Here is a 55,463-nt window from a genome sequence, read left to right on the forward strand (position 1 = left end):
CGCGGTCGACGAATTGCGCCCCTTCACTCAAGGCATTTGGGCGGCGGCGGACGGCGAAGAACGCCGCCGGTTCCTACGGCATTTGCGGCCGTGGTGGGATATCCATCGCCACCGGCTGGCCCCCGCCGTCGCCGACCGGATCGCCGCGCTGGTCGACAGCGGCCGGCTGACCGTGCTGCCGGGCAAGACCTGCGACGCCGCCCCGGCCGAAGGTGGCATCGACGTGCGCTGGCGACCGCGCGGCAGCGATGCGGTGCAGACGCTGCACGTCACCCGGATCATCGCCTGCACCGGACCGCAAGGCGATCTGGCGCGGACCGACGAGCCGCTGCTCGCCCATCTCCATGCCACCGGCCGCATCCGGCCCGATCCCGAGCATCTCGGCATCGAGGTCGACCAGGCGGGCCGGGTGTTGCGTGCCGACGGCGCCGGCGACGATGCGCTGTTCGCGATCGGCCCAATGACGCGCGGTGCGTTCTGGGAGATCGTTGCCGTGCCGGACCTGCGGCGACAGGTGTGGGATGTCGCCCGCTATCTGTCGAACGCGCATTGGGTAGGCGGTGAGGGACTGTAACGGCGCGTTGCAGCAAGGCTAGTTTTGCTTCGTTGTCGCGACCGTCCGCCGCGACGACATGGGGTTGATGCAGATTACCAGAGTTTGGCCGTCGTTCGGCGTACAGGTCGCGATAGGTATGGCGGTCGGGGTCGGCCTCGGTTTCGTCGCGGCGGAGGCGGGTGGGGCGGATGGCGCGATCGGTACGACGCTGCACACGGTCGGACAGATTTTCGTGCAATTGCTCAAGGTGCTGGTCCCGGCGCTGGTGTTCACCGCCATCGTCGGATCGATCGCGGCGCTGCGCGACCTGCCCAATGCCGCGCGGCTGGTCGGGCAGACGCTGTTGTGGTTCGCGATCACCGCGCTGATCGCCGTGTCGATCGGCATCGTGCTGGCATCGGTGATCCAGCCGGGCCTGCACAGTAGCGCTCCGGTCGCCACCGCCGCCGCGCCGACGACGGTCGGGTCGTGGCTCGATTTCCTGAAAGGGCTGGTACCGGCCAATCTGCTCGGCCTGACCGCGACGACCAAGGTCGCCGACGGTGCGGCGACCACCGCGCTCGGCTTCAACGTGCTGCAGATCATCGTCGTCGCCATCGCAGTCGGCGCCGCCGCCGTCCGGGTCGGGGCGGCGGGCGAGCCGTTCCTCGCCTTCAACACCTCGGCGCTGATGATCCTGCGCCGGCTGCTGCGCTGGGTGATCGCGCTGACCCCGATCGGGTCGGCGGCGCTGATCGGCGATGCGATCGTCCGCTATGGCTGGAGCACGCTGTCGTCGCTCGGCGCGTTCGCAGGCACCGTCTATCTCGGCCTCGGTCTTGTGCTGCTGGTCGTCTACCCGCTGTTGCTGGCGGTGCATCGCATCGATCCGCTGTGGTTCTTCCGCCGGGCATGGCCCGCGATCCAGCTGGGCTTCGTTACCCGCTCGTCGGTTGGTACGCTGCCGGTGACCCAGGAGCTGACCGAGCGCGCGCTGGGCGTGCCGAGCGCGTACACCGCGTTCGCCGTGCCGCTGGGGTCGACGACCAAGATGGACGGATGCGCCGCCATCTATCCGGCGGTCGCAGCGATCTTTGTCGCCCAATTCTTCGGGCTGACGCTACACGCCGCCGACTATGCGCTGATCGTGATGGTATCGGTGCTGGGATCGGCGGCGACCGCCGGGCTGACCGGCGCGACGGTGATGCTGACGTTGACGCTGACCACGCTAGGCCTGCCGTTGGAGGGCGCAGGGTTGTTGCTGGCGATCGACCCGATCCTCGACATGGGCCGCACCGCCGTCAACGTCGCCGGGCAGATGCTGGTCCCGACGATCGTCGCCAAGCGCGAGGGGTTGCTGGCCGAACGGTCCGCCCCGGCCGAGGTCGCGCTGGCGGGTTGAGCGGAGCTGTTCATCTACCTGTGTGGAATCGGACGCTCAGGATGGATCGACATTCAGCCGGCGGCGCGAATACTTGCTCTCGTCCCTGACTAGGAAGACGATGGGTAGGTTTGGGGCTGGCATAACGCTCCCTCGCGTGCCGACCCACCCCCGACCCCTCCCTTTTCAGGGAGGGGAGAAGTCGAACCGTCTATGATTGGCGATGACCTACAGCCGCGGGCCGGCGACCGGCGCCTTTTCCCCGGCGGCGGGCTTGTCCTCGATCGTCTTGAGCAGCACCGGGGTGCGCGTATCGCGCTTGGCATAGTCGCGTGCCGACATGCCGGCGAGGACGTCGGGCTGATCGGGATTGGCGCCGGCGGCGATCAGCGTGCGGACCATGTCGATGTTGCGCAATTGCACCGCGCGGATCAGCGGGGTCTCGCCGCTGCTGTTGCCGAGGTTCAGGTTCGCCTTGCGCGCGGTCAGCGCGTTGATCGCCTCGACCGATCCCGCCTCGACCGCCAGCAAGGCGGGGGTGTTGCCGCGATTGTCCTGGATATTGGGGTTGGCCCCCTTGGCGAGCAGGAAGCGGAGATAGGTCAGGTTGCCGTTCTTCGCGACGATGTGCAGCGCGCTTTCGCCGGTCGAACGGTCCTTGGTATTGATGATCGTCTGGCCGGGTTGGCCGAGGATGTCGTTGACCTTGTTCCCGTCCTCGTCGCGGATCGCCTTCAGGAAGATATAGCCCGGCGACATCTGCTGGGCCTGCGCGGCGGCGGGCAGCATCAGCGCGGCGACGAGGATGAGGCGGATGGCGGGCATGGAACAGGCTCCGAAAGGACGTTACGCGGCTTGCAAGGCGTCGCCTATCAGATCATGGCTGGCAACACCATGAACAGCATCGTCCGCATCCTCGCGCCAGCGCTCGCGCTGGCCCTTGCCGCCTGTGGCGGGCAGGCCGAATCGCCGGGCACTCCGCCCCTGGCAGGAGCGCGCATCGGCGGGCCGTTCGTCCTGACCGATTCGGCGGGCAAGGTCGTGCGCGATACCGACTTCGCCGGCAAATGGCGGATCATGTATTTCGGCTATACCTATTGCCCCGATGTGTGCCCGGTCGATGTCCAGAATATCGCCGCCGGCGTGAAGGCGTTCGAGGAAGAATCGCCCGAACTGGGCGCGAAGGTCGTGCCGATCTTCGTCACCGTCGATCCTGAACGCGATACGCCGGCAGTGGTCGGCAAGTTCGTTTCCGCCTTCCACCCGCGCATGGTCGGGCTGACCGGCAGCGCGCAGGCGATCGCCGATGCCGCGCGTGCGTACGGCGTCACCTATGCCAAGTCACAGCCGCCCGGCGCCACCGAATATCTGATGGACCATAGCCGCACCGCGATCCTGATGGACCCGCAGGGCCGCCCGGTCGCGCTGCTGCCGCAGGACGAAGGCGGTCCGGCGGTCGCGGCCGAACTGAAAAAGTGGGTCCGGTGAGCGGCCGTTTCTGGGAAGATTTGCCGCTCGCCGCGCTCGACCGGGCGCAGTGGGAGGCGCTGTGCGACGGCTGCGGCAAATGCTGCCTGCACAAGCTGGAGGATGAGGATACCGGCGAAATCCATGCGACCAATGTCGCGTGCAAGCTGCTCGACCGGCGCATGGGCCAGTGCAGCGACTATCGCCACCGCCACGCCTATGTTCCCGAATGCGTGCGACTGAACGCCCGCAACGTCGCCGAAATCGAATGGCTGCCGTCCACCTGCGCCTATCGGTTGCGGGACGAGGGCAAGAAGCTGCCCGACTGGCATTATCTGAACAGCGGCGACCGGGAGAGCGTCCATGCCGCCGGCCAGTCGACACGCGGCTGGACCGTGTCCGAAAACGACGTCGGCGATCTCGAGCATCACCTGACCGACCGGACGCTGTGATCGACGGCGTCGAGGTTGTCCGTCATCCGCGCGCACGCGTCGCGCGGCTGTCTGTCGATCCGGCGACCGGGCGGGTACGGCTGACCGTGCCGAAGCGGATGGCACTGGCGAAGGCCGTGGCATGGGCGGGCGAGAAGGCCGACTGGATCGCGGCACAGCGGGCGAAGTTGCCGCAGGGGCGGCCGTTCGTGGATGGGGCGGTGCTGGCGGTTGCGGATCGGATGGTGCGGCTTGTGTGGCGGGAGGGTGCGTCGCGGGCAGTTGCGCTCTCGACCGATCGTCATCCCGCCGCAGACCGGGGTCCATGGTCACGAGATGACGTGAACCCAGCGAACTCACCTGCACCATTATCGTCACCCCGGCGTAGGCTGGGATCTTCCGCAGCGAGGAGCGACGCTTCATTACCAGAAGACCCCAGCCTGCGCTGGGGTGACGTACGCGGCGAGAGGGGTGGGGATATGGATAGAAACGCCATCCTCACCTGCGGCGGGCCGATCGACCAGTTCCCCACCCGCATCGAACGCTGGCTCAAGCGCGAGGCGCTACGTGTGCTTGCCGAAGACACCGCGCACTATGCCGCCAAGGCCGGCGTGACCGTCGCGCAGGTCGCGATCGGCGATCCCAAGGCACGCTGGGGCAGTTGCAGTTCGAGTGGCACGATCCGCTATAGCTGGCGGCTGTTGCTCGCCCCCACCCATGTCCGCCGCGCGACCGTCGCGCATGAGGTGGCGCACCGCGTCCATATGCATCACGGCCCCGCCTTTCACGCGCTGGTCGCCGAGTTGTTCGAGGGCGATCCGGACGCCGCCCGCCACTGGTTGCGGGCGGAAGGGGCGGCGCTTCACTGGTTCGGGCGGGTATCCTCTTCCGTATAGCCCGGCGGCGGCACGGGCTGGCGGCGATCGGGTGCGGGGCGGCGTTGCGCCGGCACCGGCTGTTCGGGCCGCTGCTGCCCCCGGCCGAGCGCGCGGTCGATCCAATCCTGATCGAGCTGTTCGTCGGGTACGCGCGGCTGTGCCGGTGCGTCGTCGCCCTGATCGACATCGCCCTGATCGTCGCCGGTGCGCGGCTGTTCGATCGGGTTGCCGTCGGGATCGACATAGACCCGGTCGTCGGGCGCGCCGTAATAGCTCTCCGCGTCCGGCTCCTCCTGCCATTCGGGCAGCGTCACCTTGGTATTGAACTCCTCGACCGGGCGATTGGCCACCGCCTGCCGCATGAACGCGGCGAAGGCCCGAGCCGGCGCGGTGCCGCCTTGTAGCCCCGCGACCGCCTTTGCATCGTCGCGGCCCATCCACACGCCGGTGGTGATGCCCGACGAAAAGCCCATGAACCAGCCGTCCTTGTACGACGTGGTCGTGCCGGTCTTGCCCGCCACCGGCCGGCCGATCTGTGCGGCGCGACCGGTGCCGGTATTGACCGCGGTCTGGAGCAGGTCGGTCATCTGCTGCGCGACATAGGGCGCGACCAGTACGCGGGAACTGTCGACCTGATGCTGGTAGATGACCGATCCGTTGGCGGTGACGCGGGTGATGCCATAGGGGACGACCGCTGTCCCGCCGCTCGCGACCGAGGCATAGGCGCGGGTCAGGTCGATCAGGCGGACGTCCGACGTGCCGAGCACCATCGCCGGCTTGGTATTGATCGGGGTGGTGATGCCGAAGCGGCGCGCCATGTCGGCGACGGTCGCAAAGCCGACCTCCTGTCCCAGCCGCGCCGAGACGGTGTTGAGCGAATAGGCGAAGGCGGTGCGCAGCGACACCTGCCCGCTATAGCGGCGCGACGCGTTGCGCGGGGTCCAGCCGTCGATGGTGATCGGCGTGTCGTTGACCTGGCTGTCGGGGTTCATGCCCGCCTCCAGCGCGGCGAGATACACGAACAGCTTCCATGCCGACCCCGGCTGACGCGTCGCCTGCGTCGCGCGGTTGTATATCGACGACACATAATCCTTGCCGCCAACCAGCGCCCGCACCGCCCCGTCGCGGTCGAGCGCGACCAGCGCGCCTTGCACGCCGGCGGGCGCATTGGCGCGGATCGCGGTATCGGCGCTCTGCTGCATCGACGGATCGAGCGTGGTCCATACGTCGAGCGGCGCTTCGGTCTCGTCGATCAGCGTTTCGAGCTGCGGCAGGGCCCAGTCGGTGAAGTAGCGCACGCTGTTCTGCTGCGGTTCGGGGGCGAGCTTGATCGCCTGCGGATCGGCGTCCATCGCCTGCGCCGCGGTGATCGCGCCGGTTTCCTGCATCAGCTTCAGCACAACGCCGGCCCGTCCGACCGCCGCCTCGGCATCGGCGGTGGGCGAATAGCGTGACGGCGCCTTGACCAGGCCGGCGATTACTGCCGCCTCGGACAGCGATAAATTGGTGCCGGGATGGTTGAAGAAGCGCCGCGACGCCGCGTCGATGCCGTAGGCGCCGCCGCCGAAATAAACCTTGTTCAGGTACAGCTCGAGGATCTGATTCTTGGTGAACTTGCGCTCCAGCGCGAGGGCCAGGATGATCTCGCGGAACTTGCGCCCGACCGTATAGCTGTTCGACAGGAAGATGGTGCGCGCGACCTGCTGCGTGATCGTCGACGCGCCCTGCAACCGCCGGCCGGTACCGCGATTGTCGATCGCGAATTTGGTGATCCGTGCCAGCGCCACCGGATCGACGCCCCAATGCGACCGGAAGCGGCGATCCTCGACCGCGACCATCGCCTCGCGCATCGGCGCCGGAATCTGCGAATAGGGAATCCACTCGCCATAGCTAGGCCCGAGCGACACGAGGATCGACCCATCGGCGGCGCGCACCCGAATCATCTGTCCATTGGGCGAGGATTTCAGCTGGCTGAAGCTCGGGATGTTCGACCTGGCATTATAGACCGCGACGACCAGCGCGATCGCCGCCATCAGCGCGAGGCCGAACCCGATCCCAAGCGTCCAGCGCAGGATGCGCCGCCAGCGGGAGGGAGCGGCGGCGGGCCGCTTCTGCGGACGTTGGGAAGAGCGTGCCATGGAGATGCGCCGGATACCGCTTCCGGGCGGGGGGGCACAAGCCCCGTGCGGCGATGCGCGCCGGACTTGCCGCGTTCCGCACAATGAAGAAGGGCCCGCGTCGCCGCGAGCCCTTCTTCAAACCGACCGGCGAACGATCAGTTATCGGTGATGAACGACGGCAGGCCGTTGCCGCCTTCGTTACCCTCTTCGCGACGCGGACGATCGCCACGGTCGCGGCGGGGGCCACGGTCGCCGCCGTCGCGGCGGGGGCCGCGATCGCCGCCTTCGCCGCGGGGACCACGATCACCGCCGTCACGACGGGGTCCACGCGGGCCACGGTCGCCGCCTTCGCGCGGTTCGCGTGCCGGGCGGGTGTCTTCCAGCTCAGCGCCGGTTTCCTGATCGACGACGCGCATCGACAGGCGAACCTTGCCGCGCGGATCGACTTCGAGGACCTTGACCTTCACTTCCTGCCCTTCGGACAGGACGTCGGCGACCTTCTCGACCCGCTCGTTGCGGATTTCGCTGACGTGGACTAGGCCGTCCTTGCCGCCCATGAAGTTCACGAACGCGCCGAAATCAACGAGGTTGACGACCTTGCCGTTGTAGATCTTGCCGACCTCCGCCTCTTCGACCAGGCCCTTGATCCAGTTGACGGCGGCTTCGATCTGGGCCGGATCGGACGACGACACCTTGATGACGCCCTCGTCGTCGATGTCGACCTTCGCGCCGGTGGTGGCGACGATCTCGCGGATCACCTTGCCGCCGGTGCCGATCACTTCGCGGATCTTCGACTTGTCGATCGAGAAGGTTTCGATGCGCGGCGCGTGGGCCGACAGCTCGGTGCGGGTTTCGCCCAGCGCCTTCGCCATTTCGCCGAGGATGTGGGCGCGGCCTTCATTGGCCTGCGCCAGCGCGACCTTCATGATCTCTTCGGTGATGCCGGCGATCTTGATGTCCATCTGGAGCGAGGTGATGCCGGCGCTGGTGCCCGCCACCTTGAAATCCATGTCGCCGAGGTGATCCTCGTCGCCGAGGATGTCGCTGATGACCGCATAATCCTTGCCTTCGAGGATCAGGCCCATGGCGATACCCGACACCGGACGCTTGAGCGGAACGCCCGCGTCCATCATCGACAGCGACCCGCCGCACACCGTCGCCATCGACGACGAGCCGTTCGACTCGGTGATGTCCGACAGGACGCGGATCGTGTAGGGGAATTCCTCCTTCGACGGCAGCACCGGGTTCAGCGCACGCCATGCCAGCTTGCCGTGACCGACTTCGCGGCGGCCCGGCGCACCGAAGCGGCCGACTTCACCGACCGAATAGGGCGGGAAGTTATAGTGCAGCATGAAGCGTTCATAATGCAGGCCGTTCAGGCCGTCGATCATCTGCTCGGCGTCCTTGGTGCCGAGCGTGGTGGTGCAGATCGCCTGCGTCTCGCCGCGGGTGAACAGCGCCGAGCCGTGGGCACGCGGTAGGAAATGGACCATCGCCTCGATCGGGCGGACCGTCTTCGTGTCGCGACCGTCGATGCGGCGGCCGTCCTTCAGGATGGCGGTGCGGACGATCTCGGCTTCCAGCTTCTTCACGAGCTTGAGCGTGCCGAGATACTGCGCCGGATCGCTTTCCTTGAGGTCGGCGAACGCCTCGCGCGCCTTCGTACGGGCGTCGTTGATCGCGTTCTGGCGCGCCTGCTTGTCGGTGAGCTTATAGGCCGCGGTCAGGTCCTTGCCGATCAGCGACTTCAGCTTCTTCTTCGCGGCCGACTGGTCGGCGACCGGGGCCAGTTCCCACGGGTCCTTGGCAGCCTGTTCGGCGAGGTCGATGATGCAGTCGACGATCTTCTTCGACGCGTCGTGCGCGAACACGACGGCGCCGAGCATGACCTCTTCCGACAGCTCCTTGGCTTCGGATTCGACCATCATCACCGCATCGCCGGTGGCGGCGACGACCAGGTCGAGATCGCCTTCCTTCACCTGATCCAGCGTCGGGTTCAGGACGTACGCGCCATCGACATAGCCGACGCGCGCCGCGCCGATCGGGCCCATGAACGGCACGCCCGAAATGGTTAGCGCCGCCGATGCCGCGATCATCGCCAGGATGTCGGGCTCGTTCTCGCCGTCATAGCTCAGCACCTGGGCAATGACGTTGATTTCGTTGTAGAAGCCTTCGGGGAACAGCGGGCGGATCGGGCGATCGATCAGGCGGCTGACCAGCGTTTCCTTCTCGGTCGCACCGCGTTCGCGCTTGAAGAAGCCGCCGGGGATGCGACCCGCGGCCGAATACTTCTCCTGGTAGTGCACGGTCAGCGGGAAGAAGTCCTGTCCTTCCTTGACCGAGCGTGCGGCGGTGACCGCGCACAGCACCACGGTTTCGCCCAGCGTCGCGATGACCGCGCCGTCGGCCTGACGGGCTACGCGGCCCGTTTCGAGGGTCAGCGTCTTGCCGCCCAGGTCCATGGTGCTTTTCTTGATATCGAACATGTCGTTTCCTTTACACCGGCGGCCCTATGCGCGCCGGGGCAGCTTGGATGGATGTCCATCCCGAGTGTCGGACCGTTTCGGCCCGGTGTCCCATGTCGCCGGATTGCGACGGGACGGCTTGGCCGGAGATCCGGTCGCAAAGCCTATACCCCGTTTTGCGGGGAATTTCGTGGGCGGAGTTGGCCGCCCCACATGGAAAAAGGGCGGCCCGTCGGACCGCCCTTTCTTCGTTACTTCCGAAGGCCGAGCTTCGCGATCAGCGCGCTGTAGCGCTCCGCGTCCTTCTTCTTCAGATAGTCGAGCAGCGAACGCCGCTTGTTGACCAGCATGAGCAGACCGCGACGCGAATGATTGTCCTTCGCATGGGTCTTGAAATGCTCGGTCAGGTTCTGGATGCGGGTGGTCAGGATCGCGACCTGCACTTCGGGGCTGCCGGTGTCGCCTTCGGCGCGGGCATGTTCCTTGATGAGGGCCTGACGGTTTTCAGCAGTGATCGACATCGTCGTCCTTTCTATTCGAGGTTGAAGCCGCGGACGACACGGGTTTCCCCATCGAGTGTCTCGACCAGCGCCACCGGCACATCGTCCAGTGTCGCGAAGCCCAGACCGTCGTCCGCTGCAAACCCGATCAGTCGAAGCCCCTTGCGGAGCCGCCCTGCCTGATCGGGGTCGAGGGACAGAGCCGGGATGTCGTCCAGCCCCGCCCCCAGTGGCAGGAGCGTTTCTTCAAGCGCGTGGCCCTTACCCAATTCGGCCAGTTTGTCCAGCGAAATGGCGGGTTCGAGGGTGAACGGGCCGGCCTTGGTGCGGCGGAGCATGGTGACATGGCCGAGCGTGCCGAGCGCGAGCGCGATGTCGCGGGCGAGGGAGCGGATGTAGGTGCCCTTGGAGACGAAGGCGGAAAGGGTGATTTCCTCCAGCTCCTCCCCGCTTGCGGGGAGGGGGACCGCCGGCGCGGCCGGGGGTGGAGGGGGGCTTCCAGCAGGGGAGCGTTCGTGGATGCCCCCCTCCACCATGCTGCGCATGGTCCCCCTCCCCGTGCCGGGGAGGATTTGGAGGTCGTAGATCGTTACCTTGCGAGTCGCGAGGACCACCTCTTCGCCTTTGCGCGCCAGATCATAGGCACGCTCTCCATCGATCTTCAGCGCCGAATAGGCCGGCGGCACCTGCTCGATCGGCCCGGTGAAGCGCGGCAACACCGCCTTGATCGCCGCCAGCATCGGCCGCACTGCGGACTCGGCGATTACCTTGCCCTCAAGGTCCAGCGTATCGGTCTGCGCCCCGAAGCGGATGGTGAAGTCGTAGCGCTTCGACGCATCGAGCATCCGCCCGGCGAGCTTCGTCGCCTCACCGATCGCGACCGGCAGCACGCCGGTCGCCAGCGGATCGAGCGTCCCGCCATGGCCGACCTTGTGCTTGCCATAGCCGCCTTCGCGCAGCGCGCGCTTGACCGCCGAGACGATCTGCGTCGATCCGGGGCCGAGCGGCTTGTCGATGATGATCCAGCCATGCATCAGCGCATCGCCTCGCAGAAATGACGCCGGCACAGCGCGACATAGCGGTCGTTACCGCCGATCTCGGTCTGCTGCCCGTCGCGTACCGCATTACCGTCGGCATCGACGCGCAGGTTCATCGTCGCCTTGCGCCCGCAGGTGCAGACCGATTTCAGCTCGATCAGCGCATCGGCGATCGCCAGCAGCCGCGCCGAGCCCGGAAACAGGTGCCCGAGGAAATCGGTGCGCAGGCCATATGCCAGCACCGGCACGTTCAGTTCGTCGGCGATGCGGGCGAGCTGATCGACCTGTCCGGTGGTCAGAAACTGCGCCTCGTCGACCAGCACGCAACCGACCGGGTCGGCGGCGATGCAGGCGTACAGGTCGCTGCCCTCATCGAACGGGATCGCCGGTGCCGACAAACCGATGCGCGAACCGATCACGCCCATGCCCTCGCGCGTGTCGATGGCGGCGGTGAACAGTTTCGTGGTCAGCCCGCGCTCGCGATAGTTGAAATCGGCCTGGAGCAGCGTCGTCGATTTGCCTGCGTTCATCGACGCATAATAGAAATAGAGCTTGGCCACTCAGTCCTCGGCCGTGTCGTTGTCCGGTTCGAGGTCGCGCGCGACCTTGGGATCGCGCAGCAACTGGTCGATGCGGCTGCCTTCGTCGAAACTCTCGTCGATCAGGAATTTGAGCTTCGCGGCGTATTTCAGGTTCACTCGCTTGGCGACCTCCGACTGGAGATAGGCGGTGTTGGTGCGCAGCGCTTTCAGCACCACCTCCTCGTCCTTGCCGAGGAACGGCTTCACGAACACCGTCGCGTGGCGCAGATCGGGGGACATGCGGACTTCGGTGACCGATACGAAATGACTGGCCAGCACGTCGTCATGCACGTCGCCGCGCGCGAGGACATCCGACAGGACGTGGCGGACCTGTTCGCCGACGCGGAGCAGGCGGACGGAGCGGGTTTCTTGGGTAGAGTCTGACATGGCCTAACCGAATTGACAGTGGAACCAGTGGCTGTCGAGTCGCTGGCACCAGATGGTGTTGCCGCGGAACACCCGCGCGATGTCGGTGGCGACCGGTCCGCCGTTCCAGCCGTGCGCGGCGGCCATGCGGTCGGTCGGGTCATGGACGATGGCGGCCCAGCTTCCGGTCTTTGCGTTCACGGTCCGGAAGGAGACGCGTGAACCCGACCGTTCGATGCCAGCGACACCGGTTGGCACCGGACCGCCGGTCAACGCCTGATCGAACGCGTTATGCTCCGATCGCAACAGCCACCACGACGGTACGACGTGCGACAAATAGAGCGCATGGCTGGCGAGAAAGGCGGCGAAGGGCAGAGCGATGACCGGCAGGAAGGCTGGCAGGAGCGCCGGCATTCCTGCCGCACGCCACCGCCAAGTCCGCAGCATTCCGTCGACGAACAGGCCCAGCCAGCTTAGCGCCAGCAGCACCACGACGATCAGCATCGCCCAGCCCGACAGCAGGTTGGCGACGAACAACGCCGCCGCCCCGCCGATCACCCAAGCGACGCACAAGCGCAGCCGGGGGCGGAGGGTGGCGGCAAGGGTCGCCCCCTGCCGCCCGTCAATCACAGCGTGCGATCGCGCAGTTCGACTTCGTAGGTTTCGAGGAAGTCGCCCGCCTTGATGTCGGTGAAGTTCTGCGTGAACGTGACACCGCATTCCAGACCCGCGCGCACTTCGGCGACATCGTCCTTGAAGCGACGCAGCGACGCTATCTCACCTTGATAGATGATGACGTCGTTGCGCGTGATGCGCGCCTTGAGCGCCTTGCGGATGACACCTTCGACCACCAACAGACCTGCGGCCCGACCATGCTTGCCTGCCGAGAAAACCTCGCGGATCTCGGCACGGCCGACGACCGTTTCGAACGCTTCCGGCCCAAGCGTACCTGCCATGCCCGCACGGATATCGTCGGTCAGCGTGTAGATGACGTCGTAATATTTCAACGCTACCTTGTTCCGCTCGGCGATCTCGCGCGCCTTGGCGTTCGGACGGGTGTTGAAGCCGATGATCGGCGCACCCGATGCCGCGGCCAGCGTCACGTCGCTCTCGGTGATGCCACCGACGCCCGAATGCAGGATGCGCACCCGGATATCGTCGGTCGAGATCTTGTTGAGCGAACCCACGATGGCTTCGACCGACCCTTGGGTATCGGCCTTCACCACCAGCGGATATTCGATCGCCTGCTTCGACTTGAGCGCCGAGAACATGCTTTCGAGGCTCGCCGGCGCCTGGGTGGTGCGCTTCTGGAGCAGCACGCCCTGACGATATTCGGCGACCTCACGGGCACGTGCCTCGCTCTCGACAACCTGCAGCGGATCGCCCGCCATCGGCACGCCCGACAGGCCCAGCACCTCGACCGGGGTCGACGGACCGGCGGTCTTCACCTGACGCCCCTTGTCGTCGATCAGCGCGCGGACCTTGCCGCTTTCCGCACCGACGACGAACACGTCGCCGACCTTCAGCGTACCGCGACGGACCAGCACGGTCGCGACCGGACCACGACCCTTGTCGAGCTTCGCCTCGATCACGCTGGCCTCGGCCGGGCGATCGGGGTTGGCCTGCAGTTCGAGCAGTTCGGCCTGCAACTGGATCTTCTCGATCAGCTGGTCGAGACCGATCTTCTTGAGCGCCGATACTTCGACGTCCTGGGTTTCACCACCCATTTCCTCGACCTGCACGTCATGTTCGAGCAGGCGTTCGCGGATACGCTGCGGGTTCGCCTCGTGCTTGTCGACCTTGTTGATCGCGACGATCATCGGCTTGCCCGCAGCGCGGGTGTGATGGATCGCCTCGATCGTCTGCGGCATCAGCCCGTCATCGGCCGCCACCGCGAGGATGACGATGTCGGTGACGTCGGCACCGCGCGCACGCATCTCGCTGAACGCTTCGTGGCCGGGCGTGTCGAGGAAGGTGATCCGCGACTTGTCCTTCAGCGTCACCTGATAGGCGCCGATATGCTGGGTGATGCCGCCGGCTTCGCCGCGCACCACATCGGTGCCGCGCAGCGCGTCGAGCAGCGACGTCTTGCCGTGATCGACGTGACCCATGATCGTGACGACCGGCGGACGCGGTTGCAGCGCATCGGCCGAATCCTCGGCGGTATCGAGCGCCAGATCGACGTCCGAATCGCTGACGCGCACGATGTTGTGGCCGAATTCGGTAACCAGCAGTTCTGCGGTGTCCTGATCGATCGTCTGCGTCATCGTGACAGGCGAACCCATCTTGAAGAGCGTCTTGACCAGATCGGCACCCTTTTCCGCCATGCGGTTGGCGAGTTCCTGCACGGTGATCGCTTCCGGCACCTGCACGTCGCGAACCTGCTTGACCTGCGGTTCACGCGGGCCGCCAAAACCACGCTTTTCCTTTTCACGCGCACGCTTGAGGGCAGCGAGGCTGCGCGAGCGCGCACCATCGTCGCCAAGCGCGCGGGTAACGGTCAGCTTGCCCGACTGGCGACGATCGTCGCCCTTGCGGTCGCGCGACGGCGCCGGACGTGCCGGTTCGTTGCGACGCGGGGTCGCCTGACCGGTGCCCGACGGGGTCGGACGCGCGGTCTGACCGCCAGCGACGGTGCGGGCAGCCGGAGTCGCAGCAGCCGTGGGCGCAGGCGCGGGGGCCGGCTCGGGCTTGGGCTGCGGCTTCGGGATTTCCGGACGCTGCACCGGGGTGAAGCGACGCGGCGCCGGCCGGTTGGGGTCGGCGGTCAGGATGATCGGCTGCGGTGCCGGAGCAGATGCGGGTGCCGGAGGCGGCGCCGGACGTGCCGGTGCCGGAGCAGGCTTCGCCGCAACCGGCGCAGGCGTCGGTGCGGGCGCAGGCGTTGGCGCCGGGTTTTCGGCAACGGGTTCCGGGGCAGGCGCTGGTGCCGGGGTCGGCGCAGGCACTGCCTCGACCGGTGCGGGCGTCGGCTCGGGAGCCGGCGTCGGCACAGGGGCCGGTTCGGCTACCGGGGCAGGCGCAGGCGTCGGTTCCGGCGCGGGTGTCGGCTCGGCAGCAGCGCGCGCCTTTTCCTCGACACGGACACGCTCGGCCTCGGCGGTTTCGCGCGCGATCCGTTCGTCGCGACGACGATGTTCCTCGGCCGCGTTCATGCGAGCCTCTTCGGCCTCGCGCAGCAGCTTCGCCTGCAGCTCGTGACGTGACAGGCCGGCATTGCTGCTCGCCGCCGGACGCGGGGCAGGAGCCGCCGGCGCGGGGGCCGGACGCTGCTGCGCCGCAGAGGCCGCTTCGGGTGCCGCCTGTTCGACAGGCTGCTGTTCTTCGCCGGGACGGCCAAGCACACGGCGGCGCTTCACCTCCACGACCACCGTGTTGGAGCGGCCATGGCTGAAGCTCTGCTTCACCTTGCCGGTTTCCACGGTGCGCTTGAGGCCGAGCGGCGCGCGGGTGCCCAGCTTCGGCTTGTCGTTGTCGATGTCGCTCATCCGGTTACTCAGGTTCCTGCTTCAATTGGTCGACGCCAATGTGACCGACAACGTCCGTGCCGGAAAATTGCGCCGTCGATGCGCCCTGCGAAGATGTTTCGCAAGCCGCAGGGATAGGTTCGGGTCCGATAAAGTGCAGCCAGCGGGACAGCGCGTCATTGGCTCGCTGTGCCGCCCGTGCGTCGGTCAGGCCGACATGTACCACATTTTCGCGCCCAAGCGCTAATGACAATATGGTGCGTGGGACCGGCAATGCCAATCCCTTGCGCCCGGAACCTTCGTCATCGGTTCCGACACGCCATGCCTGCGCCAGTTTTCCGGCGCCATCGGGGGCGGCGTCGGACGCATGGTACAGGGCGTACAGCTTGCCGCTGCGCGCCGCCTTGTCGATCGCGGTGCCGCCGATCACAACGAAACCCGACTTCGCCTCCAGACCCAGCCGGTCGAGCGCATGACGCCTAAGCGCATCCTCGACCAGTTGCGGCAGATCGGCGGGGATGGTCAGCGCCGCGCCCTTGAACGCACGCGCCAGCGCACCCCGGAATCGCCCCTTGGCGATCGCGGTTTCTAGTTCGGCGCGGGTTACCCCGATCCATGCGCCGCGGCCGGGGGCCTTGGCCCTGACATCGGGAAGTACGTTACCGTCTGGCGATAGTGCGAGTCGGACCAGCCTGTCGCGTGCGTCATGTTCACGCGACAGGATACAAGTTCGCTCGGGGCTGTCGGTCAGCCGTGGCGTGTCATTGTTCGGATTCCGCAACTGCGTCCTCCGAATCTTCGGCCGTCGCATCTTCATCGGCGAACCAATGGGCGCGGGCGGCCATGATGATCTCGTTACCCTGTTCGTCGGTCAGGCCATATTCGGCGAGGATGCCGCCCTTCGGCGCTTCGCGCTTCGGCGCGTCGTCGCCGCGACGGCGGGGTTCGGCCTTCTTCTTTTCGACCAGTTCGTCGGTGGCGAGGTCGGCCAGATCGTCGAGCGTCTTGATGCCCGCCTTGCCCAGCGTGACCAGCATCGCTTCGGTCAGATAGGGCAGTTCGGCCAGTGCGTCCTCGACGCCCAGCGCGCTGCGCTCTTCGCGGGCGGCCTGTTCGCGACGATCGATCGCTTCCTGCGCACGGCTTTGCAGCTCCTGCGCCAGATCCTCGTCAAAGCCTTCGATACCCGCCAGTTCCTCGATCTCGACATAGGCGACTTCTTCCAGTTCGCCAAAGCCTTCGGCGACCAGCAACTGCGCCAGCGTCTCGTCGACGTCGAGTTCCTTCTCGAACATGCCGGAGCGTTCGATGAATTCCTTCTGACGCTTTTCCGACGCATCGGCTTCGGTCAGGATGTCGATCGCCTTGCCGGTCAGCTGGCTGGCGAGGCGGACATTCTGGCCACGACGACCAATGGCAAGCGACAGCTGATCGTCAGGAACGACGACCTCGATCCGGTCCTCTTCCTCGTCGAGCACCACGCGCGCGACATTGGCCGGCTGCAATGCGTTGACGACGAAGGTTGCGGTGTCGGGCGACCACGGGATGATGTCGATCTTTTCGCCCTGCATTTCCTGCACGACGGCCTGCACGCGGCTGCCCTTCATGCCGACGCAGGCGCCGACCGGATCGATCGAGCCGTCATGGCTGATGACGCCGATCTTCGCGCGCGAACCGGGATCGCGGGCCGCAGCCTTGATCTCGATGATGCCGTCGTAGATTTCGGGCACTTCCTGCGCGAACAGCTTCTTCATGAAGTCGGGATGCGCGCGGCTGAGGAAAATCTGCGGGCCACGATTTTCGCGGCGCACGTTCAGGATCAGTGAACGGACGCGGTCGCCGACCCGGACCGCTTCGCGCGGGATCTGCTGGTCGCGGCGGATGACGCCTTCTGCACGGCCGAGATCGACCACGACGTGACCGAACTCGACGCGCTTGACGACGCCGGTGATGATCTCACCCTGACGATCCTTGAATTCCTCGAACTGGCGCTCGCGCTCGGCGTCGCGGACCTTTTGCAGGATGACCTGCTTCGATGCCTGCGCCTGGATGCGACCGAATTCGATCGGGGGCAGCGGATCGACGATATAGTCGCCGATGGCCGCGCCCTTTTGCAGCTTCTGCGCATCCTTCTCGCCGATCTGCTTGAAATGGTCGTCGACCAGCTCGGTAACTTCGAGCACACGCCACAGGCGCAGGTCGCCGGTGTTCGGATCGAGCTTGGCGCGGATGTCGTTTTCCGAGCCGTAACGCGTCTTGGCAGCGCGCTGGATCGCGTCTTCCATCGCCTCGATCACGATGGCCTTGTCGATCATCTTTTCCGATGCGACCGAATTCGCGATCGCGATCAGTTCCGCGCGGTTGGCGGTGACGGCGGTGGCCATGTCAGTTCAGTCCTTCTGCGTCAGCCGGTTCGTCGTCGGCAGGTTCGTCTTCATACTCGTCGGCACCCTCGGTCGACAGCGGTGCCGTCGCCTTCAGCAGCGCATCGGTGATCAGGAGCTTGGCATCGATGATCGCGGCAAAGGGCACGGTCATCGGCTTGTGCTTGCGCACGTCGATCGTGACCTGATCGCCGTCGGTACCCAGCAGGATGCCGGTCAATTGCTTGCGATTGTCGATCGGCGCGTCGAGCGTCACGCGCGCCTCGAACCCCTTCCAGTCGGTATAATCGGCAAGGCGCGTCAGCGGCCGGTCGATGCCGGGCGACGAGACCTCCAGCCGATAGGCTTCCTCGATCGGGTCGTTCTCGTCGAGCAGGTCGGAGATGCGGCGCGACAGTTCGGCGCAGTCGTCGATGGTCAGCTGGCGCGTGTCGGGGCGCTCGGCCATCACCTGCAGCGTCGGGTCCGACTTGCCGCCGATCATCTTCACACGCACGAGGGCGAAGCCCAAGGCCTGCGCCTCCGGTTCGATCAATCGCGTCAGTTCGGCGATATCCGCCATGCCGTCTCCATCAGCTACGCCGCTTCGCTGCCGGTTCCTGTCGGAACCGGCCTCGGCACGTTGACGATGTCGAGGAAGCAACGTCCATATATGTAAAATTGCATGTCTCGGCAAGGGGCGCAGGATCGTCGCGCCGGGCGCCGCGTTGCCACAGACAAATATGCTGTTTCGAGAGGATTTCGCCGATGTCGCCGTTCCGTTCGCTGATTCCCGTCGCCGCGTTGCTGGCGGCGTGCAATGCCGGCAGCGATGTCGATGCGGCGCCGGTCGTCGTTTCACCCGCACGGACCGCGACTCCGACCCCGACGCCCGGCGCAACCACCGGCGGCGTGCCGTTCGCCACGCGTGAGGTGGCGACGTTCGATGCGCCCTGGGCGATGACTTTCCTGCCCGACGGGCGGATGCTGGTGACCGAGAAGGGCGGTAGGCTGTTGCTGGTCAGCGCCGATGGTAGCCAGCGGACCACCGCCGCGACCATCCCGGTCGATTCGGCCGGGCAGGGCGGGTTGATGGACGTGGTGCTGGCCCCCGACTTCGCGAGCAGTCGCCGCGTCTACCTCAGCTATTCGGTGGCGGGCGACGGCGGCAAGGGCGTGGTGCTGGCACGCGGGGTGCTCGATGGCAACCGCGTGACCGGGATCAGCGAACTGTTCCGCGCGACCCCGTTCGTCAGCGGCGACGGCCATTATTCGGGCCGCATCGCCTTTGCCCCCGATGGGCGGCACCTGTTCTTCACCAATGGCGAGCGGCAGAAGTTCGATCCGGCGCAGGACCCCAAGGCGACTTTGGGCAAGGTGCTACGCCTGACGCTGGACGGGCAGCCGGCGGGCGATCCGGGGCTGACGGCGAAGGGCTTCCATCCCGCGGTATGGTCGTACGGGCACCGCAACCTGCTGGGCATCGCCTTCGACGCGCAGGGCAATTTGTGGGAGCAGGAAATGGGGCCGAAGGGCGGCGACGAGGTCAATCTGATCGTCGCCGGACGCAATTACGGCTATCCGCTCGTGTCGGAGGGCGATCATTATGACGGCCGCCCGATCCCGCGCCACAGCACCCGCCCCGATCTGGAGGCGCCCAAGGTCGCGTGGAACCCGGTGATCTCGCCGGGCGGGCTGATCGTCTATTCGGGCAAGCTGTTCCCGCAATATGCCGGCGACCTGTTCATCGGTGGCCTGTCGAGCGAGGCGCTGGTCCGGGTCGACGTCAACGGTACCAATGCCGCCAAGGGCGATCAGTGGCCGATGAACGCCCGTATACGCGAAGTGGAGGAGGGGCCGGATGGCGCCATCTGGGTGTTGCAGGATGGGGCCAATGCCAAGCTGCTGAAGCTCACTCCGCGCAGCTGATTACAGGCGGGCGAGCGTGGCCGGGTCGCGCTCGCCATTGTAGAAGGCGTCGAGGATCGCGGCGAAGTCCGGTTCGCCGCCATCCGCTGCGGCCTCGAACAGGGTCATCGACGAGCGTAGCTTGATTGCGTCGATCGATCCGAGGATGCGGCCGATATCTTGCCCACGATGCGGCAACAGCGCCTGTACCGATTCGCGCAGCCGCTTTCCGAGTAACGAATGGGCGAGATAGGCGCGGGCTTCGCCGAGATCGCGAATCGCGAAATGGCGGGCGGTCGGGCTTTGGCCGAGGCCGGCGATCTGCGGAAAGACGAACCACATCCAGTGGCTGCGCTTGGCCCCGGCGCGCAGTTCGGCAAGCGCTTGCGGATAGCTGTCGCGCTGTGCCTCGACGAAGCGGTGCAGGTCGTTTTCCATTGGCGCGACATGGGGATGCGTGGCGGCATCGCCAGTGCTGACAACGTTTACCGTTGATCCGTATACCAAGGCTGGCTTAGCATGGGCGCTCCAACGATCCTTGGGAGGGGACATGTATAAGAGCTGGATGGCGGCCGCTTTGGTTGCCGTGGTCGCTGCGCCGTCGACCGCACAGACCGCCGAAGATTTTGCCGCGAAGGTCATCAATGCGCCGATGCCGGGCAGCCTGCAGGTCTATGGCATTCCCAAGCCGCCGTTGACGCGGACCAAGGATGTCGATGGCGGCAAGATGCTGCGGATCGCGATACCGGGCGCGGACAAGCAGCCGTGGAACATCCAGCTCCAGTCGCCGACCAACGCGCCGGTGGCGAAGGGGGACCGGCTGGTCCTCGCCTTCCACGTCCGCGCGACCGGCATGCCGGCGGGAACCAAGGCGAAAATCGCCAGCGCGGGGGTTCAGCTGAACAAGGAACCTTACACCACCATTCTCGGTGGGCCGATCGAGGTCGGGGAGGCGTTCGAGTTCCAGCAGGTGACCGGCCGGGCCGATCGCGACTATGCAGCGGGAGAGTTGATGGCGTCGCTGCAACTGGCGACGGGTAAGCAGACCTTCGAATTCGGGCCGTTGTTCATCATCAATCTCGACAAGAAGTGAGCCTTGCGGCGGCGCGGGTCAGTCCCGCGTCGCCGTCAGGAAATAGTCGAGCGAGACGTCGTCCGAAAGCTTGAAGCCGTGCGTCGCCGAGAAGGCGAGGCCGGTCGGCGGCGATACGGTCATGCCGCCGGCTTGCAGATGCGTGGCGAGTTCGTCGGGCGTCAGGAACTTGTCCCAGCCATGCGTGCCGCGCGGGATCAGGCCGATCCCTTCGCCGACCGAGATCATCGCAAGGCGCGACAGCGCGGTGCGGTTGGGGGTCGACACGATCAGCAAGCCGCCGGGTGCCACCGCCTGCGTCAGCGCATGGGCGAAGGCGGCGGGGTTGGCGACATGCTCGATCACCTCCAGCGAGGTGACGAGGTCGAACTGCCGCCCGGCGACCGCTTCGACGCCCCCCGCCAGATACTCGATCGACAGGCCGGATTGCGCGGCATGGGCGCTGGCGGCACCAATATTTTCGGGGGCGGCATCGACGCCGGTTACCCGACCGCCCAGCCGGGCGAGCGGCTCGGCGAGCAGCCCCGCGCCACAGCCGACGTCGAGCACGGTCTTGCCCTCGAGCGGGGTGAAGCCGAGACCGTCGCCGCCCCAATGCGAATCGATCGCGGCGCGGACGAAGCCGAGGCGCACCGGGTTCAGCCGGTGAAGCATCGCCGAGCTGCCATGGGGGTTCCACCAGTCGGCGGCGAGCTCGCCGAAATGCGCCGCTTCGCGCGCGACGACGCTTGATTGCGCGACCGCGGCTTTTGGGGACATAAAGATTGCTTCGCTTGCGTTCGTCATGGCGCTCTCCTATCAGCCGCCGCCATTCCCCCCAAGGATGAATGGCAAAACGCATGGCGCGGATCGTGATGAAGTTCGGTGGCACCTCGATGGCGGGGATCGAACGCATTCGCAACGTCGCCCAGCGCGTAAAGCGCGAGGTCGAAGGGGGCAATCAGGTCGCGGTGGTCGTGTCGGCGATGGCGGGCGATACCGACCGGCTGGTCGGGTTCTGCCGCGAGGCATCGGCGCTGTACGACCCGCGCGAATATGACGCGGTGGTGTCGTCGGGCGAACAGGTGACCAGCGGGCTGCTGGCGATCGCGTTACAGGCGATCGGCGTGCCGGCGCGGTCGTGGCTGGGCTGGCAATTGCCGATCCGCACCAGCGACGCCCATGCGACGGCACGGATCGAATCGATCGATACGACCGCGCTCGACGAATCGCTGGCGCGTGGCGAGGTGGCGGTGATCCCGGGATTTCAGGGCGTGACCGACGAGCAGCGCATCACGACGCTGGGGCGCGGCGGGTCGGACACGTCGGCGGTGGCGATGGCGGCGGCGATGCAGGCCGATCGCTGCGACATCTACACCGATGTCGACGGCGTCTATACCACCGACCCGCGCATCGTGCCGCGCGCGCGCAAGCTGGCGCGGGTGACGTATGAGGAAATGCTCGAGCTCGCCTCGGTCGGGGCGAAGGTGCTCCAGACCCGATCGGTCGGGCTGGCGATGAAGGAACAGGTCCGCGTCCGCGTGCTGTCGTCGTTCGACGATAGCCGCGACGAGGATGGATATCGTGGAACGCTGATCGTCGGCGAAGAGGAAGTGACGGACATGGAACGGCAGCTCATCACCGGCATCGCGCACGACAAGAACGAGGCGAAGATCACGCTGGTCGCGGTGCCCGATCGCCCCGGTGCGGTCGGATCGATCTTTGCCCCGCTGGCCGCCGCCGGCATCAATGTCGACATGATCGTGCAGAACATCGCCCATTCGGCGGGGTCGACCGACGTGACCTTCACGGTGCCCGCCGCCGAACTGGCCCGTGCGCTCGACACGCTGGAAAAGGCGAGCACCGATATCGGCTTCGCCAAGCTGCTGCACGACACGCGGGTCGCCAAGATCTCGATCGTCGGCGTCGGCATGCGCAGCCATGCGGGTGTGGCGTCGACCATGTTTCAGACGCTGGGTGATCGCGGCATCAACATCCAGGCGATCACCACGTCGGAGATCAAGGTCAGCGTGCTGATCGAAGAGGATTATACCGAACTGGCGGTGCGCGTGCTGCACACGGCGTACGGGCTGGACGCCGAGGGGTAACCAGATCCTCCCCGGCACGGGGAGGGGGACCGCCGCGCAGCGGTGGTGGAGGGGGTGAGCCACGCAACGCAACCGTTGTGGATGCCGACACCCCCCTCCATCAGCCTGCGGCTGGTCCCCCTCCCCGCTCCGCGGGGAGGATTTATTCGCCGATGAGGTGCACCGCGATCCTTCTGCGATGCGCCGCGCGGCGGTGTTCGAACAAATAGATGCCCTGCCACGTGCCCAGCACCGGGCGGTGGCCGATCACCGGGATCGACAGCGACGTGTTGGTCAATGCCGTACGCAGATGCGCGGGCATGTCGTCGGGCCCTTCCTCGTCATGGGCATAGCGGTCGCTTTCGGGCGCGATGTGGCGGAAATAGCGTTCGAGGTCGTCGCGCGCCGCTTCGCTCGCATTTTCCTGCACCAGCAACGAGGCCGAGGTGTGGCGGCAGAACAGGGTCAGCAGCCCGCTGGCGATGCCCGTCGAATCGACCCAGTGCCGGACCTGTCCGGTGATCAGCACCAGCCCCTGTCCATTGGTGGTGACGACCAGCTCGCCATGTTCCTGTCGCATCATCGTCACTGCTTGCCCGAAGCCGCCCGCCCGCGCTAGGCGGGGCAATGACCAACGCTTCGATCGGCGCCGAGCGCCTTGAGCGCCGGATGGCGCGTGGCTGTGACTTTCTGGGTACCGAGACCGCGATCCTGTGCGGCGCGATGTCGTGGGTGAGCGAGCGCAACCTCGTCGCCGCCATCTCCAATGCCGGCGGCTTCGGGGTGATCGCGTGTGGGGCGATGACCCCCGAGCTGCTCGATGCCGAGATTGCCGGGACCAAAAAGCTGACGACCAAGCCGTTCGGCGTGAACCTGATCACCATGCATCCGGCGCTGTTCGACCTGATCGACGTCTGCGGACGGCACGGCGTGACCCATGTCGTGCTGGCCGGCGGCCTGCCGCCCAAGGGGTCGCTGGAGGCGATCAAGGCGACCGGGGCCAAGGTCATCGCCTTTGCGCCCGCGCTGGCGCTGGCGAAGAAGCTGATCCGGTCGGGCGCCGATGCGCTGGTGATCGAGGGGATGGAGGCCGGTGGCCATATCGGCCCCGTCTCCACCAGTGTGCTCGCGCAGGAAATGCTGCCCGAGGTGGCGGATCAGGTGCCGGTGTTCGTCGCGGGCGGGATCGGCCGGGGCGAGGCGATCGCCGGTTACCTCGACATGGGTGCGGCGGGCGTGCAGCTCGGCACCCGCTTCGTCTGCGCGACCGAATCTATCGCGCATCCGGCGTTCAAGAAGGCGTTTCTGCGCGCATCGGCGCGTGACGCCGTCGCCAGCGTGCAGATCGACCCGCGGTTGCCGGTGATCCCGGTGCGCGCGCTGAAGAATGCCGGGGGCGAGTTGTTCACCGCCAAGCAGCGCGAGGTCGCGCAGATGCTCGACGAGGGCGGCGTGGCGATGGCCGAGGCGCAGTTGCAAATCGAACATTATTGGGCGGGCGCGCTGCGCCGGGCGGTGATCGACGGCGATGTCGAGCATGGCAGCCTGATGGCCGGCCAGTCGGTCGGCATGGTGACCAAGGAAGAGCCGGCGGCGGAGATCATCGCGACGCTGATGGCGGAAGCCGCGCAAGCGCTGGAGAAGCGGGCGGTTTGAGCCCAAAGTTCACAAAGTTCACACTTGTGCAGGCTTTGTATCGTTGACGTCGGTGGGCTGATGCACCTGCGGTTTTTGGGCCGCGCGGGTGGAGATACGGACGGTGCGACAGAGCGTGGGGCGAGCCTGTCACGGCTTTGCGGTGTAGGAAAGCGCCGGTCGGTTGCGGATGAGGGTGACCTGCTCGGTCGTCGGGGGGTAGGAAGGACCGGGATCGGGTCGAGACCTTTGCGAAAGTCCCTTTCCGTACCCCGGCGAAGGCCGAGGCCCAGTTGGGGGATGGCAGTAAGTTACGGAAAAGCCTTCCCAACTGGACCCCGGCCTGCGCCGGGGTACGGGGAGTTTTCGAGTGACGGGCGACGTTCGCCGCGTTTTCGATCGGGTCCGGCTAACGTAAGGATGCGGGGCAACGTTACCGCCCCATCGGCCCGTCCTTGGCCAGCCATGCCAGCGCCGATTCGCGCGCTTCGAACAGGGCGATGTTGGGGGCGAGGCGCTTGGCCTGCATCTTCAGCAGCGTACTGTTGGCGATGATCGCGATGCGACGCGACGTGACGTTCGGATTGGCGGCGATCTGTTCGAGCAGCGGCAGCACGTCGCGCGGCTGGACCGCGAATTGCGTCATGTCGAACAACGTGACCTGCTGACCCAGCGGACAGCCGAGCGTCGGCAGGCGGCCGAGCGTCGTGGCCAGCGCGTCGCGGAAGCGCAGCACGATCGCCGGATCCCACAGCCCGCGCAGGTCGATGTCGAGCATCCTGCGCGCCGGATCGATCCGGATGGTGAAGGCGGCATCGTCGATCTTCAGCGAATCGGGCATCGTAACCTATTCCGCTAGCGGCGGTTTTTACGCAACCGAACGCCGCCAATGTCGATCAATAGGCGCGACGTACCGCGAATTCGACCGCCTCGACCATCGCGTCCTTGGCCGGACCGTCGGGGAAACGACCGATCGCGTCGATCGCGCGCTGCCCGTAATGACGGGCGCGGGCGAGCGTGTCGTCGACCGCGCGCGACGATTGGACCAGGGTGATCGCATGGGCGAAATCGGCGTCGCTGGCGCTTTTGCCCGACACCGCGTCGCGCCAGAAGCTGCGCGCGGTTTCATCGCCACGGGCATAGGCGAGGATGACCGGCAGCGTCATCTTGCCTTCGCGGAAATCGTCGCCGGCATCCTTGCCCATGGTATCGGCGTCGGACACGTAATCGATGGCGTCGTCGACCAGCTGGAACGCGATGCCGAGATTGCGGCCATAGGCGTCGAGCGCGGCTTCGTCGGCGTCCGGGCGTTCGGCGACGATCGCGGCGATGCGACAGGCGGCGGCGAACAGGGCGGCGGTCTTGGCACCGATGATGTCGAGATAGCGGTCCTCGGGCGTGTCGATGCGGCGGATCGCGGTCAGCTGATTGACCTCGCCCTCCGCGATCACGGCGGAGGCACCCGACAGGACGCGCAGCGCCTTCAGGCTTTCCGCCTCGACCATCAGTTCGAAGCTCTTGGAGAACAGGAAGTCGCCGACCAGGACGCTCGCCGGGTTGCCCCAGATGATGTTGGCAGTGCGCTTGCCCCGGCGCAGATCCGATCCGTCGACGACATCGTCGTGGAGCAATGTCGCGGTGTGGATGAATTCGACCGCTGCGGACAGCAGGTGGTGGCGCGTGCCGCCATAGCCGATCAGCTTCGCACAGGCGAGCGTAAGCATCGGCCGCATCCGTTTGCCCCCGCCCGCGATCAGATGGCCGGCGAGTTCGGGGATCAGCGGGATCTTCGACTGCATCCGGTCCAGAATGACCGAATTGACGCGATTCATGTCGTCGGCGACGAGCGCCATCAGCGGATCGAGCGAGGGTTCGGTCCGCTTGTCGAGGCGGTGCAGGGTAGCCGTCATGTCGTAAGCGATGTGGCGGTTCACGCTACCGAACGCAAGGGAAAGGCGGGGTTGCGCGACGCGCCCGGTCGCGCGAAAGGGGCGGACCCCCGGCATCACCCGCCGTTCAGGAAGGATCGCCATGTCCGATGCGACGCTGCAACGCTTTCGCCAGAGCATCGACAATATCGATGCCGCTTTGGTCTTTCTGCTGGCCGAACGGTTCAAGGTGACGCAGGCGGTCGGCCGGTACAAGGCCGACGAAGGACTGCCCGCCGCCGATCCGGGCCGCGAGGAGGCGCAGATCGCGCGGTTGCGGGCGCTGGCGCGCGATGCCGATCTCGACCCCGAATTTTCCGAAAAATTCCTGCGCTTCATCATCGACGAGGTGATCCGCCATCACCGGTCGATGCAGGACGGCGGCGCGGCGTGAGCGACGACCGGATCGTCTTCGCCCCCGACGATGTCGATCTGACCCGATCGCCGCTTCGCCGCGATATCGCCGAGCCGACCTATGTGCTCGGCGCGTTCAATCCGGCGCTGACGCGGCTGCCCAACGGCAATCTGCTGCTGCTGGTGCGGATTGCCGAGGCGCTCAGCGATCCGGTGCGGGACGGGCAGGTCCGCTCGATCCGCTGGACGGCGAAGGGTTATGTGCTCGACGGGTTCGCGGCGGATGCGGCGGATGTGCGCGATCCGCGATTCTTCGCGCTGACCGGTGGGGCCTATCCGTTCCTCGGGCTGACGTCGCTGTCGTGGTTGCTGCCGGTCGAATTGTCGGCCGATGGACAGCGGGTGGTGGCGGTACATTACGACCGCGCGGTCGAACCGTCTGCCGAGTATGCGCAGTACGGGATCGAGGACCCGCGCATCGTCGTGATCGACGGCATCTACTGGATGACGGTGTGCGGGGTGTCGGGCGGGCGGTTGTGCACGGTGATGTACCGGTCGGACGACGGTTTCGACTGGCGGTCGCAGGAGATCGTGCTCGATCATGGCAACAAGGACATGGTGCCGTTCGAGGGGCGTGTGGGGGAGTGCTATGTGTCGCTGACCCGGCCATTGTCGGATGCGTGGTTCGTCGCGGCGCCCGATGGGGCGGAGGGTAGCGGGCCGAGCATCAACCTCGCCACCTCGCCCGACATGCTGCACTGGCGGCCGCTTTCCGAACCGGCGCTCAGGCCGTTGAAGGGGGCGGCGGCGTACAAGCTGGGCGGCGGCACGCCCCCGGTGCGGACGGCGCGCGGGTGGATGCTGCTGTATCATGGCGTCGAGAAACAGGGCGCGGTCGGGGTGTACCGGACCTATCGCGCGCTGATCGATGCCGATGCGACCCGGGTGCTGGAGCGCGACGAATCGGTCGCGGTGCTGGAGGCGGCAAGCGACCTGATCGCGCCGATCGCGCATCAGGCGTATCTGCCGCAGCCGGTGGTGTTCACGACCGGGATCGTGCGCGACGGCGACGACTGGATCGTGGCGTCGGGCGAAGCGGACCTTGCGTGCCGACTGACCCGGATCGAGGGGCGGCGGCTGGGTTAGCCTCTCCGTCTTTCCTCCACCGTTTGCTTCGAGCGCAGGTTCGAGCCTGTCGAGAACCGAAGTCGAGAAGGGGGTGCCCCAAGCGGGGCGTTCTCGACGGGCGCTTCTCGACAAGCTCGAAGCTGCTCGAACCGAACGGGTAGCGTAGAGATCAGACCCCCAGCCACACCCTCAACGGATTGGCCGGGTCCGCCACCAGCTTCACGGTCAGCGCGAGCGAAATGACGACCAGCAACGGCCGGATGGCGCGGCCGCCGAACCGGATGGCGAGTGCCGCGCCGACCTGTCCACCGGCGAGGCTGGCGACCGCCATGGCGACGCCTAGCGTCCACCACACATGCCCGCCCGCAACCAGCACGGTGACGCCGGCCAGGTTGCTGGCGAGGTTTAAAAGCTTGGTATGCGCGACCGCCCGCGTCGCGCCCATGCCGGCGGCGGTGACCAGCAACAAGGTGAAGAACGACCCCGTGCCCGGCCCGAAAAAACCGTCATAGGTGCCGATCGCCGCGACCGCGAGCAGCAGCCCGGCCGGCGCAAGGCGGGTATGGGTATCGACGTCGGACAGGCGCGGGCCGAACAGGAAATACATCGCCATCGCGACCAGCAAGACCGGCAGCACCGCCGACAGGAAATGCGGGTCGATCGCCTGCACCAGCGCCGCGCCGACCGCGGCTCCGACGAACGAGGCGAGCGTCGGCCATGCGAAGCGGCGCAGGTCGATATGTCCCTTGCGCCAGAAGGCGAAGGTCGCACCGGCGGTGCCGCACGAGCTTTGCAGCTTGTTGGTGCCGAGTGCCGCGACCGGCGGTACGCCCGCGGCGAGCAGTGCCGGCAGGGTGATTAGCCCGCCGCCGCCCGCCATCGCATCCAGCGTCGCCGCAGCGAATGCGACCAGCATGAGCAGGGCGATGAGGTCGATGTCCATCGGGTGCGGGTAGCGGGGATCGTGGTGGTGGGGAACCTCCCGTCTCCACCCCTTTGTCACTCGCGCGCAGGCGGGAGTCCATAAACGCCACGTTCGCGAATGAGCCGCGGCGGCATGGGTTATGGGTTCCCGCCTGCGCGGGAACGACGTCGGATGTTCGAAACAGGTGGGGAGCTTCTGTTGCCCGGTGCTCCCCGTACCGCTGGAATCCGATTCTGTTGCCCGGTTCGGTCCAACCGCGCTATTTTGGAGTAACTTCAGGCCGTGAGGCTCTTAGTTACGCCGCAATCGCGAGTGCTTCGTTATCGTTGGCACTTGTGTGTATGGGCCGTTGCGGTGGTCCCATTCCGAACGAAAACAGCGCTTTTCAACACACGTCGATCCTGGTTCGGCCCCGTCAGAAACGGTGTCCAGAAACACCACCTTGTGGTGGAGCCGCCGGGTACTGCCCCCGGGTCCGCTGCGTCTATTGCACGCCGCAGTTTATCGTCATAGCCGGCTGGAAGCCGACAAGATGGGATATAGGCGGTTGTCCCGGCTTTGAAAAGAAGCGTACTTCCCTTGATGTAGCGCAAGTGGCATGGGCGTTGGACGATGTTGACCCAGCGTTCCCGCTATGCGTTGCGCGCCATGCTGTTCCTTGCCGAACAACCCGCGGGCGAGGCGCCCATGCCGATGCACCGCATAGCCACCGCCGCGAACGTGCCGCGCAAGTTCCTAGAACTGATCCTCGCCGACCTGCGCGAGGCGGGGTTCCTGCTGTCGACGCGCGGCAAGGCGGGCGGTTATCACCTCGCCCGGCCGGCGCATCTGATCTCGCTGGGCGAGATCATTCGCGTGATCGAGGGGCCGCTGGCGCTGGTGCCGTGCGTCAGCCGCACCGCCTATCGCCCGTGCGGCGATTGCAAGGACGAGGCGAGCTGCGCGATTCGCCATGCCATGGCACGGGTGCGTGACGAGACGGCGCGGATCCTCGACGGGACCAGTCTGGCGCAGGCAGCGGCGCTGGAGCTGGCGGCGGCGTGAGGTAGCCCCTCCCTTATCAGGGAGGGGAGTAAGGTCAGGCTTCCGGCCGCGCCCGCGCCGCGCGCAGTTCGTCGCGGATTTCGCGGAGCAGGGCGATGTCGGCCGGATCGGCGGCGGGCGGGGCCTCGCCGGTCTTCTGTTCCTCGTGCACGACCGCGATCGCGCGGTTCACGAACTTGACCAGCAGGAAGACGATGAAGGCGAGGATCAGGAAGTTGATCACCACGCTGATGAATTCGCCATAGCCGAACAGCGGCACGCCCGCCGCCTTCAACGCGGCATAATTGTCGGGCGACCCGGCATAGGTCGCCGGGATCGGGCCGAGTTTCAGGAAATAGCTGGAAAAATCGAACCCGCCGAACAGCCAGCCGATCACCGGCATGATGATGTCGTCGGTCAGCGATTTGGTGATCGTCCCGAACGCCGCACCGATGATGACGCCGACCGCGAGGTCGAGGACGTTGCCACGCGCGACGAAGGTGCGGAATTCCTTGATCATTCCCATGACCATCTCCCCATGGTTGAGGGCACCCTTGTGCTTCGATACGGTGCCGCCAGGCAAGGGCCAGGACAGGAAGTTCGATGATCGACAGCGACGCTCCCGAAGAAGTGATGTGGGCCGGGCGCTTCATCACCGCCAAGAAACGCGGGCGCTGGGAATATGTCGGGCGCGCCAACGGCATCGGCGCGGCGGTGATCGTGGCGATCGACGACGGCCATGTGCTGCTGGTCGAGCAGTATCGCGTGCCGCTGGGCCGCGCATGCATCGAACTGCCCGCCGGACTGGTCGGCGACGACGCGGCGGGAGAGGCGGCCGCGGTCGCGGCGGCGCGCGAGCTGGAAGAGGAAACCGGCTACCGGGCGGGCAAGATGACGTCGCTCGGTGAATATCATTCGTCGCCGGGGATGGTGTCGGAAAGTTTCACGCTGTTCCGCGCCGGGGAGCTGACGCGGGTCGGCGATGGCGGCGGGGTGCCGGGGGAGGACATTGTCGTCCACCGGGTGGCGTGCACGGAACTGGCCGGGTTCGTTGCGGAGCAGCGGGCGGCGGGGAAGGCGGTCGATGTGAAGTTGTTGTTGCTGTTGGCGCCGGTTTTGTTGGCGTGATTTGCGACTAGACCGTTCATGCTGAGTAGGGGCTGAGCGAAGTCGAAGAGCTGTATCGAAGCACCGTGGGCGGTCCTTCGATACGCCATTTCGACAAGCTCAATGGCTACTCAGGACGAACGGTTGGGGTAGGATTCGGTTTTTCCCGTCCTGTCCCGTATCTTCCTCGCCCGTTTGCTTCGAGCGCAGGTTCGAGCCTGTCGAGAACCGAAGTCGAGAAGGGGGTGCCTCACGCAACCCGTTCTCGACGGACGCTTCTCGACTTCGCTCGAAGCTGCTCGAACCGAACGGGATACAGTAAGGAAGAGTAAGTGCGGAGGGCGTCAGCCCTTGTGGTTGCCGCTCGGGCTGGCACTCGGCGTCGGGCCGGGCACGCGGCACGGTACGATCTTTTCCGGTGCCGGCCGTGCACCCTCTGGCGTGAACATCGCGATATAGCCGCCGGCTGAGGGCATTTTCTGCAACTCGACCATCCGATATCCTACCGCCTCGAATTCGCATTTCAGCAGCGCGGGCGGGGTGCCGTGATTCTGGGTCGGGCGGTCGGCGTCGACCACCACGACCTGTCCACCAGCGCGCAGCGACGGGCGCAAGTTCCAGAGGAACGCGTACGGCTCGGCGATTTCATGGTACATATGGACCATCAGCACCCGGTCGAAACTGTTCGCCGGCAGCTTCGCATCATCGGGTTCGCCCAGCCGGACGCTGACATTGTCGAGCCGTTCGCGCGCCACGCGCTGCGCCAGCGCGTCGCGGATCTGCGGGATGATATCCTCGGCCAGCACGCGGCCATCGGGACCGACGCGCTGCGCCATGCGGATGGTGTAATAGCCCTCACCCGCGCCGATATCGGCGACGGTCATGCCGGATGCGATGCCGGCGCGGTCCATGACCAGCTCCGCCTCGTTCAGCCGGTCGCGCGCTTCCTCGGTCGACCAGCGCGCCGACACGATCGTCGCCACCGGCCGGTCGGCCTTCGGAAAGTCATGGCGGTCCTCCCGCTGCCCATTGGCGACCGCGCTCGGCTGCGTCGCATCGCAGCCGGCCAGCAGCAACAACAACGCCGGGAGGACGCGGTGCATCTCAGTCGACATCCTCGACATCGACCGATTCGCCGGTCACGCGCTGCGACAGCGCCGCCGCCATGAACGGGTCGAGCGCACCGTCGAGCACGTCGCCCGGCGCGGTCGAGACGACACCGGTGCGCAGGTCCTTCACCATCTGGTACGGCTGCAACACGTACGATCGGATCTGGTGACCCCAGCCGATATCGGTCTTGGTCGCGTTCTCCGCATTGGCCTCCGCCTCGCGGATCGCCAGTTCGCGCTCGTACAGGCGCGCGCGCAGCTGGTTATAGGCCTCGGCCTTGTTCTTGTGCTGCGACCGCTGGTTCTGACACTGCACGACGATGCCGGTCGGGATGTGGGTGATCCGCACCGCCGAATCGGTGGTGTTGATGTGCTGACCACCGGCACCCGACGCGCGGTACGTGTCGATGCGCAGGTCGCTTTCGTTATATTCGACCTCGATATTGTCGTCGATCACCGGATAGACCCAGATCGACGCGAACGAGGTGTGCCGCCGCGCCGCGCTGTCATAGGGGCTGATGCGGACGAGCCGGTGGACGCCGCCCTCGGTCTTGGCGAAGCCGTAGGCGTTCTCGCCCTTGATCAGCAGCGTCGCCGACTTGATCCCGGCCTGTTCGCCCGAATGCTGGTCGACCAGCTCGACCTTCAGCCCACGCCGTTCGGCCCAGCGGGTGTACATGCGTTGCAGCATGCCGGCCCAGTCCTGGCTTTCGGTCCCACCCGCGCCGGCATTGATTTCGATATAGGTGTCGTTGGCATCGGCCTCGCCCGACAGCAGCGCCTGTACCTTGTCATGATCGGCGCGTTTGGCGAGTTCGGCGAGATTGGCGACGCCTTCGTCGGCCATCTCGGCATCGCCCTCTTCGTCGGCCATCTCGATCAGTTCGACGGTGTCGGCCAGTTCGCGTTCGATGGTGCGGGTGGCGGTAATCGCCTCGTCCAGCCGGCGGCGTTCGCGCATGACTTCCTGCGCGGCCTTGGGATCGTTCCACAATGCCTGGTCCTCGACGCGCGCGTTCAGCTCGTCGAGCCGACGCAGCGCGCGGTCCCAATCGAGGAAGCGGCGCAACAGCGAGAGCGCATCGTTGATCTTGTCTACATGGGCTTGCGCTTCGGCGCGCATGGGAAAACTCCGGAAAATCTGAATCGAAGGGAATGCCGCCGATATAGGCGGCGCGCTAGTAGATTCCCCCTTCGCGTTGCAAGAAGTCGCTGTCGCGCGGTTGCGCCTGTTGCTGTGTCGGGGCGGTCCGGGTCGGATCGCGGGTGACCGGCGCCCGCGCCTCGCCCAGCCGGCCGGCGGCACGGCGCGCCTCGGTCTCGGGCTTGAACGCTTCCCAGATCACCGCCGCCTTGGGATCGGTGGTCGGCCATGCGCCATAGACCGGACGGCCGCTGGCGCGGTCGATGCGGACCATGCGGATGCCGGTGGGCGCGCGGAAGGGCAGCACCTCCATGTCCTGATAGGCCTTTACAGCGAACGTCTTGTAGATCGGCGCGGCGATCGTCCCGCCCTGCGCATAGCCGCCGAGATTGCGGGGCGAATCGAAGCCTAGATAAAGTCCCGCGATCATCTGCGGCGTGCCGCCGACGAACCAGACGTCGGTCGGACCGGTCGAGGTGCCGGTCTTGCCCATGATCGGACGATTGAGATCGCGCAGCGTGGTGGCCGTGCCGCGCTGGATCACCCCCTCCATGATATGCACCATCTGGTAGGCGCTCATCGCGTCCATCACCTGTCGCGACTTGATCTGCGGCCGCGGCATCGGCTTGCCGTCCCAGTCGGGGGCGTTGCAGCCGTCGCAGGCGCGCCAGTTGGTGGGCAGGATCACCTTGCCGCGGCGGTCCTGCACGAAATCGATGACCGTCGGCTGCAATTCGCGGCCCTGATTGGCGAGAATCGAATAGGCGTTGACCATGCGCAGCACCGTCGTCTCGCCCGCGCCCAGCGCATAGGAGAGATAGGGCGGAAACTTCGTGTCGCTGACGCCGACGCGCTGGATCAGGTCGTTGACCTTGTCCATGCCGGTCTGCGCCGCCGCACGCACCGTCATCAGGTTGCGCGACTGTTCGATGCCCCAACGCATGGTGTGCGGGCCGGCCCCGCCGCCGCCGAAGTTGCGGAAGCATTTCTGCCCCAACCGACCGCCCTGATTCACGCAGAACGGGCCGTCGACGATGATCGAGGCCGGGGTCATGCCAGCCTCCAGCGCGGCGGCATAGACGATCGGCTTGATCGTGGAGCCAGGCTGGCGCATCGCCTGCGTCGCGCGGTTGAACGACTGGATGCGGCTGTCGAACCCGCCCTGCATGGCGAGGATGCGGCCGGTGCGCGGGTCCTCGACCACCATGCCGCCCGACACGCGCGGGACCGAACGCAGCGACCATTGGCTGCCGGCCGGCGCGACGGCGAGGATGTCGCCGCGCTGGATCGCGCCAAAGGCGTTGCCGGTGCCGCCGCGGACCGGCATCTGCGCATTGCCGCGCGGCAACGTGCCGGTGCGGCCGTCGGCGAACCCGATCCGCGCGTCGCTCGCATCCTTGTCGATGACGATCGCCGCCTGCCAATCCTGATAATCGACGCCGATATTGGTGTTGAGCAGCGCCTGCTGCCAATTGTCGCCGTTGATCGTCGCGCGCGGCTTGTTGAGCGGCCCCGACCAGCCGCGCCCCGAATCGAAACGGATGAGGCCGCTGCGCAGCGCATCCTGCGCATCCTGCTGGATCTTCGGGTCGAGCGAGGTGCGGACCCACAGGCCGCCGGCATAGACGCTGTACGGGCCGTCCTTCGCATTCTCGCCGAACTGGCCGAGCAGCTGGCGACGGACTTCCTCGATGAAATAGCCCCCGGCGGTTTCCTGACGCGGGGTCTGGCGCGGGATGGTGCCGAGCGGCTGGGCGATGGCGGCGGCGCGTTGGGCGGCGGTGATGAAGCCGTTGCGCTCCATTTCGCCCAGCACCCAGTTGCGGCGGGTGATCGCGCGGTCGTATCCGCGTTCGGGCGTGTAGTTCGACGGCCCCTTGGGCAGGATCGCCAGATAGGCCATTTGCGGCAGCGTCAGCTCGCGCAGTTCCTTGCCGAAATAGGCATGGCTCGCCGCCTCGACGCCGAACGCGTTCCGGCCGAGCGCGATCTGGTTGAGATAGAGTTCGAGGATCTGCTGCTTGGTCAGCGCGTCTTCGATCCGGTAAGCGAGCAGCGCTTCCTTCGCCTTGCGGACATAGCTGACCTCGTTGGTCAGCAGCAGGTTCTTGGCGACCTGTTGCGTGATCGTCGACGCGCCGATCGGGCGGCCGTCGTTGCGCAAATTGGTCAGGATCGCCGAGGCGATGCCGGGATAGTCGACGCCGTGATGTTCGAAGAAGGTCCGGTCCTCGGCGGCGAGGAACGCGCGGACCAGCAGCGGTGGATATTCGGCATAGGACAGCTGCACCCGGCGTTCGCGCGCATAGCTGTGGATCGGATCGCCCTCGATCCCGCGGACATTGGTGGGCAACGGCGGTTCATAGGCACGCAGCGAATCGACCGATGGCAGGGTGCGCCACAGCAGCAGCCAGATCAGGAACACGCCGATCCCGGACAGCAACAGGGCAATGGCCGGCAGGCGGAACCACCACCGTCGCCGGATGCGGGCGAAACGGGCCCGCCGGGAGGGGGCGGGGGTGGTGTCGGTATCGGATACGCTCATCGCCCGCGCGGTTTAGCAGGTTTGGCCGTGGGGGAAAGCCGGGCGTGGATCGGCGGTGCAGCCGGTCCTTCGATACGCCGCTGCGTACGGACTGCCCGGAGAAAGAAGGTCAGTCGTCCGCCGCCAGCGCTTCGGCCAGCAGCGAGCGGATCGCGCGCAGCTCGATGATCCGTGCGGCGCGGCGCGGGACGGGCGCGACGGGCACCGCCGGCGCCTTTGCCTCCTGCGCCAGCAATTGCTGCACGCCGCGCACGGTATAGCCGTGTTCGCCGAGCAGCGTCTGGATCCGGCGCAGCAGCGCGACGTCCTCGGGCCGGTAATAGCGGCGGTCGCCGGCGCGGGTCAGTGGGCGAATTTGTGGAAAACGCCCTTCCCAATAGCGCAGCCGGTGCTGCGGCACCCCCAGGTCGCGCGCCACTTCGCCGATCGTGCGATAGGCGGTGGCGGATTTGTCGACCGGGGGCGGCAACCGATTCCGTTCAGGCGGCGACGATGCGGTCGCGCATCATCTGGCTGGCGCGGAAGGTAAGCACGCGGCGTGGCGCGATCGGCACTTCGATGCCGGTCTTGGGGTTGCGGCCGATCCGCTCACCCTTGTCGCGCAGGACGAAGCTGCCGAAGCCCGAAATCTTGACATTCTCGCCCGCGGCCAGCGCATCGCACATATGATCGAGGATCTGTTCGACGACGCCCGCGGAATCGGCACGCGACAGACCGATCTCACGATGCATTTCTTCGGCGAGGTCGGCGCGGGTCAGCGTACCATCGGAAACCATTGGAGAAATCCTTATTTCGACTACACCGCGTCCGCTAGCACAGCGTATACGAAGATTCAAAAATACTAAAGGATTACCAACGCACTACGGCGGCGCCCCATGTAAAGCCACCCCCCATCGCCTCCAGTACGACGATGTCGCCCGGCTGGATGCGTCCGTCGCGCGTCGCGACGTCCAGGGCGAGCGGGACCGAGGCGGCCGATGTGTTGGCGTGGATGTCGACCGTCACCACGACCTTTTCGGGCGCGAGGCCCAGCTTGCGCGCGGTCGCATCGAGGATGCGGGCATTGGCCTGATGCGGCACGACCCAGTCGACATCGTCGGCGGTCAGTCCCGCGAGTTCCAGCGATTCGCCCATGACGCTGGCAAGGTTGACCACCGCATGGCGGAACACTTCCTTGCCCTTCATGCGCAGCTTGCCGACGGTGCCGGTCGTCGACGGACCGCCATCGACATAGAGCAGGCCGTTGTGGCGGCCATCGGCATGCAGGCGGGTGGCGAGGATGCCTTGCGGCTTTTCGCCGTCGGTGTCGCGTCCCTCCAGCACGATTGCGCCCGCGCCATCGCCGAACAGGACGCAGGTCGTGCGGTCTTCCCAGTCGAGCAGGCGACTGAAGGTTTCGGCGCCGATCACCAGCGCGCGCCGGTGAATACCGGTGCGCAACATCGCATCGGCGACCTGTACCGCATAGAGAAAGCCCGAGCACACCGCCGCCACGTCGAACGCGACGCAGTCGTTGATGCCGAGCATCGCCTGCACCTTGGTCGCGGTCGCGGGGAAGGTCTGGTCGGGGGTGGCGGTCGCCAGCACGATCAGGTCGATCGCCTGCGCCTCGATGCCAGCGGCGGCAATCGCCGCGCGCGCGGCATCGGCGGCGAGCGTCGCCGTCGTCTCATGCTCGGCGGCGATGTGGCGGAAGCGGATGCCGGTCCGCTCGACGATCCATTCGTCGGAAGTGTCGACGCGCTCCGCCAGTTCGGCGTTCGACACGCGCTGCGCCGGCAGCGCCGAACCGGTGCCGGTGACGACCGAACGGATCATGCCGCGCGCGCCTCAATCGCCGCCAGATCGCTGGCGATGCTGCGGGTCAGGTCGTCGCGAACCATCTTGGCCGCGACCTGGATCGCGTTCGACACGCCGGCCTCGTTCGCGCTGCCATGGCTTTTGACCACCAGCCCGTTGAGGCCGAGGAAGACCGCGCCATTATGGTTATTGGGATCGAGGTGATGGCGCAGCAATTCGGTCGCCGGGCGCGAGATCAGGAACCCGATCTTCGACCGGATCGACGAGCGGAAGGCGCGCTTGAGCAGATCGGCGACGAATCGCGCGGTGCCCTCGGCGGTCTTCAGCGCGATATTGCCCGAGAAACCGTCGCACACGACGACATCGACCTGTCCGCGCGACAGGCGATCACCCTCGATATAGCCCGAAAAGGTCATCGGCAGATGCGGCGAGGCACGCAGGATCGCTGCCGCCTCGCGGACGCTGTCGATGCCCTTCAGCTCCTCGGTGCCGATGTTCAGCAACGCGACGCGGGGCGATTCGAGGTCGAGCGCGGTGCGGGCATAGGCTGCGCCCATCACCGCGAACTGGACGAGGTTGCGCGCATCGCACTCGGCATTGGCGCCGAGGTCGAGCATGACGAGGTCGTTGTCGCCAAGGCTGGGCAGCAGCGCCGCCAGTGCCGGGCGATCGATGCCCGGCATGGTGCGCAGCGCCAGCTTCGCCATCGCCATCAGTGCGCCGGTATTGCCCGCCGACACCGCGGCGGCGGCACGGCCCTGCTTTACCAGGCCGATGGCGACGCCCATCGACGTCGTCTTGGCCCGGCGGATCGCCTGGCTGGGCTTGTCCGACGATCCGACGACTTCGGGGGCGTGGACGATTTCCGACGCGGCGGACAGGTTGGGGTGTGATTCGAGCCCCGCACGAATCGCCGCTTCGTCCCCGACCAGCAGGAACCGCATCGATTCGTGGCGGCGTCGCGCATGTGCGACGCCCGCCAGCATGGTGGCAAGCCCTTCGTCACCGCCCATCGCATCGATGGCGATCCAGGACCCGTCGGCCATGCGTGCTTCCCTGTCCGGTCCGGCGGTTACGCTTCGACCGAGACGACTTCGCGACCGTTATAATGGCCGCACGCGTTGCACAGATTGTGCGGACGCTTGAGTTCGCCGCAATTCGGGCATTCCTGGAACGACTCGACGCTCAGCGAATCGTGGCTGCGACGCATACCGCGCTTGGAGGGCGAGGTCTTTCTCTTGGGAACTGCCATTTCGGCACCTTTATAACTTGGGTATCACTTGGTTTCGCCACCAACTGACGACGCGGCCCAGGCAAGTGCCCGACCGCTTTTCGCGACCGGCGACCCGCCGGACCGGCAGACAGGCTGGTCGCGAAGCGAACCGCGCCTATAGCGTTTTCGCGCGGCGTTGCAAGGGAGAAGGCGAAGGCCGCTTCCATCCGCTGCGTCGTCCCCGCGCAGGCGGGGACCCATAGCCGCCGACGTCTATGCACGATCCGTGACGGTAGCGGCAATGGATTCCCGCCTGCGCGGGAATGACGATCAATGGCTCGACAACGCCGCATCCCCGACGAACGGATTCGTCGCGCGTTCGTGGCCGAAGGTGCTGCCCGGACCATGGCCGGGTACGAACGCCACGTCGTCGCCCAGCGGCCATAGCTTGGTCACGACCGAATCGATCAGCGCCTGCGTATCCGAGAGCGGAAAGTCGGTGCGGCCGATCGATCCCTGGAACAGCACGTCGCCGACCAGTGCGAACTTGGCGTCTTCATGGTGGAAGATCACATGGCCCGGCGTATGGCCGGGGGTCTCGTACACGGCAAAGCTCGCCTCGCCGACCGTCACCGTGTCGCCCTCGACCAGCCAGCGGTCGGGTTCGAACGGCACGCCGCGCAGGCCCCAGCGTTTGCCGTCCTCATCCAGCCGCGCGATCCAGAATCGGTCGGCCTCATGCGGTCCCTCGATCGGTACGCCCAGTTGTTCGGCCAGCGGCTTGGCCTCGCCGCAATGGTCGATATGGCCGTGGGTCAGCAGGATCTTTTCGATTCGCACGCCGTGCTGCTCGGCGGCGGCGATCAGGCGCGGAAGGTCGCCGCCGGGATCGACGAACGCGCCGCGCATCGTCTTTGTACACCACAGCAACGTGCAATTCTGCTGGAGCGGGGTCACCGGAATGATCGCCGCGCGGATCGGGGATGGGGTCATGGCCGTGCCTTACCGCCGAAAGCCGTAACGACAAAGCGCGGTTCGGCGCTTGCTCCGCGCCTCGGCAAGCGGCAAGCGTGGGCGATGTTCGATACGACCCGGCCTTTCGTGCTGTTCGACAATGCCCGGTCGGGCGGTTCGGCAAAGCTGTATCAGGCACCGATCCGGATCATTCGCGCGGATCGCGTCGAGGAGGTGCCGTCGGCACTGGCCGAATTATCGACCGCGATCGGCGAAGGTGCGTCGGTCGCGGGCTATCTGCAATATGAAGCCGGTGCGGCGCTGGTACCGGGGCTGCACGCGCGGAGCGGGAATGCGCCGCTGCTGTGGTTCGGTGTGTTCGAGATGGCCGACGCGGTCGACGTCGTCGCGGCATTGCCCGACCCGGCCGGCGCGTGGATCGGTGAAGTCGAGCCGGCGATCGATGCCGATCGCTATGCCGCGCAGTGCAACCGCGTCCTCGACCTGATCGCGGCGGGCGATATCTATCAGGCGAACCTGACCTTCGGGGCGCAGGTGCCGGTCGCGGGCCATCCGCTGGCGCTCTACGCCGCAATCCGGCCGCGCGCGGCGGCGGGGCATGGCGCGGTGGTGTGGACCGGCGAGGACTGGATCCTGTCCTTATCACCCGAACTGTTCTTCGCGGTCGACGGGCGGCGGATCGTAACGCGGCCGATGAAGGGCACGGCGGCACGCGATCCCGATCCGGTGCGCGATGCCGCCGCGGCGCGCGACCTTGCCACCGATCCCAAGCAGCGCGCCGAAAATCTGATGATCGTCGACCTGATGCGCAACGACCTGTCGCGGGTCAGTGTCGCGGGCAGCGTGCGCGTGCCCGAGCGATTCGTCGTCGAAACCTATCCCAGCATCCACCAGCTGGTGTCGTCGGTCACCGCCGAGTTGCTGCCGACGAAGAATGCGGTCGATGCGCTGGCGGCGCTGTTCCCCTGCGGGTCGATCACCGGCGCGCCCAAGAAGCGGGCGATGGAGGCGATCGACGGGATCGAGGGTCGCGCGCGCGGCATTTATACCGGCGCGATCGGCTGGATCGACGGTGGGGGCGACGCATCGTTCAACGTCGCGATCCGCACGCTGCACCTCCGGCCCGGTGCCGCGCAGGCGACACTGGGTCTGGGATCGGGGATCGTCGCCGATTCGCGCCCGCCCGAGGAATGGTGCGAATGTCTGGCCAAGGCGCGGTTCCTCGACGTGCCGCAGCCGCGGTTCGATCTTGTCGAGACGATGGCGTTCGATCCGCTGGACGGCATCGCGCTGCTCGAAGGACATATCGCCCGCCTGACGGAAAGTGCGCGGCGGCTGGGTTTCGCGTTCGATCGGCATGCGACGCGCAACGAATTGCAGGCGGCGACCTTCCGCCTGCGTCATCCGTCGCGCATCCGGTTGCTGCTGTCGCGATCGGGGGCGATCGCGGTCGATGTGACGCCGTTGCCGACGCCGCCCGCCGGGCCGGTGCCGGTGGCGGTCGCCCCGCTGCCACTCGCCGCCACCGACCTGCGTATCGCGCACAAGACCAGCGACCGGCGCTTCTGGCCCGCACCGCCACCGGGCTGTTTCGAAACGATCTTCACCCGCCCCGATGGCGAGGTGACCGAGGGCAGCTTCACCTCGGTCTTCGTCCGGGCGCAGGAGGGCGGGCAGCTGCTGACGCCGCCGATCGACCGGGGATTGTTGCCGGGCGTGCTGCGCGCCGAACTGATCGCACGTGGCGAAGCCGTCGAAATGCCGTTGACGCTGGCCGATCTTGCGCAAGGATTTTACATCGGCAACGCGGTTCGCGGATTGATCCATGCGCGGCTGGTTGCGGAGGGGGAACGGGGCGGCTAAGGGCGCGGCACCTGTTCCTTCTCAGCATCGGACGTCCCATGAAGCCCTCCGCCGCGCTCGACCGCATCAATCCGTCGCCGACCCTCGCCATCACGTCGAAGGTGCTCGAACTGAAGCGGCAGGGCGTCGACGTGATCGGGCTGGGTGCCGGCGAACCCGATTTCGACACGCCCGATTTCGTCAAGGACGCCGCGATCGAGGCGATCCGCGCGGGCAAGACGAAATACACCAACGTCGACGGTACCGCCGAGCTGAAGGACGCGATCATCGCGAAGTTCAGCCGTGACAACGGCCTGACCTATGCCGCGAACCAGATCAGCGTGAATGTCGGCGGCAAGCACACGCTGTTTAACGCGCTGGTCGCGACGGTCGATGCCGGCGACGAGGTGATCGTGCCGGCGCCGTACTGGGTCAGCTACCCCGATGTCGTGCAGTTCGCGGGCGGCACGCCGGTGTTCATCGCGGCGGGTGCCGACCAGAAGTACAAGATCACGCCCGAGCAGCTGGACGCGGCGATCACCGAACGCACGAAGTGGGTGATCCTGAATTCGCCGTCCAACCCGACAGGGGCAGGCTATACCCGCGCCGAACTGCGCGAGCTGGGCAAGGTGCTGGAACGGCATCCGCATGTCTGGATCTTCGCCGACGATATGTACGAACACATCGTCTATCCCGGCTTCGAATTCGCGACGATGGCGCAAGTGAACCCGACGCTGTACGATCGCACGCTGACCGTGAACGGTTGTTCGAAGGCCTATGCGATGACCGGCTGGCGCATCGGTTACGCTGCCGGCGCGGCATGGCTGATCAAGGCGATGGCCAAGTTGCAGTCGCAATCGACCAGCAACCCATGTTCGATCGCACAGGCCGCCGCCGTCGCCGCGCTGAACGGCGACCAGTCGTTCCTGGCGGAGCGTAACGCCGCGTTCCAGCGTCGCCGCGACCTGGTCGTCGCCGAACTGAACGCGATCGACGGCGTGACCTGCCCGACGCCCGAAGGCGCCTTCTATGTCTATCCCGACCTGTCGGGACTGATCGGCAAATCGACGCCGGGCGGCAAGCGGATCGAAACCGACGAGGATTTCGTCGGCTATCTGCTGGATGACGCCAAGGTCGCGGCGGTGCAGGGGGCGGCGTTCGGGCTCTCGCCAGCGATGCGGATCAGCTACGCGACGTCCGACGAACTGCTGCGCGAGGCTTGTGCACGTATTCGTACCGCTTGTGCTGCTTTGAAGTAAGTCTGTAGTATAAACGGACTATTAGGCCGTCCTCGTCTATTGCGGGACCGTTCGCGATAGTGAGGATGGTTTGCTCGATCTTTCCACGATGTACGTCCTGGTTGCGCTGGCATCGATCGTTGCCGGCGTCATCCATGTCGTGCCGTGGGCAACCGGGCGATTCGATTCATGGGCGGCATGGTGGGGGTTCGGGCATATCCTGCTCGGCATCACCGCCGGGGCCGCCGTGGTGCGCGAAATGGGCGGGGGCGACTATATCGTCTGGTTGGGCAACCCGCTGGCGGTGGTCGCCTATGCCGCGATCTTCATTGGGCTGCGGACCTTCGCCTATCCGGACAGTAGCAACCGGCTGATCCTCGCCGCGGCGCTGGTCGCCGCGATCCCGTTGTTCTTTTCGGTCGATATCGCCGAACTCGGCTTCCGGGTCGGCTATCTCAGCAGCCTGCGGGCGCTGTTCGATCTGGCCATCACGCTGATCGCGATCCGGCTGGCGCGGCGCGAATCGCTGCATACCGCATGGATCGTCGTCGCGCTGTTCGCGCCGACCGTGCTGTTGTTCGTTGCGCGCGCCTTGTCGGCGTTCAACGGCGATATCGGCACCAGCCTGACCGGGCTGAAATACGGCTTGGCGGCGTGGCTGACGGTGCTGCCGATCTCGTTCATCCTGTTTCGCGGCGTGTCGCTGCTGACGATGGATGCCGAGCGCGGGCATCAGCTGCTCTCGGCGCTGCTGGAGCGCGATCCGCTGACCGACGCGCTCAACCGCGCCGGATTCGACCGGCGGCGGGCGACGTGGCGGGGGGAGGGCGCGGTGCTGATGATCGACCTCGACCAGTTCAAACCGCTCAACGATCGCTGCGGCCATGCCGCGGGCGATGCGGCGCTGGTCGCGCTGGTCCGCGCGACGTCGGCGGCGCTGCCCAACGGGGCATCGGTATTTCGCTGGGGTGGGGACGAATTCGTCTGCGTCCTGCCCGGCGCATATCGGGCGGGGGCGGATGCCACCGCCGCCGCCATCGCGGTGCGCTATGCCGATGCGATGGCCGCGATCGCCCCGCCCGACCTGCCGGTCACGCTCAGCATCGGTCGCGCGACCGGCTCGCTCGACCGGATCGCCGACCTGATCGTCGAGGCCGACCTCGACATGTATGCCGTCAAGCAGCGCAACCGGGACGCAAGCCGCAGCATCGCATAGGCAACGCAGCGTTGCCGAAACGGACCCCTCCGCACCCTTGATTTCGCACTCGCAACATGGTTGAGGCTGTGCAGGAGATGAACGGACGCGCCAGCGTCGGTTCACCGCCAGCAACTATATCTTGCCGCTGAACGAACGGGTCGTCCGCCGCGATGGCGATCGACCCGCTGCCGTGCGCCATCCGGGCGTTCGGTCCGGCAAGAGGATGAGGCAGATGACAAGCAAGCGCACCGGTTTCCTTCGCCATTTCATCAGCGGCTTCGCACTGGGCGCGGTCGCGCTCGTCGCGGTACAGGTCGCGGCGCCGAGCGATGCGAAGTCGGTCCGTTCCGCACCGGCGGTCGTCGAACGCATCGGTTGATCTGGCGGGGCGCCCGGCCGCCCCCCATCTCCGGTCGGTTCGTCCGTCGAGGAACCGATCATGAAGTCCCTGCTGCCCCTGTCGATCGTCGCGATCGGTATCGCCGCCGCGCTGTCGATCCCGGCCGCCACCGCCGAACGCGCGGTGCCGGTCCCTTTCATCGCCACTGATGCGCCGCCGACCCCCGGTCTGGCCACCGCCGTGCTGGCGGGCGGCTGTTTCTGGGGCATGGAGGCGGTGTTCGAACGGGTGAAGGGCGTGCAATCGGTCGTCAGCGGCTATGCCGGCGGCACCCGCGCCACCGCGACCTACGACCAGGTATCGACCGAACGCACCGGCCATGCCGAGGCGATCCGGATTACCTACGACCCGCGCGTCGTCAGCTATGGCACGTTGCTGCGGCTCTATTTCTCGGTCGCGCACGATCCGACGCAGGTCGACGGGCAATATCCCGATCGCGGCCCCAGCTATCGCTCGGCGATCTTTCCGCAGACCCCGGCACAGGCGACGGTCGCGCGACGCTATATCGCGCAACTGACGCAGGCGAAGGCGTTTCCGAAACCGATCGCCACGAAGGTCGAAACCGGCGCCTTCTACCCGGCCGAAGCCTATCATCAGGACTTCGCCCGGCGGAACCCGACACACCCCTACATCGTGCGCTGGGACAAGCCGAAGGTCGCTGTGGCGCGGGCGGCGTATCCGGGGTTGGTTGGGTAGAAGAAGATTCGGTTTCACGCGGAGGCGCGGAGACGCGGAGGAGGTGCGTTCGCTGCAACCGGATCGCGCAGCGATCGATCCCTCCGCTTCCTGTTAGGAGGATGGGGGGTTCCGCTGACGCGGAACGGCCGGGAGCCGAAACCTCGCTCCGCGCCTCCGCTTGAAAACGACCTTCTTTACAGCAACCCCAGCGCCATCAACTCGCCGATCAGGCGCGGCGGCAGTTCGTCCGCGCCAGTGCCCTCTCCACCCAGATCGGCGGGCGCATCGGCCTCCTCCAGATAGCGCCAGCCCTGATGCGCGCGCTTCGGGCGACCCTCGACCAGCACCAGCTTCGGCCCGAGATGGATCGCGACGCGACCACCCTCCGCCTCGCCGAACCCCAGGATCGGGGAGCGCGCGACGAGGCGATGCTTCAGGATCCAGAACAGCGATCCGCCCTCGATCTCGGCGGCGCGCTTGGGCAGATAGCGGGTGGTCAGCGCCCCGCCCTCGGCATGGCGCAACGCCAGCCGGTCGGCGAGTTGTTCGACCGATTCGATGGCGAAGGCGACTTTGGTCAGATGCAGCGGCACGCGACCCAGATGGGAAGCGCGTGCGTGCACCTCAACCGCCCAATCTCAGCCAGTAAGTCCGCTCACGGTCGCAAGCCCCAGGAAAACCAGGAAGCCCATCGAATCGGTGGTCATCGTCACGAAGATCGACGACGCGACCGCCGGGTCGGCATTGAACCGGTCGAGCGTCAGCGGCACGAACACCCCGGCGAAACCAGCGATGACGACGTTGAGCAGCATCGCCGTGCCGATGACGGCACCCAGCCCCGGATTGGCGAACCACAGCGTCACGCCGATGCCGATCAGCGCGGCGACCGTCGCACCGTTCATCAGCGCGATCACCATCTCGCGGCGGATCGCGCGCAACGTGTTCGACTGGGTCAGCTGATTGGTGGCGAGCGCGCGGACGGTGACCGCCATCGTCTGTGTCCCCGCATTGCCGCCAAGGCCGGCGACGATCGGCATCAGCGCGGCCAGCGTCACCATCTTGTCGATCGTCGCGCCGAACGCGCCGATGATCGTCGCCGGCAGCAAGGCGGTGATGAGGTTGGTGATGAGCCAGCGCACCCGCGCCTTGTACGAATCGCGGATCGGTTCGTTGATGTCGCCTTCGCCCGCACCCGAGAGCAGCAGCGCGTCCTCGCCCGCCTCCGCCTGGATGATGTGGACGACGTCGTCGACGGTAATCATGCCGACCAGCCGCCCGCTGCCGTCGACGACCGCGGCGGAGATCAGCGCGTATTTCTGGAAACGGAGCGCGACTTCTTCCTGGTCCATGTCGACCGGGATCAACGTCTGTTCGCGCGCCATCACGTCGCCGATCGCGACGTCGCGCGGCGTGCGGAGGATCCATGACAACTGGCAGGTGCCGATCGGCTTGTGCGCCGGATCGACCACGAAGATTTCCCAGAAATCGGTGGTCAATACTTCGTCGGCGCGCAGGTAATCGAGCGCGTCGCCGACGGTCCAGTGTTCGGGCACCGCGACCAGCTCACGCTGCATCAGGCGGCCGGCGGATTCCTCCGGGTAGGACAGCGCCTCCTCGATCGCGGCACGATCGTCGGGGTCGAGCGCGCGGAGCACTGCGCGCTGCTCGGCGTCGTCGAGATCCTCGATGATCGCGACCGCGTCGTCGGTGTCGAGTTGTGCCGCCAGATCGGCGACCTGCGTCGCGGTCAGCGCGTCGATGACGGCGTCGCGCACCCAGTCGTTCATTTCGGCGAGCACGTCGCCGTTCAGCCGTTCGGCGATCGCCGCCGCCAGTGCCGCGCGCTGTTCGCCCGGCACCAGTTCGAACAGGTCGGCAAGGTCGGCGGGGTGGAGCGGCTCGACCAGCTCGCGCGCAGCTTCGTCATCGCCGCGATCGACCGCTTCGCAAACGGCGCGGACGAATTCGGGCTTCAGCCGGTCATCCTCGTCCAGTTCGCTGGTCGTGTCGGGAAGGTCGAGTTCGGTCATGGGTGCAACCCTCCTGCCACGTGCGTCGCAACGCTGTAGCCATGCTGCACCGCCGTGCAAACCCTGTGCGGTTGCCAGTGCCCCTTCGGCACCCTAGCTAGGCGCGACTTTCAAGGAGCTTCCAATGGCCGATACCCCCAGCACGCTCGTGATGACGCTCGATACGGGCGAAGTGCGCATCAAGCTGCGCCCCGATCTGGCGCCGAACCATGTCGAACGCATCGTCAAGCTCGCCGATTCGGGCTTTTATGATGGCGTGGTGTTCCACCGCGTGATCGACGGCTTCATGGCGCAGGGTGGCGACGGCGGTCGCGGCGACGGCACCGGCGGGTCGAAGGAGCCGAACCTGAAGCAGGAGTTCAACGCCGAACCGCATGTGCGTGGCGTGTGTTCGATGGCGCGGACGATGGACCCGAACTCGGCCAACAGCCAGTTCTTCATTTGCCTCGACGATGCGACCTTCCTCGACCGGCAGTACACGGTTTGGGGCGTGGTCGAGAGCGGCATGGACGCGGTCGACGCGCTGCCCAAGGGCGAACCGCCGCGCAATCCGGGTAAGATCGTGACGGCGCGCAGCGAGGCGTAAGTCCTATTCGTCATTCCCGCGTAGGCGGGAATCCATAGGCGCTGACGTTCCGGCTCGATCGCAAAAGTCAGCGGTTATGGACCCCCGCCTTCGCGGGGGTGACGATTGCGAACGACCTCTCGTCATCCCGGCGTAGGCCGGGATCCATGGATTGGGGGCGGTTGCGATCGATCGACAACACCCGACACAATGGATTCCGGCTTTCGCCCGAATGACGTCGTGGGTGAGGGTGCGTTGCGCCCTATTCCGCCGGCGCGTTCAGCGCCTGCACCAGCCAGTCATGGAACAGCTTCACCGGCCGCTGCTGCAACATGCGCGGGCGGCAGACGAACCAGTGGCTGTAGGTCGAATCGACCGCCCGATCGAACAGCGGCACCAGCCGGTCGTCGCGCGCCGTTTCGAAATGCGATTCGAGCATGAAGGCGACGCCCAGCCCCTGCGCCGCCGCCTCCAGCATCAGCGTTCCCGAATCGAACCGGTCGATCGCCGCCGGCTCCAGATCGGGCAGGCCGGCGGCATGCATCCAGTCGGCAAAGGTATCGGGCATGTCGCGGTGGATCAGCGCGGTATGCTGTGCCAGCTGCGCCGGATCGGTGATCGGCGACCGCTCGATCAGCGCGCGTCCGGCAATCGCATAGACGCGATTGCGGTCGAGCCGCCGCGCATAGAGCGCCGGGTCGATCGCATGGTCGAGCACGATCGCGACGTCGATCCCTTCGCCCAGCCGCCCGAGGCCGTGATGCGCGGTGTCGAAATCGAGATGCAGTTCGGGATGCTTGTCCTTCAAATCCCCCATGCGCGGCATCAACCGCTGGATGGCGAACAGCGGCAGCACGCCCAACCGCAACCGCAGCACCTCGACCGCGCCCGACATCTGCTCGACCGCATCGGACAACGTGTCGAGCGCGCCCGACAGCAGCGCCAGCAGCCGTTCGCCATCGGCATTCAGCCGCAGCGCCTGATGCCGGCGTTCGAACAGCGGCTTGCCGATGAAGCGCTCCATCGCCTGCACCCGCCGGCTGAGCGCGGGTGAGGACAAGGCGAGTTCGTCGGCGGCGAGCTTGACCGATCCCAGCCGCGCGACGTGCACGAACGCTTCGATGGCGGTGAGTGGGGGAAGGCGACGCATCCGTGTCCCTGATATTTGGTTGCGGTGCGGTACACGCTGCACTGCGATCGTCTCCGTTGCAACCACCGGCACGATTAACCATTGCAGTTTTTGCAATATCGGTTGCCGCGTTCGCACTTGCAACAAACCGTGCCGCACTGCACATAGAGCAGGCCTTTCAGGCATCCTCTCCTAAAAACTTTCCGGCCGGTCCTTTGCGATCGGCCTTTTTTTTCGCCTTGTTGCGGCCGACCTCCCGCCTATCTTCGCCTTTCCAATCGTTCCATCAGGACGGGATAGTGCATGGCGGACAGCGAAACAGGCGGACGACGGTTGCAGGTGGCGAATGCGCGGCCCGAGGATAGCGGGCGCGGCATTGCCCATCTCCCGCGATCGGTCATGGCGCTGCTCGGCATCAACGAGGGCGATGTGGTCGAGATCGTCGGCAAGAAGACGACGCCGGCGCGTGCCATCGCGCCCTATCCGGAGGACGAGGGTCTCGACATCGTTCGCATCGACGGGTTGCAGCGCGCAAATGCCGGCGTCGGTTCGGGCGATCAGGTCGAAGTGCGCAAGGCCGAATCGCGTCCCGCCACCCGGGTTGTTTTTGCGCCCGCCCAGCAGAATTTGCGGCTGCAAGGGTCGTCGAACGCGCTCAAGCGCACCTTTTTCGGGCGGCCGCTGTGTCAGGGCGATATCGTCGCCACCACCGGTCACCAGCGCGTCGACAATCTGTCGCCCAACGTTCGCCGCTATGTGAATGCGCCGGCCTTCTCGCTGCAGGAAATCCGCCTGTTGGTCGTCTCGGCGACGCCCAAGGGGGTGGTGCATATCGACGAATCGACCGAGATCGAGCTGCGGTCGGAATATGAGGAGCCGCGCGAGACGCGCCGCGCCGACGTCACCTATGACGATATCGGCGGCATGGGCCAGACGATCGACCAGTTGCGCGAGATGGTCGAACTGCCGCTGCGCTATCCCGAACTGTTCCAGCGCCTCGGCGTCGATCCTCCCAAGGGGGTGTTGCTGCACGGGCCGCCCGGCACCGGCAAGACCCGGCTCGCGCGCGCCGTCGCCAATGAATCCGACGCCGAATTCTTCCTGATCAACGGTCCCGAGATCATGGGATCGGCCTATGGCGAATCCGAAAAGCGGCTACGCGAGGTGTTCGAGGAAGCGACCAAGGCATCGCCGTCGATCGTGTTCATCGACGAGATCGATTCGATCGCGCCCAAGCGGGGCCAGGTATCGGGCGAGGCGGAGAAGCGGCTGGTTGCGCAGTTGCTGACGCTGATGGACGGGCTGGAGTCCCGCGCCAACATCGTCGTCATCGCTGCGACCAACCGACCCGAGGCGATCGACGAGGCGCTGCGCCGGCCCGGCCGGTTCGATCGTGAGATCGTGGTCGGCGTGCCCGACGAGCGCGGGCGACGTGAGATTCTCGGCATTCACACGCGCGGCATGCCGCTGGCCGACAATGTCGAGCTGGGTGAGCTGTCGCGCACCACCTATGGCTTTGTCGGCGCCGACCTCGCTGCGCTGACCCGCGAGGCAGCGATCGAAGCGGTGCGGCGGATCATGCCGCGCATCGACCTGTCCGAAGGGACGATCCCGCAGGATGTGCTCGACAGCCTGTCGGTCACCCGCGACGATTTCGTCGAGGCGCTGAAGCGGGTGCAGCCAAGCGCGATGCGCGAGGTGATGGTGCAGGCACCGACCGTCCGCTGGGACGATGTCGGCGGCTTGGACGATGCGCAGATGAAGCTGAAGGAAGGGGTCGAACTGCCGCTGAAGTCGCCGGACTCCTTCCGTCGCCTTGGCATCCGGCCGGCCAAGGGCTTCCTGCTCTATGGTCCGCCCGGCACCGGCAAGACGCTGTTGGCAAAGGCGGTGGCGCGCGAGGCGGAGGCGAATTTCATCGCCACCAAATCGAGCGACCTGCTGTCGAAATGGTATGGCGAGAGCGAGCAGCAGATCGCCCGCCTGTTCGCCCGCGCGCGACAGGTGGCACCGACGGTCATCTTCATCGACGAACTCGATTCGCTGGTGCCCGCCCGCGGCGGTGGCCTCGGCGAGCCGCAAGTGACCGAGCGGGTCGTGAACACGATCCTCGCCGAGATGGACGGGCTGGAGGAATTGCAGTCGGTCGTCGTGATCGGTGCGACCAACCGGCCGAACATGGTCGATCCGGCGCTGCTGCGTCCCGGCCGGTTCGACGAGTTGATTTATGTCGGTGTGCCCGACCGGGCGGGGCGCGCGCGCATCCTGGGGATCCAGACACAGAAGATGCCGCTGGCCGAGGACGTCGATCTGGACGTGGTCGCCGGCCGGACCGAACGCTTCACCGGGGCCGATCTGGAGGATGTGGTCCGCCGCGCCGGGCTGTTCGCGCTACGCGAGTCGCTGGAAACGCGCGCGGTGACGATGGCACATTTCGACGCGGCGCTGGGCGAATCGCGCGCCTCGGTGACGCCCGAGATGGAGGAGGAATATCGCGCCATGTCGTCGCGGCTGAAACAGGATGCGCTGTCGATCCAGCCACTTGGCTTCATCGCGCCGGGTATGGTCGAGGGGCGGGGGCCGAAGGGATAGCGGTCGGCGAGCCGTCTTGCCGGTGGCGGGACGGCACCGAAATCGAACACCGTGCGGCGGACAGAAGCGCCGGAGCGAAACCGATATGCTTGCAAGTTCGTTTCGCTTTTGCGACGACGCGATGACCATGGCCGCCCGGCCATCCGTTCGAGGATTTCCATGACGACGACTTCCAACGCCGCGACCCGACGGAAGCCGCGCGGCGTACCATCGCCGGCCGGCATTTTCCTCCGTGGGTTCGTGAAGCATCCGGTAATGGTCGGGTCGGTCATCCCGTCGTCGAACCGCCTGATCCGCAAGATGCTGGCCCCGATCGACTGGGCCAATGCGAAGGTGGTGGTCGAATATGGTCCGGGCGTCGGCACCTTTTGCCGCCCGATCCTCGAACGCCTCGCCCCCGATGCGCAATTGATCGTCATCGATACCAACCCCGATTTCATCGATTATCTGAACGCGACGATCCTCGATTCGCGCTTCTCGGCGGTCCACGGGTCGGCGGCCGATGTCGAACGGATCGTCGCCGATCATGGTCAGCCGCATGCCGATTACGTGCTGTCGGGGCTGCCCTTCTCGACGCTGCCCGCCGGGGTGGGTGACGATATCGCCGCCGCGACGCAGGCGGTGTTGCGGCCGGGCGGCGCGTTCCTCGTCTATCAGTTCAATCCGCGCGTCCGCGACTTTCTCGACCGGCAATTCGCGCGGATCGACCACGACATGGAATGGTGGAACATGCCGCCCGCGCAACTGTGGTGGGCGTGGAAGGACTGATTTCGTAGCCTTTTGCGGCGCCGGTGCGTTGACGCCGCAATGACTTTCCCCGCCGCGCCCGTCGCCTGGCTCAACGCGGTCGCCACCGCGACGCCTGCTCACGACATTCATCACGCCTTTATCGACTGGGCGCGCTTGCGATTGCCGCAGCGTGAGGCGCGACTGTTCGACCGGATGGTCGAGCGCGCCGGGATCGGGCGGCGCTGGTCGGTACTGCCGCAGGGTGACGACGGCGGATCGCCGGTCGCGCCTGGTGGCTTCTATGCCGATGCGATGCCCGGCACGGCGGCGCGGATGACCGTATATGCTGATGCCGCGCCGACGTTGGCGCTGTCGGCGATCGAACGGCTGGCGGCCCAGCATCCGCTCGGCACCATCACCCATGTCGTCGTGGCGAGCTGCACCGGTTTCGTCGCGCCGGGGATCGATCAGATCATCGCCGCGCGGCTCTGCCTGCCACCCGCGACCGAACGGCTGCTGATCGGCTTCATGGGCTGTTACGCCGCCGTCGCCGCGCTGCGCAGCGCCCGCCACATCGTCCGCTCCGAACCGGGTGCACGTGTGCTGGTCGTCACCGTCGAGCTGTCGACGCTGCATCTGCAACCGGCGGTCACGCTCGAACCTTTGCTGGCGATGCTGCAATTCGGCGATGGCGCGGCGGCGGCGCTGGTGACGACCGACCCTGCCGGAGTCGCGATCGAGACGCCGTTCGCCGCCGCGCTACCCGATTCGGCGGAACTGATCCGATGGGACATCACCGATGCCGGTTTCGCGATGCATTTGTCGGGGGAGGTACCCGGCCGTATCGCCACCGCGCTCGCCGATCCCGGCTTCGCGGCGGCGGCCACCGGAGGGCGCTCGCTCGCCGAGGTGGATGGCTGGGCGGTCCATGCCGGCGGGCGGTCGATCCTCGATGCGGTCGAACGCAGCCTGTCGCTGTCGCCCGATGCGCTGAACGCATCGCGTGGCGTGCTGGCGGCGAACGGCAATATGTCGTCGGCGACGTTGATGTTCGTCCTTGCCGAACTGCTGGCCGGACCGCCGGTTTCTAGCGGTATCGCGCTTGCGTTCGGTCCCGGGCTCGCCGCCGAAGGCTTCGGCTTTCGGAGCGCGGCATGAGCTTCGCGCGCGTCCATGCCGAGGAGGCGATGGACGATCCCGCGCTCGACCCGGACGTTTATGGGGCGGTGCTGCGCGATCTGGCGCGGGTCAACCGGGTGACGATGGCGGCGCGGCCGACGCTCGCGTTCCTGTCGGGGATCGCCGGGCGGCGTGATCGGCTGAAGCTGCTCGATGTCGGGTACGGCGATGGCGACATGCTGCGCCGGATCGCACGCTGGGCTTCGGCGAGGGGCGTGGAGGCGGAGCTGGTCGGCATCGACCTGAACCCTCGCAGCGAAACCATCGCCCGCGCCGATACGCCGCCTGATTTCGCGGTGACCTATCGCACCGGCGATTATGCCGAACTGGCGGGGCAGGGCTGGGACGTGATCGTCTCCAGCCTCGTCGCGCACCACATGACGCATGGCCAACTGGTCGCGTTCCTGCGCTTCATGGAGGCGGAGGCAGCGCGCGGCTGGTTCGTCAACGACCTGCACCGCCATCGCTTTGCCCATCGCGGCTATCCGCTGCTCGCCACGCTGATGGGCTGGCACCCGATCGTCCGCGCTGATGGTACGTTGTCGATCGCGCGGTCCTATCGTCCGCACGAATGGCCGCCGATCCTTGCCGAAGCAGGGATTGGCGACGCGCGGGTGCGGCGGCATTTTCCGTTCCGGCTATGCGTCGAACGTCGGCGCTGATCGCGGGCGGCGGTCCGGCCGGCGCGGTCGCGGCGCTGCTGCTGGCGCGGCAAGGTGCGGCACCAGTCCTGCTGGAGCGGTCGCGCGGCACGCCCGATGCGCTGTGCGGCGGGTTCCTGTCATGGCGGACGCTGGCGTCGCTGCGGCAGATCGGGGTCGAGCCGGAGGGTCATGTCGTGCGTCGGGTCGTGCTGTTCGCCGGCGGCGGTCGCTCCGAATCACCGCTACCCGCGCCCGCGATCGGCTTGTCGCGGCGGCGGCTGGATGCGCTGTTGCTGAACGCGGCACAGGCGGCGGGGGCGGGGGTCGAACGCGGGGTGACGATCCGGTCAGCCGAAAGCCGCACGCTGCATACCGGTGACGGGGCAGAGGTTACCGGCGACACGCTGTTCCTCGCCACCGGCAAGCATGACCTGCGTGGGGCGATGCGCGATGCCCATCCGGGTGCCGACCCCGCGATGGGGGTGCGGGTCCGGCTTGGACCGCATCCGGCACTCGCGCGTCTGGTCGGCGATGCGATCGAACTCCACGCCTTTGCCGGCGGCTATGGCGGGCTGGTGGTTCAGGAGGATGGCAGCGCCAATCTGTGCATGGCGCTGCGCCGGTCGCGCCTGCGCGCGGCGGGCGATCTGCCGGGATTGCTGCGGATGTTGGCTGGCGAATGTCCGGCGCTGGGCGAACGGCTGGCCTATCTCGCCGAAACACCCGCAATCGATGCGGTCGCCAATGTCCCCTATGGCTGGCGCGCGCGTACGACCGGGGCGGGCGTCTATCGGCTGGGTGATCAGGCAGGCGTGATCCCGTCGTTGGCCGGCGAAGGCATGGGCATCGCCATCGCCAGCGCGATCCGGGCGGTCGCGGCGTGGCAGCATCAGGGCGCGGCCGGGGCGATCGGCTATCAGCGCGACTTGGCCAAAGCCCTCCGCCGGCCGATCGCGCTGGCGGGCCTGCTCAGGACATTGGCCGAGAACCGGCGGGGCAGTGCTTTGCTGCTGGCGGGCGGGCGGATGCCGTGGCTGGTCGGCAAGGCGGCCGCCTGGACCCGCGTCGATCAGATGCCGGCATACCAGTCGTAACCGGCGACATCCTCCCAGAACCCGCCCTTGCCGCCCGCGATGGGGTTCAGCGACGCGACCGCCTCGATCCGCTCGACATATTTGGCGTGCTTGTAGCCCAGTTGCCGCTCGACCCGCAGCCGCAGCGGCGCCCCGTTCGGCACGCCGAGGAGCCGGTCGTTCAGCGCCCACGCCAATATGGTCTGCGGATGGAAGGCGTCGATCAGGTCGATCGACTCGTAATAAGGCCGCCCGCTGATCGCATCGGCACAATGGAACACCACATAGCGCGCGTCCGGCCGCAACCCCGCCAAGTCGAGGATTCGCGACAGCCGCGGTCCGGTCCATTTGCCGATCGCGCTCCACCCCTCGACACAGTCGTGCCGCGTGATCTGCTGGCGCGACGGCATCGACCGGATCTGATCGAGCCGCAGCGACAATGGTCGCGCGACCAGCCCGTTGACGGTCACCCGCCAGTCGGCGAAGCGGTTCGCGGCATGCGCGTTATAGTCGGGGGTGTTGGGATTGTTGGTTCCGTTGGCGCGAAAGATCGGCGAGCGTTGTTCCGGCCGATACTCGACCGCCAGCGCGTCGCGCGCGGTGATCGCCCGCTGCAACCCGC

General features: G+C 66.7%; 56 protein-coding genes and 1 other RNA gene (1 of these 57 running past the window's edge). 24 read left to right on the forward strand and 33 right to left on the reverse strand.

All coding sequences use genetic code 11. The features are described 5' to 3' along the window. Both ASE59_RS20640 and ASE59_RS09185 read left to right on the forward strand, forming a co-directional pair. Positions 1 to 574 (forward strand): FAD/NAD(P)-binding protein (locus ASE59_RS20640; RefSeq protein ID WP_414899168.1); only part of this gene is annotated, 574 nt, incomplete at its 5' end. A 58-nt stretch (positions 575 to 632) separates the two neighbouring features. Beyond that, positions 633 to 1,937, forward strand: a complete 1,305-nt coding sequence (locus tag ASE59_RS09185; protein ID WP_056455347.1) for a dicarboxylate/amino acid:cation symporter — start codon at positions 633 to 635, stop codon at positions 1,935 to 1,937. Positions 1,938 to 2,144: 207 nt separating this feature from the next. Here the strand turns inward: ASE59_RS09185 and ASE59_RS09190 are convergent, their stop codons facing one another. Next, complete coding sequence (locus tag ASE59_RS09190; RefSeq protein ID WP_056455349.1) at positions 2,145 to 2,741, reverse strand: ankyrin repeat domain-containing protein; 597 nt, start codon at positions 2,739 to 2,741, stop codon at positions 2,145 to 2,147. Positions 2,742 to 2,795: 54 nt separating this feature from the next. On the opposite strand from ASE59_RS09190, the gene ASE59_RS09195 reads away from it, so the two are divergent. From ASE59_RS09195 to ASE59_RS09205, 3 genes are read left to right on the forward strand one after another with little or no spacing between them, the layout of a single operon-like run. Then, a complete protein-coding gene (locus tag ASE59_RS09195) occupies positions 2,796 to 3,404 on the forward strand; it encodes an SCO family protein (protein ID WP_056455494.1) in 609 nt (202 codons plus the stop codon). After that, entirely contained in the window at positions 3,401 to 3,835 is a 435-nt protein-coding gene (locus ASE59_RS09200; RefSeq protein ID WP_414899169.1) for a YcgN family cysteine cluster protein, read from the forward strand. The genes ASE59_RS09195 and ASE59_RS09200 overlap by 4 nt, the downstream gene beginning before the upstream one ends. Further along, complete coding sequence (locus ASE59_RS09205) at positions 3,832 to 4,710, forward strand: M48 family metallopeptidase (protein ID WP_235515707.1); 879 nt, start codon at positions 3,832 to 3,834, stop codon at positions 4,708 to 4,710. The genes ASE59_RS09200 and ASE59_RS09205 overlap by 4 nt, the downstream gene beginning before the upstream one ends. Here the strand turns inward: ASE59_RS09205 and ASE59_RS09210 are convergent. The 11 genes from ASE59_RS09210 to rimP all read right to left on the reverse strand — a co-directional run bounded on the left by ASE59_RS09210 (position 4,677) and on the right by rimP (position 18,174). After that, on the reverse strand, positions 4,677 to 6,830 hold the full coding sequence (locus ASE59_RS09210) for a PBP1A family penicillin-binding protein (RefSeq protein ID WP_082458193.1): 2,154 nt from the start codon (positions 6,828 to 6,830) through the stop codon (positions 4,677 to 4,679). The genes ASE59_RS09205 and ASE59_RS09210 overlap by 34 nt on opposite strands. A gap of 137 nt (positions 6,831 to 6,967) precedes the next feature. Beyond that, on the reverse strand, positions 6,968 to 9,298 hold the full coding sequence (pnp, locus tag ASE59_RS09215) for a polyribonucleotide nucleotidyltransferase (RefSeq protein ID WP_056455355.1): 2,331 nt from the start codon (positions 9,296 to 9,298) through the stop codon (positions 6,968 to 6,970). A gap of 230 nt (positions 9,299 to 9,528) precedes the next feature. Next, entirely contained in the window at positions 9,529 to 9,798 is a 270-nt protein-coding gene (gene rpsO / locus ASE59_RS09220) for a 30S ribosomal protein S15 (RefSeq protein WP_056455357.1), read from the reverse strand. 11 nt (positions 9,799 to 9,809) lie between these two features. Continuing rightward, complete coding sequence (gene truB / locus ASE59_RS09225; protein ID WP_056455358.1) at positions 9,810 to 10,811, reverse strand: tRNA pseudouridine(55) synthase TruB; 1,002 nt, start codon at positions 10,809 to 10,811, stop codon at positions 9,810 to 9,812. Next, complete coding sequence (locus ASE59_RS09230) at positions 10,811 to 11,374, reverse strand: thymidine kinase (protein ID WP_056455360.1); 564 nt, start codon at positions 11,372 to 11,374, stop codon at positions 10,811 to 10,813. Before ASE59_RS09230 ends, truB begins: the two co-directional genes overlap by 1 nt. Further along, positions 11,375 to 11,782, reverse strand: coding sequence for a 30S ribosome-binding factor RbfA (rbfA, locus tag ASE59_RS09235; RefSeq protein WP_056455361.1), 408 nt, complete (start codon positions 11,780 to 11,782; stop codon positions 11,375 to 11,377). It lies immediately after the preceding gene. Between the two features lie 3 nt (positions 11,783 to 11,785). Next, on the reverse strand, positions 11,786 to 12,391 hold the full coding sequence (locus tag ASE59_RS09240; protein ID WP_056455363.1) for a hypothetical protein: 606 nt from the start codon (positions 12,389 to 12,391) through the stop codon (positions 11,786 to 11,788). After that, positions 12,388 to 15,249, reverse strand: coding sequence for a translation initiation factor IF-2 (gene infB, locus ASE59_RS09245; protein ID WP_056455365.1), 2,862 nt, complete (start codon positions 15,247 to 15,249; stop codon positions 12,388 to 12,390). The genes ASE59_RS09240 and infB overlap by 4 nt, the downstream gene beginning before the upstream one ends. Positions 15,250 to 15,253: 4 nt before the next feature. Continuing rightward, on the reverse strand, positions 15,254 to 15,979 hold the full coding sequence (locus ASE59_RS09250) for a DUF448 domain-containing protein (RefSeq protein WP_056455498.1): 726 nt from the start codon (positions 15,977 to 15,979) through the stop codon (positions 15,254 to 15,256). Positions 15,980 to 15,989: 10 nt separating this feature from the next. Continuing rightward, complete coding sequence (gene nusA / locus ASE59_RS09255; RefSeq protein ID WP_056455367.1) at positions 15,990 to 17,612, reverse strand: transcription termination factor NusA; 1,623 nt, start codon at positions 17,610 to 17,612, stop codon at positions 15,990 to 15,992. A gap of 1 nt (position 17,613) precedes the next feature. Continuing rightward, positions 17,614 to 18,174, reverse strand: coding sequence for a ribosome maturation protein RimP (rimP, locus tag ASE59_RS09260; protein WP_056455369.1), 561 nt, complete (start codon positions 18,172 to 18,174; stop codon positions 17,614 to 17,616). A 185-nt stretch (positions 18,175 to 18,359) separates the two neighbouring features. Between rimP and ASE59_RS09265 the strand changes: the two genes are divergently transcribed. Beyond that, the gene (locus ASE59_RS09265; RefSeq protein ID WP_056455371.1) at positions 18,360 to 19,520 is read left to right on the forward strand and encodes a PQQ-dependent sugar dehydrogenase; all 1,161 of its coding nucleotides are present in this window, start codon (positions 18,360 to 18,362) and stop codon (positions 19,518 to 19,520) included. Here the strand turns inward: ASE59_RS09265 and ASE59_RS09270 are convergent, their stop codons facing one another. After that, on the reverse strand, positions 19,521 to 19,937 hold the full coding sequence (locus ASE59_RS09270; RefSeq protein ID WP_056455373.1) for a DUF1810 domain-containing protein: 417 nt from the start codon (positions 19,935 to 19,937) through the stop codon (positions 19,521 to 19,523). It lies immediately after the preceding gene. A 112-nt stretch (positions 19,938 to 20,049) separates the two neighbouring features. On the opposite strand from ASE59_RS09270, the gene ASE59_RS09275 reads away from it, so the two are divergent. Continuing rightward, on the forward strand, positions 20,050 to 20,592 hold the full coding sequence (locus ASE59_RS09275; protein ID WP_056455375.1) for a hypothetical protein: 543 nt from the start codon (positions 20,050 to 20,052) through the stop codon (positions 20,590 to 20,592). Between the two features lie 18 nt (positions 20,593 to 20,610). On the opposite strand, the gene ubiG is transcribed toward ASE59_RS09275, so the two are convergent. Then, positions 20,611 to 21,351 (reverse strand): bifunctional 2-polyprenyl-6-hydroxyphenol methylase/3-demethylubiquinol 3-O-methyltransferase UbiG, encoded by a 741-nt coding sequence (ubiG, locus tag ASE59_RS09280; RefSeq protein ID WP_156359985.1) that lies wholly within the window; start codon positions 21,349 to 21,351, stop codon positions 20,611 to 20,613. Positions 21,352 to 21,431: 80 nt separating this feature from the next. Between ubiG and ASE59_RS09285 the strand changes: the two genes are divergently transcribed. Continuing rightward, positions 21,432 to 22,679, forward strand: coding sequence for an aspartate kinase (locus ASE59_RS09285; RefSeq protein WP_056455379.1), 1,248 nt, complete (start codon positions 21,432 to 21,434; stop codon positions 22,677 to 22,679). Between the two features lie 142 nt (positions 22,680 to 22,821). Here ASE59_RS09285 and ASE59_RS09290 read toward each other — a convergent pair whose 3' ends face one another. Continuing rightward, positions 22,822 to 23,238 carry a secondary thiamine-phosphate synthase enzyme YjbQ gene (locus ASE59_RS09290; protein ID WP_056455381.1) on the reverse strand — a complete coding sequence of 139 codons (417 nt, stop codon included), beginning with the start codon at positions 23,236 to 23,238 and terminating at the stop codon, positions 22,822 to 22,824. Between the two features lie 89 nt (positions 23,239 to 23,327). Between ASE59_RS09290 and ASE59_RS09295 the strand changes: the two genes are divergently transcribed. Next, a complete protein-coding gene (locus tag ASE59_RS09295) occupies positions 23,328 to 24,314 on the forward strand; it encodes an NAD(P)H-dependent flavin oxidoreductase (RefSeq protein WP_056455500.1) in 987 nt (328 codons plus the stop codon). A gap of 412 nt (positions 24,315 to 24,726) precedes the next feature. Here ASE59_RS09295 and ASE59_RS09300 read toward each other — a convergent pair whose 3' ends face one another. Continuing rightward, positions 24,727 to 25,134 carry a hypothetical protein gene (locus ASE59_RS09300; protein ID WP_056455383.1) on the reverse strand — a complete coding sequence of 136 codons (408 nt, stop codon included), beginning with the start codon at positions 25,132 to 25,134 and terminating at the stop codon, positions 24,727 to 24,729. 55 nt (positions 25,135 to 25,189) lie between these two features. Next, complete coding sequence (locus tag ASE59_RS09305; protein WP_056455503.1) at positions 25,190 to 26,203, reverse strand: polyprenyl synthetase family protein; 1,014 nt, start codon at positions 26,201 to 26,203, stop codon at positions 25,190 to 25,192. 121 nt (positions 26,204 to 26,324) lie between these two features. Between ASE59_RS09305 and ASE59_RS09310 the strand changes: the two genes are divergently transcribed. Together ASE59_RS09310 and ASE59_RS09315 are read left to right on the forward strand one after the other, a co-directional pair. Continuing rightward, the gene (locus ASE59_RS09310) at positions 26,325 to 26,615 is read left to right on the forward strand and encodes a chorismate mutase (RefSeq protein WP_056455385.1); all 291 of its coding nucleotides are present in this window, start codon (positions 26,325 to 26,327) and stop codon (positions 26,613 to 26,615) included. Next, positions 26,612 to 27,721 (forward strand): glycosidase, encoded by a 1,110-nt coding sequence (locus tag ASE59_RS09315; protein WP_056455387.1) that lies wholly within the window; start codon positions 26,612 to 26,614, stop codon positions 27,719 to 27,721. Before ASE59_RS09310 ends, ASE59_RS09315 begins: the two co-directional genes overlap by 4 nt. Before the next feature lie 151 nt (positions 27,722 to 27,872). On the opposite strand, the gene ASE59_RS09320 is transcribed toward ASE59_RS09315, so the two are convergent. Beyond that, positions 27,873 to 28,646 carry a TSUP family transporter gene (locus ASE59_RS09320; RefSeq protein ID WP_056455389.1) on the reverse strand — a complete coding sequence of 258 codons (774 nt, stop codon included), beginning with the start codon at positions 28,644 to 28,646 and terminating at the stop codon, positions 27,873 to 27,875. 165 nt (positions 28,647 to 28,811) lie between these two features. After that, positions 28,812 to 29,197, reverse strand: a transfer-messenger RNA (tmRNA) gene (gene ssrA / locus ASE59_RS19140). Positions 29,198 to 29,240: 43 nt separating this feature from the next. Between ssrA and ASE59_RS09325 the strand changes: the two genes are divergently transcribed. After that, positions 29,241 to 29,672: an RrF2 family transcriptional regulator gene (locus ASE59_RS09325; protein WP_056455391.1), complete on the forward strand. Its 432-nt coding sequence runs from the start codon at positions 29,241 to 29,243 to the stop codon at positions 29,670 to 29,672. A gap of 34 nt (positions 29,673 to 29,706) precedes the next feature. On the opposite strand, the gene mscL is transcribed toward ASE59_RS09325, so the two are convergent. Further along, positions 29,707 to 30,177 carry a large conductance mechanosensitive channel protein MscL gene (gene mscL, locus ASE59_RS09330; RefSeq protein WP_056455505.1) on the reverse strand — a complete coding sequence of 157 codons (471 nt, stop codon included), beginning with the start codon at positions 30,175 to 30,177 and terminating at the stop codon, positions 29,707 to 29,709. 77 nt (positions 30,178 to 30,254) lie between these two features. Between mscL and ASE59_RS09335 the strand changes: the two genes are divergently transcribed. Continuing rightward, positions 30,255 to 30,779, forward strand: coding sequence for an NUDIX hydrolase (locus tag ASE59_RS09335; RefSeq protein ID WP_056455393.1), 525 nt, complete (start codon positions 30,255 to 30,257; stop codon positions 30,777 to 30,779). A 323-nt stretch (positions 30,780 to 31,102) separates the two neighbouring features. On the opposite strand, the gene ASE59_RS09340 is transcribed toward ASE59_RS09335, so the two are convergent. The 9 genes from ASE59_RS09340 to ASE59_RS09380 all read right to left on the reverse strand — a co-directional run bounded on the left by ASE59_RS09340 (position 31,103) and on the right by ASE59_RS09380 (position 39,562). Beyond that, positions 31,103 to 31,861, reverse strand: coding sequence for a class I SAM-dependent methyltransferase (locus tag ASE59_RS09340; RefSeq protein WP_056455396.1), 759 nt, complete (start codon positions 31,859 to 31,861; stop codon positions 31,103 to 31,105). Between the two features lies 1 nt (position 31,862). Continuing rightward, on the reverse strand, positions 31,863 to 32,990 hold the full coding sequence (prfB, locus tag ASE59_RS09345) for a peptide chain release factor 2 (RefSeq protein ID WP_056455397.1): 1,128 nt from the start codon (positions 32,988 to 32,990) through the stop codon (positions 31,863 to 31,865). Positions 32,991 to 33,045: 55 nt separating this feature from the next. After that, positions 33,046 to 35,556, reverse strand: coding sequence for a penicillin-binding protein 1A (locus ASE59_RS09350; RefSeq protein WP_056455399.1), 2,511 nt, complete (start codon positions 35,554 to 35,556; stop codon positions 33,046 to 33,048). Between the two features lie 109 nt (positions 35,557 to 35,665). Continuing rightward, entirely contained in the window at positions 35,666 to 36,025 is a 360-nt protein-coding gene (locus tag ASE59_RS09355) for a MerR family transcriptional regulator (protein WP_056455401.1), read from the reverse strand. Between the two features lie 10 nt (positions 36,026 to 36,035). Continuing rightward, positions 36,036 to 36,332, reverse strand: coding sequence for an integration host factor subunit alpha (locus ASE59_RS09360; RefSeq protein WP_056455403.1), 297 nt, complete (start codon positions 36,330 to 36,332; stop codon positions 36,036 to 36,038). Positions 36,333 to 36,405: 73 nt separating this feature from the next. Then, positions 36,406 to 37,374 (reverse strand): beta-ketoacyl-ACP synthase III, encoded by a 969-nt coding sequence (locus tag ASE59_RS09365; protein ID WP_056455405.1) that lies wholly within the window; start codon positions 37,372 to 37,374, stop codon positions 36,406 to 36,408. Next, entirely contained in the window at positions 37,371 to 38,402 is a 1,032-nt protein-coding gene (plsX, locus tag ASE59_RS09370; RefSeq protein WP_056455407.1) for a phosphate acyltransferase PlsX, read from the reverse strand. Before plsX ends, ASE59_RS09365 begins: the two co-directional genes overlap by 4 nt. 26 nt (positions 38,403 to 38,428) lie before the next feature. Then, the gene (gene rpmF, locus ASE59_RS09375) at positions 38,429 to 38,608 is read right to left on the reverse strand and encodes a 50S ribosomal protein L32 (protein WP_055762192.1); all 180 of its coding nucleotides are present in this window, start codon (positions 38,606 to 38,608) and stop codon (positions 38,429 to 38,431) included. 291 nt (positions 38,609 to 38,899) lie between these two features. Then, positions 38,900 to 39,562, reverse strand: a complete 663-nt coding sequence (locus tag ASE59_RS09380; protein ID WP_056455409.1) for an MBL fold metallo-hydrolase — start codon at positions 39,560 to 39,562, stop codon at positions 38,900 to 38,902. Positions 39,563 to 39,646: 84 nt separating this feature from the next. Between ASE59_RS09380 and pabB the strand changes: the two genes are divergently transcribed. The 5 genes from pabB to msrA all read left to right on the forward strand — a co-directional run bounded on the left by pabB (position 39,647) and on the right by msrA (position 44,918). Next, positions 39,647 to 41,407, forward strand: a complete 1,761-nt coding sequence (gene pabB / locus ASE59_RS09385; protein ID WP_056455411.1) for an aminodeoxychorismate synthase component I — start codon at positions 39,647 to 39,649, stop codon at positions 41,405 to 41,407. A gap of 38 nt (positions 41,408 to 41,445) precedes the next feature. Continuing rightward, positions 41,446 to 42,645: a pyridoxal phosphate-dependent aminotransferase gene (locus ASE59_RS09390; protein ID WP_056455413.1), complete on the forward strand. Its 1,200-nt coding sequence runs from the start codon at positions 41,446 to 41,448 to the stop codon at positions 42,643 to 42,645. 88 nt (positions 42,646 to 42,733) lie between these two features. Next, positions 42,734 to 43,840 carry a GGDEF domain-containing protein gene (locus ASE59_RS09395; RefSeq protein WP_056455415.1) on the forward strand — a complete coding sequence of 369 codons (1,107 nt, stop codon included), beginning with the start codon at positions 42,734 to 42,736 and terminating at the stop codon, positions 43,838 to 43,840. 214 nt (positions 43,841 to 44,054) lie between these two features. Beyond that, on the forward strand, positions 44,055 to 44,201 hold the full coding sequence (locus ASE59_RS19655) for a hypothetical protein (RefSeq protein ID WP_156359986.1): 147 nt from the start codon (positions 44,055 to 44,057) through the stop codon (positions 44,199 to 44,201). Positions 44,202 to 44,261: 60 nt separating this feature from the next. Next, positions 44,262 to 44,918, forward strand: coding sequence for a peptide-methionine (S)-S-oxide reductase MsrA (gene msrA / locus ASE59_RS09400; protein WP_056455416.1), 657 nt, complete (start codon positions 44,262 to 44,264; stop codon positions 44,916 to 44,918). A gap of 176 nt (positions 44,919 to 45,094) precedes the next feature. Here the strand turns inward: msrA and ASE59_RS09405 are convergent, their stop codons facing one another. Further along, positions 45,095 to 45,493 carry a DUF1489 family protein gene (locus ASE59_RS09405; protein WP_056455418.1) on the reverse strand — a complete coding sequence of 133 codons (399 nt, stop codon included), beginning with the start codon at positions 45,491 to 45,493 and terminating at the stop codon, positions 45,095 to 45,097. A 45-nt stretch (positions 45,494 to 45,538) separates the two neighbouring features. Then, the gene (gene mgtE / locus ASE59_RS09410; RefSeq protein WP_056455420.1) at positions 45,539 to 46,930 is read right to left on the reverse strand and encodes a magnesium transporter; all 1,392 of its coding nucleotides are present in this window, start codon (positions 46,928 to 46,930) and stop codon (positions 45,539 to 45,541) included. Between the two features lie 124 nt (positions 46,931 to 47,054). Between mgtE and ASE59_RS09415 the strand changes: the two genes are divergently transcribed. Further along, positions 47,055 to 47,516: a peptidylprolyl isomerase gene (locus ASE59_RS09415; protein WP_056455422.1), complete on the forward strand. Its 462-nt coding sequence runs from the start codon at positions 47,055 to 47,057 to the stop codon at positions 47,514 to 47,516. Positions 47,517 to 47,757: 241 nt separating this feature from the next. Here ASE59_RS09415 and ASE59_RS09420 read toward each other — a convergent pair whose 3' ends face one another. Next, positions 47,758 to 48,645: a LysR substrate-binding domain-containing protein gene (locus ASE59_RS09420; protein ID WP_056455424.1), complete on the reverse strand. Its 888-nt coding sequence runs from the start codon at positions 48,643 to 48,645 to the stop codon at positions 47,758 to 47,760. 282 nt (positions 48,646 to 48,927) lie between these two features. Between ASE59_RS09420 and ASE59_RS09425 the strand changes: the two genes are divergently transcribed. The 5 genes from ASE59_RS09425 to ASE59_RS09445 all read left to right on the forward strand — a co-directional run bounded on the left by ASE59_RS09425 (position 48,928) and on the right by ASE59_RS09445 (position 54,862). Beyond that, positions 48,928 to 51,216, forward strand: a complete 2,289-nt coding sequence (locus ASE59_RS09425; protein WP_056455426.1) for a CDC48 family AAA ATPase — start codon at positions 48,928 to 48,930, stop codon at positions 51,214 to 51,216. Positions 51,217 to 51,375: 159 nt separating this feature from the next. Further along, positions 51,376 to 51,984, forward strand: coding sequence for a class I SAM-dependent methyltransferase (locus tag ASE59_RS09430; protein WP_056455428.1), 609 nt, complete (start codon positions 51,376 to 51,378; stop codon positions 51,982 to 51,984). 39 nt (positions 51,985 to 52,023) lie between these two features. Then, positions 52,024 to 53,103, forward strand: a complete 1,080-nt coding sequence (locus tag ASE59_RS09435) for a type III polyketide synthase (protein WP_056455430.1) — start codon at positions 52,024 to 52,026, stop codon at positions 53,101 to 53,103. After that, positions 53,100 to 53,786, forward strand: coding sequence for a methyltransferase domain-containing protein (locus ASE59_RS09440; RefSeq protein WP_056455431.1), 687 nt, complete (start codon positions 53,100 to 53,102; stop codon positions 53,784 to 53,786). The genes ASE59_RS09435 and ASE59_RS09440 overlap by 4 nt, the downstream gene beginning before the upstream one ends. Then, a complete protein-coding gene (locus ASE59_RS09445; protein ID WP_056455433.1) occupies positions 53,765 to 54,862 on the forward strand; it encodes an NAD(P)/FAD-dependent oxidoreductase in 1,098 nt (365 codons plus the stop codon). Before ASE59_RS09440 ends, ASE59_RS09445 begins: the two co-directional genes overlap by 22 nt. Here the strand turns inward: ASE59_RS09445 and ASE59_RS09450 are convergent. After that, positions 54,838 to 55,463, reverse strand: partial view of a molybdopterin-dependent oxidoreductase gene (locus ASE59_RS09450; RefSeq protein ID WP_056455435.1) — the 3' portion only. It continues 127 nt past the right edge of the window; only the last 626 of its 753 coding nucleotides appear in the window; the start codon falls outside the window, past its right edge; it ends in the stop codon at positions 54,838 to 54,840. The two genes, ASE59_RS09445 and ASE59_RS09450, sit on opposite strands and share 25 nt — an antisense overlap.

The sequence above is a fragment of the Sphingomonas sp. Leaf10 genome (assembly GCF_001421245.1).
In the GTDB taxonomy this organism is placed as follows: domain Bacteria; phylum Pseudomonadota; class Alphaproteobacteria; order Sphingomonadales; family Sphingomonadaceae; genus Sphingomonas.

What these genes read in the sequence shown, in the direction of transcription:
- ASE59_RS09185 (WP_056455347.1), top strand. Translation starts at nt 633, where the DNA reads ATGGGGTTGATGCAGATTACCAGAGTTTGGCCGTCGTTCGGCGTACAG.
- ASE59_RS09190 (WP_056455349.1), bottom strand. Translation starts at nt 2,741, where the DNA reads ATGCCCGCCATCCGCCTCATCCTCGTCGCCGCGCTGATGCTGCCCGCC.
- ASE59_RS09195 (WP_056455494.1), top strand. Translation starts at nt 2,796, where the DNA reads ATGGCTGGCAACACCATGAACAGCATCGTCCGCATCCTCGCGCCAGCG.
- ASE59_RS09210 (WP_082458193.1), bottom strand. Translation starts at nt 6,830, where the DNA reads ATGGCACGCTCTTCCCAACGTCCGCAGAAGCGGCCCGCCGCCGCTCCC.
- pnp (WP_056455355.1), bottom strand. Translation starts at nt 9,298, where the DNA reads ATGTTCGATATCAAGAAAAGCACCATGGACCTGGGCGGCAAGACGCTG.
- rpsO (WP_056455357.1), bottom strand. Translation starts at nt 9,798, where the DNA reads ATGTCGATCACTGCTGAAAACCGTCAGGCCCTCATCAAGGAACATGCC.
- truB (WP_056455358.1), bottom strand. Translation starts at nt 10,811, where the DNA reads ATGCATGGCTGGATCATCATCGACAAGCCGCTCGGCCCCGGATCGACG.
- rbfA (WP_056455361.1), bottom strand. Translation starts at nt 11,782, where the DNA reads ATGTCAGACTCTACCCAAGAAACCCGCTCCGTCCGCCTGCTCCGCGTC.
- infB (WP_056455365.1), bottom strand. Translation starts at nt 15,249, where the DNA reads ATGAGCGACATCGACAACGACAAGCCGAAGCTGGGCACCCGCGCGCCG.
- nusA (WP_056455367.1), bottom strand. Translation starts at nt 17,612, where the DNA reads ATGGCCACCGCCGTCACCGCCAACCGCGCGGAACTGATCGCGATCGCG.
- rimP (WP_056455369.1), bottom strand. Translation starts at nt 18,174, where the DNA reads ATGGCGGATATCGCCGAACTGACGCGATTGATCGAACCGGAGGCGCAG.
- ASE59_RS09265 (WP_056455371.1), top strand. Translation starts at nt 18,360, where the DNA reads ATGTCGCCGTTCCGTTCGCTGATTCCCGTCGCCGCGTTGCTGGCGGCG.
- ASE59_RS09270 (WP_056455373.1), bottom strand. Translation starts at nt 19,937, where the DNA reads ATGGAAAACGACCTGCACCGCTTCGTCGAGGCACAGCGCGACAGCTAT.
- ASE59_RS09275 (WP_056455375.1), top strand. Translation starts at nt 20,050, where the DNA reads ATGTATAAGAGCTGGATGGCGGCCGCTTTGGTTGCCGTGGTCGCTGCG.
- ubiG (WP_156359985.1), bottom strand. Translation starts at nt 21,351, where the DNA reads ATGTCCCCAAAAGCCGCGGTCGCGCAATCAAGCGTCGTCGCGCGCGAA.
- ASE59_RS09285 (WP_056455379.1), top strand. Translation starts at nt 21,432, where the DNA reads ATGGCGCGGATCGTGATGAAGTTCGGTGGCACCTCGATGGCGGGGATC.
- ASE59_RS09290 (WP_056455381.1), bottom strand. Translation starts at nt 23,238, where the DNA reads ATGCGACAGGAACATGGCGAGCTGGTCGTCACCACCAATGGACAGGGG.
- ASE59_RS09295 (WP_056455500.1), top strand. Translation starts at nt 23,328, where the DNA reads ATGGCGCGTGGCTGTGACTTTCTGGGTACCGAGACCGCGATCCTGTGC.
- ASE59_RS09300 (WP_056455383.1), bottom strand. Translation starts at nt 25,134, where the DNA reads ATGCCCGATTCGCTGAAGATCGACGATGCCGCCTTCACCATCCGGATC.
- ASE59_RS09305 (WP_056455503.1), bottom strand. Translation starts at nt 26,203, where the DNA reads ATGACGGCTACCCTGCACCGCCTCGACAAGCGGACCGAACCCTCGCTC.
- ASE59_RS09310 (WP_056455385.1), top strand. Translation starts at nt 26,325, where the DNA reads ATGTCCGATGCGACGCTGCAACGCTTTCGCCAGAGCATCGACAATATC.
- ASE59_RS09320 (WP_056455389.1), bottom strand. Translation starts at nt 28,646, where the DNA reads ATGGACATCGACCTCATCGCCCTGCTCATGCTGGTCGCATTCGCTGCG.
- ASE59_RS09325 (WP_056455391.1), top strand. Translation starts at nt 29,241, where the DNA reads ATGTTGACCCAGCGTTCCCGCTATGCGTTGCGCGCCATGCTGTTCCTT.
- mscL (WP_056455505.1), bottom strand. Translation starts at nt 30,177, where the DNA reads ATGGGAATGATCAAGGAATTCCGCACCTTCGTCGCGCGTGGCAACGTC.
- ASE59_RS09335 (WP_056455393.1), top strand. Translation starts at nt 30,255, where the DNA reads ATGATCGACAGCGACGCTCCCGAAGAAGTGATGTGGGCCGGGCGCTTC.
- ASE59_RS09340 (WP_056455396.1), bottom strand. Translation starts at nt 31,861, where the DNA reads ATGCACCGCGTCCTCCCGGCGTTGTTGTTGCTGCTGGCCGGCTGCGAT.
- prfB (WP_056455397.1), bottom strand. Translation starts at nt 32,990, where the DNA reads ATGCGCGCCGAAGCGCAAGCCCATGTAGACAAGATCAACGATGCGCTC.
- ASE59_RS09350 (WP_056455399.1), bottom strand. Translation starts at nt 35,556, where the DNA reads ATGAGCGTATCCGATACCGACACCACCCCCGCCCCCTCCCGGCGGGCC.
- ASE59_RS09360 (WP_056455403.1), bottom strand. Translation starts at nt 36,332, where the DNA reads ATGGTTTCCGATGGTACGCTGACCCGCGCCGACCTCGCCGAAGAAATG.
- ASE59_RS09365 (WP_056455405.1), bottom strand. Translation starts at nt 37,374, where the DNA reads ATGATCCGTTCGGTCGTCACCGGCACCGGTTCGGCGCTGCCGGCGCAG.
- plsX (WP_056455407.1), bottom strand. Translation starts at nt 38,402, where the DNA reads ATGGCCGACGGGTCCTGGATCGCCATCGATGCGATGGGCGGTGACGAA.
- rpmF (WP_055762192.1), bottom strand. Translation starts at nt 38,608, where the DNA reads ATGGCAGTTCCCAAGAGAAAGACCTCGCCCTCCAAGCGCGGTATGCGT.
- ASE59_RS09380 (WP_056455409.1), bottom strand. Translation starts at nt 39,562, where the DNA reads ATGACCCCATCCCCGATCCGCGCGGCGATCATTCCGGTGACCCCGCTC.
- pabB (WP_056455411.1), top strand. Translation starts at nt 39,647, where the DNA reads ATGTTCGATACGACCCGGCCTTTCGTGCTGTTCGACAATGCCCGGTCG.
- ASE59_RS09390 (WP_056455413.1), top strand. Translation starts at nt 41,446, where the DNA reads ATGAAGCCCTCCGCCGCGCTCGACCGCATCAATCCGTCGCCGACCCTC.
- ASE59_RS09395 (WP_056455415.1), top strand. Translation starts at nt 42,734, where the DNA reads ATGTACGTCCTGGTTGCGCTGGCATCGATCGTTGCCGGCGTCATCCAT.
- ASE59_RS19655 (WP_156359986.1), top strand. Translation starts at nt 44,055, where the DNA reads ATGACAAGCAAGCGCACCGGTTTCCTTCGCCATTTCATCAGCGGCTTC.
- msrA (WP_056455416.1), top strand. Translation starts at nt 44,262, where the DNA reads ATGAAGTCCCTGCTGCCCCTGTCGATCGTCGCGATCGGTATCGCCGCC.
- mgtE (WP_056455420.1), bottom strand. Translation starts at nt 46,930, where the DNA reads ATGACCGAACTCGACCTTCCCGACACGACCAGCGAACTGGACGAGGAT.
- ASE59_RS09415 (WP_056455422.1), top strand. Translation starts at nt 47,055, where the DNA reads ATGGCCGATACCCCCAGCACGCTCGTGATGACGCTCGATACGGGCGAA.
- ASE59_RS09420 (WP_056455424.1), bottom strand. Translation starts at nt 48,645, where the DNA reads ATGCGTCGCCTTCCCCCACTCACCGCCATCGAAGCGTTCGTGCACGTC.
- ASE59_RS09425 (WP_056455426.1), top strand. Translation starts at nt 48,928, where the DNA reads ATGGCGGACAGCGAAACAGGCGGACGACGGTTGCAGGTGGCGAATGCG.
- ASE59_RS09430 (WP_056455428.1), top strand. Translation starts at nt 51,376, where the DNA reads ATGACGACGACTTCCAACGCCGCGACCCGACGGAAGCCGCGCGGCGTA.
- ASE59_RS09435 (WP_056455430.1), top strand. Translation starts at nt 52,024, where the DNA reads ATGACTTTCCCCGCCGCGCCCGTCGCCTGGCTCAACGCGGTCGCCACC.
- ASE59_RS09440 (WP_056455431.1), top strand. Translation starts at nt 53,100, where the DNA reads ATGAGCTTCGCGCGCGTCCATGCCGAGGAGGCGATGGACGATCCCGCG.
- ASE59_RS09445 (WP_056455433.1), top strand. Translation starts at nt 53,765, where the DNA reads ATGCGTCGAACGTCGGCGCTGATCGCGGGCGGCGGTCCGGCCGGCGCG.